This window comes from Spiroplasma gladiatoris (assembly GCF_004379335.1).
GTDB classification, from domain to species: Bacteria; Bacillota_I; Bacilli_A; order Mycoplasmatales; family Mycoplasmataceae; genus Spiroplasma_A; species Spiroplasma_A gladiatoris.
Map to the genome: position 1 here is coordinate 57672 of NZ_CP038013.1, position 57671 is coordinate 115342.

The 57671-nt window shown below is 26.2% G+C and carries 52 protein-coding genes, 1 other RNA gene and 1 pseudogene (2 of these 54 cut by a window edge); 48 read left to right on the top strand and 6 right to left on the bottom strand.

All coding sequences use genetic code 4. From position 1 onward, the window contains the following. From rpoC to SGLAD_RS00345, 13 genes are all read left to right on the top strand, one after another. On the top strand, nucleotides 1-501 hold the end of the coding sequence (rpoC, locus tag SGLAD_RS00285; protein ID WP_134297059.1) for a DNA-directed RNA polymerase subunit beta'. 3261 nt of this gene lie to the left of the window's left edge; 501 of the gene's 3762 nt are visible here — the last part of the coding sequence; its start codon lies off the left edge, out of view; the stop codon is at nucleotides 499-501. A gap of 194 nt (nucleotides 502-695) precedes the next feature. After that, nucleotides 696-1436, top strand: a complete 741-nt coding sequence (locus tag SGLAD_RS00290; RefSeq protein ID WP_134297060.1) for a hypothetical protein — start codon at nucleotides 696-698, stop codon at nucleotides 1434-1436. Nucleotides 1437-1526: 90 nt separating this feature from the next. Then, nucleotides 1527-1958, top strand: coding sequence for a ribose 5-phosphate isomerase B (gene rpiB / locus SGLAD_RS00295; protein ID WP_134297061.1), 432 nt, complete (start codon nucleotides 1527-1529; stop codon nucleotides 1956-1958). A gap of 17 nt (nucleotides 1959-1975) precedes the next feature. Then, a complete protein-coding gene (gene upp, locus SGLAD_RS00300) occupies nucleotides 1976-2599 on the top strand; it encodes a uracil phosphoribosyltransferase (RefSeq protein WP_134297062.1) in 624 nt (207 codons plus the stop codon). A 177-nt stretch (nucleotides 2600-2776) separates the two neighbouring features. Next, nucleotides 2777-3142, top strand: coding sequence for an MG406 family protein (locus SGLAD_RS05500; RefSeq protein WP_134297063.1), 366 nt, complete (start codon nucleotides 2777-2779; stop codon nucleotides 3140-3142). A gap of 43 nt (nucleotides 3143-3185) precedes the next feature. Continuing rightward, complete coding sequence (locus SGLAD_RS00310; RefSeq protein WP_134297064.1) at nucleotides 3186-4040, top strand: F0F1 ATP synthase subunit A; 855 nt, start codon at nucleotides 3186-3188, stop codon at nucleotides 4038-4040. 15 nt (nucleotides 4041-4055) lie between these two features. Further along, entirely contained in the window at nucleotides 4056-4367 is a 312-nt protein-coding gene (locus SGLAD_RS00315; protein ID WP_134297065.1) for an ATP synthase subunit c family protein, read from the top strand. Between the two features lie 27 nt (nucleotides 4368-4394). Beyond that, nucleotides 4395-4937 (top strand): F0F1 ATP synthase subunit B, encoded by a 543-nt coding sequence (gene atpF, locus SGLAD_RS00320; RefSeq protein WP_134297066.1) that lies wholly within the window; start codon nucleotides 4395-4397, stop codon nucleotides 4935-4937. 1 nt (nucleotide 4938) lies between these two features. Beyond that, nucleotides 4939-5487, top strand: a complete 549-nt coding sequence (locus tag SGLAD_RS00325) for a F0F1 ATP synthase subunit delta (protein WP_134297067.1) — start codon at nucleotides 4939-4941, stop codon at nucleotides 5485-5487. Nucleotides 5488-5496: 9 nt separating this feature from the next. Further along, nucleotides 5497-7071 (top strand): F0F1 ATP synthase subunit alpha, encoded by a 1575-nt coding sequence (atpA, locus tag SGLAD_RS00330; RefSeq protein WP_134297068.1) that lies wholly within the window; start codon nucleotides 5497-5499, stop codon nucleotides 7069-7071. 1 nt (nucleotide 7072) lies between these two features. After that, the gene (gene atpG, locus SGLAD_RS00335) at nucleotides 7073-7921 is read left to right on the top strand and encodes an ATP synthase F1 subunit gamma (protein ID WP_134297069.1); all 849 of its coding nucleotides are present in this window, start codon (nucleotides 7073-7075) and stop codon (nucleotides 7919-7921) included. Between the two features lie 18 nt (nucleotides 7922-7939). Continuing rightward, nucleotides 7940-9331, top strand: coding sequence for a F0F1 ATP synthase subunit beta (gene atpD / locus SGLAD_RS00340; RefSeq protein WP_134297070.1), 1392 nt, complete (start codon nucleotides 7940-7942; stop codon nucleotides 9329-9331). A 2-nt stretch (nucleotides 9332-9333) separates the two neighbouring features. Beyond that, nucleotides 9334-9627: a FoF1 ATP synthase subunit delta/epsilon gene (locus tag SGLAD_RS00345; RefSeq protein WP_134297071.1), complete on the top strand. Its 294-nt coding sequence runs from the start codon at nucleotides 9334-9336 to the stop codon at nucleotides 9625-9627. Between the two features lie 203 nt (nucleotides 9628-9830). On the opposite strand, the gene SGLAD_RS00350 is transcribed toward SGLAD_RS00345, so the two are convergent. Then, a complete protein-coding gene (locus SGLAD_RS00350) occupies nucleotides 9831-10463 on the bottom strand; it encodes a hypothetical protein (RefSeq protein WP_134297072.1) in 633 nt (210 codons plus the stop codon). A gap of 742 nt (nucleotides 10464-11205) precedes the next feature. Here SGLAD_RS00350 and SGLAD_RS00355 point away from each other — a divergent pair. The 4 genes from SGLAD_RS00355 (at nucleotide 11206) to SGLAD_RS00370 (ending at nucleotide 14078) form a co-directional block, all read left to right on the top strand. Further along, entirely contained in the window at nucleotides 11206-11514 is a 309-nt protein-coding gene (locus SGLAD_RS00355; RefSeq protein WP_134297073.1) for a hypothetical protein, read from the top strand. Continuing rightward, nucleotides 11501-11776: a hypothetical protein gene (locus SGLAD_RS00360; protein ID WP_134297074.1), complete on the top strand. Its 276-nt coding sequence runs from the start codon at nucleotides 11501-11503 to the stop codon at nucleotides 11774-11776. The genes SGLAD_RS00355 and SGLAD_RS00360 overlap by 14 nt, the downstream gene beginning before the upstream one ends. Before the next feature lie 34 nt (nucleotides 11777-11810). Further along, nucleotides 11811-12167: a hypothetical protein gene (locus SGLAD_RS00365; RefSeq protein ID WP_134297075.1), complete on the top strand. Its 357-nt coding sequence runs from the start codon at nucleotides 11811-11813 to the stop codon at nucleotides 12165-12167. Nucleotides 12168-12518: 351 nt separating this feature from the next. Beyond that, nucleotides 12519-14078 carry a hypothetical protein gene (locus SGLAD_RS00370; protein ID WP_134297076.1) on the top strand — a complete coding sequence of 520 codons (1560 nt, stop codon included), beginning with the start codon at nucleotides 12519-12521 and terminating at the stop codon, nucleotides 14076-14078. A 30-nt stretch (nucleotides 14079-14108) separates the two neighbouring features. Here the strand turns inward: SGLAD_RS00370 and SGLAD_RS00375 are convergent, their stop codons facing one another. Then, the gene (locus tag SGLAD_RS00375) at nucleotides 14109-14858 is read right to left on the bottom strand and encodes a hypothetical protein (protein WP_134297077.1); all 750 of its coding nucleotides are present in this window, start codon (nucleotides 14856-14858) and stop codon (nucleotides 14109-14111) included. Between the two features lie 339 nt (nucleotides 14859-15197). Here SGLAD_RS00375 and SGLAD_RS00380 point away from each other — a divergent pair, with 339 nt between their 5' ends. Further along, nucleotides 15198-16037 (top strand): hypothetical protein, encoded by an 840-nt coding sequence (locus tag SGLAD_RS00380; RefSeq protein ID WP_134297078.1) that lies wholly within the window; start codon nucleotides 15198-15200, stop codon nucleotides 16035-16037. Between the two features lie 1604 nt (nucleotides 16038-17641). Here SGLAD_RS00380 and SGLAD_RS00385 read toward each other — a convergent pair. Together SGLAD_RS00385 and SGLAD_RS00390 are read right to left on the bottom strand one after the other, a co-directional pair. Then, on the bottom strand, nucleotides 17642-18616 hold the full coding sequence (locus SGLAD_RS00385; RefSeq protein ID WP_208338085.1) for a 5'-3' exonuclease: 975 nt from the start codon (nucleotides 18614-18616) through the stop codon (nucleotides 17642-17644). 13 nt (nucleotides 18617-18629) lie between these two features. Continuing rightward, the gene (locus tag SGLAD_RS00390) at nucleotides 18630-19232 is read right to left on the bottom strand and encodes an IMPACT family protein (RefSeq protein WP_134297080.1); all 603 of its coding nucleotides are present in this window, start codon (nucleotides 19230-19232) and stop codon (nucleotides 18630-18632) included. A gap of 198 nt (nucleotides 19233-19430) precedes the next feature. On the opposite strand from SGLAD_RS00390, the gene SGLAD_RS00395 reads away from it, so the two are divergent. Genes SGLAD_RS00395 through SGLAD_RS00410 form a run of 4 tightly spaced genes read left to right on the top strand, consistent with a single transcriptional unit; the run spans nucleotide 19431 to nucleotide 24587 of the window. Further along, on the top strand, nucleotides 19431-20183 hold the full coding sequence (locus SGLAD_RS00395; RefSeq protein WP_134297081.1) for a hypothetical protein: 753 nt from the start codon (nucleotides 19431-19433) through the stop codon (nucleotides 20181-20183). Between the two features lie 11 nt (nucleotides 20184-20194). Then, a complete protein-coding gene (locus SGLAD_RS00400; protein WP_134297082.1) occupies nucleotides 20195-21049 on the top strand; it encodes a hypothetical protein in 855 nt (284 codons plus the stop codon). Continuing rightward, nucleotides 21049-23742 carry an endo-beta-N-acetylglucosaminidase gene (locus SGLAD_RS00405; RefSeq protein ID WP_134297083.1) on the top strand — a complete coding sequence of 898 codons (2694 nt, stop codon included), beginning with the start codon at nucleotides 21049-21051 and terminating at the stop codon, nucleotides 23740-23742. The genes SGLAD_RS00400 and SGLAD_RS00405 overlap by 1 nt, the downstream gene beginning before the upstream one ends. A gap of 44 nt (nucleotides 23743-23786) precedes the next feature. Next, on the top strand, nucleotides 23787-24587 hold the full coding sequence (locus SGLAD_RS00410) for a hypothetical protein (RefSeq protein ID WP_134297084.1): 801 nt from the start codon (nucleotides 23787-23789) through the stop codon (nucleotides 24585-24587). A 33-nt stretch (nucleotides 24588-24620) separates the two neighbouring features. On the opposite strand, the gene SGLAD_RS00415 is transcribed toward SGLAD_RS00410, so the two are convergent. After that, nucleotides 24621-25310, bottom strand: a complete 690-nt coding sequence (locus tag SGLAD_RS00415; RefSeq protein ID WP_134297085.1) for an ABC transporter ATP-binding protein — start codon at nucleotides 25308-25310, stop codon at nucleotides 24621-24623. A gap of 213 nt (nucleotides 25311-25523) precedes the next feature. Here SGLAD_RS00415 and secA point away from each other — a divergent pair. The 12 genes and pseudogenes from secA to SGLAD_RS00475 form a co-directional block, all read left to right on the top strand. Then, nucleotides 25524-28274 (top strand): annotated as a pseudogene (gene secA, locus SGLAD_RS00420) (preprotein translocase subunit SecA); the annotation flags it as partial. Nucleotides 28275-28651: 377 nt separating this feature from the next. Beyond that, nucleotides 28652-30634: an excinuclease ABC subunit UvrB gene (gene uvrB / locus SGLAD_RS00425; protein WP_134297087.1), complete on the top strand. Its 1983-nt coding sequence runs from the start codon at nucleotides 28652-28654 to the stop codon at nucleotides 30632-30634. Nucleotides 30635-30642: 8 nt separating this feature from the next. Next, nucleotides 30643-33486, top strand: coding sequence for an excinuclease ABC subunit UvrA (uvrA, locus tag SGLAD_RS00430; RefSeq protein WP_134297088.1), 2844 nt, complete (start codon nucleotides 30643-30645; stop codon nucleotides 33484-33486). Further along, entirely contained in the window at nucleotides 33479-34591 is a 1113-nt protein-coding gene (locus tag SGLAD_RS00435; RefSeq protein WP_134297089.1) for a Mur ligase family protein, read from the top strand. Before uvrA ends, SGLAD_RS00435 begins: the two co-directional genes overlap by 8 nt. Next, nucleotides 34566-35237: a folate family ECF transporter S component gene (locus SGLAD_RS00440; RefSeq protein WP_134297090.1), complete on the top strand. Its 672-nt coding sequence runs from the start codon at nucleotides 34566-34568 to the stop codon at nucleotides 35235-35237. The genes SGLAD_RS00435 and SGLAD_RS00440 overlap by 26 nt, the downstream gene beginning before the upstream one ends. 63 nt (nucleotides 35238-35300) lie before the next feature. Next, nucleotides 35301-36272, top strand: a complete 972-nt coding sequence (locus tag SGLAD_RS00445; protein WP_134297091.1) for a Fic family protein — start codon at nucleotides 35301-35303, stop codon at nucleotides 36270-36272. A 31-nt stretch (nucleotides 36273-36303) separates the two neighbouring features. Continuing rightward, entirely contained in the window at nucleotides 36304-37236 is a 933-nt protein-coding gene (gene hprK / locus SGLAD_RS00450) for an HPr(Ser) kinase/phosphatase (RefSeq protein ID WP_134297092.1), read from the top strand. Next, nucleotides 37226-38608 (top strand): prolipoprotein diacylglyceryl transferase, encoded by a 1383-nt coding sequence (locus SGLAD_RS00455; RefSeq protein ID WP_134297093.1) that lies wholly within the window; start codon nucleotides 37226-37228, stop codon nucleotides 38606-38608. The genes hprK and SGLAD_RS00455 overlap by 11 nt, the downstream gene beginning before the upstream one ends. Continuing rightward, nucleotides 38592-39527 (top strand): thioredoxin-disulfide reductase, encoded by a 936-nt coding sequence (gene trxB / locus SGLAD_RS00460; RefSeq protein ID WP_134297094.1) that lies wholly within the window; start codon nucleotides 38592-38594, stop codon nucleotides 39525-39527. The genes SGLAD_RS00455 and trxB overlap by 17 nt, the downstream gene beginning before the upstream one ends. 54 nt (nucleotides 39528-39581) lie before the next feature. Further along, nucleotides 39582-40946 (top strand): prolipoprotein diacylglyceryl transferase, encoded by a 1365-nt coding sequence (locus SGLAD_RS00465; protein ID WP_134297095.1) that lies wholly within the window; start codon nucleotides 39582-39584, stop codon nucleotides 40944-40946. Between the two features lie 27 nt (nucleotides 40947-40973). Continuing rightward, on the top strand, nucleotides 40974-41924 hold the full coding sequence (whiA, locus tag SGLAD_RS00470; RefSeq protein ID WP_134297096.1) for a DNA-binding protein WhiA: 951 nt from the start codon (nucleotides 40974-40976) through the stop codon (nucleotides 41922-41924). Then, complete coding sequence (locus SGLAD_RS00475) at nucleotides 41914-42144, top strand: helix-turn-helix domain-containing protein (RefSeq protein WP_134297097.1); 231 nt, start codon at nucleotides 41914-41916, stop codon at nucleotides 42142-42144. Before whiA ends, SGLAD_RS00475 begins: the two co-directional genes overlap by 11 nt. Nucleotides 42145-42175: 31 nt before the next feature. Here the strand turns inward: SGLAD_RS00475 and SGLAD_RS00480 are convergent, their stop codons facing one another. Beyond that, the gene (locus SGLAD_RS00480) at nucleotides 42176-42574 is read right to left on the bottom strand and encodes a rhodanese-like domain-containing protein (protein WP_134297098.1); all 399 of its coding nucleotides are present in this window, start codon (nucleotides 42572-42574) and stop codon (nucleotides 42176-42178) included. Between the two features lie 93 nt (nucleotides 42575-42667). Between SGLAD_RS00480 and SGLAD_RS00485 the strand changes: the two genes are divergently transcribed. From SGLAD_RS00485 to SGLAD_RS00550, 14 genes are all read left to right on the top strand, one after another. Beyond that, entirely contained in the window at nucleotides 42668-43768 is a 1101-nt protein-coding gene (locus tag SGLAD_RS00485) for a S66 family peptidase (RefSeq protein WP_134297099.1), read from the top strand. A gap of 15 nt (nucleotides 43769-43783) precedes the next feature. Continuing rightward, the gene (locus tag SGLAD_RS00490; RefSeq protein ID WP_134297100.1) at nucleotides 43784-44608 is read left to right on the top strand and encodes a hypothetical protein; all 825 of its coding nucleotides are present in this window, start codon (nucleotides 43784-43786) and stop codon (nucleotides 44606-44608) included. 106 nt (nucleotides 44609-44714) lie between these two features. After that, nucleotides 44715-47729 carry a glycoside hydrolase family 18 protein gene (locus tag SGLAD_RS00495; protein WP_134297101.1) on the top strand — a complete coding sequence of 1005 codons (3015 nt, stop codon included), beginning with the start codon at nucleotides 44715-44717 and terminating at the stop codon, nucleotides 47727-47729. Nucleotides 47730-47876: 147 nt separating this feature from the next. Then, on the top strand, nucleotides 47877-48185 hold the full coding sequence (gene secG, locus SGLAD_RS00500) for a preprotein translocase subunit SecG (RefSeq protein ID WP_134297102.1): 309 nt from the start codon (nucleotides 47877-47879) through the stop codon (nucleotides 48183-48185). A gap of 30 nt (nucleotides 48186-48215) precedes the next feature. Then, nucleotides 48216-50312, top strand: coding sequence for a ribonuclease R (gene rnr, locus SGLAD_RS00505; RefSeq protein WP_134297103.1), 2097 nt, complete (start codon nucleotides 48216-48218; stop codon nucleotides 50310-50312). 23 nt (nucleotides 50313-50335) lie between these two features. Next, nucleotides 50336-50779, top strand: coding sequence for an SsrA-binding protein SmpB (gene smpB, locus SGLAD_RS00510; RefSeq protein WP_134297104.1), 444 nt, complete (start codon nucleotides 50336-50338; stop codon nucleotides 50777-50779). Nucleotides 50780-50789: 10 nt separating this feature from the next. Beyond that, nucleotides 50790-51041: a hypothetical protein gene (locus SGLAD_RS00515; RefSeq protein ID WP_134297105.1), complete on the top strand. Its 252-nt coding sequence runs from the start codon at nucleotides 50790-50792 to the stop codon at nucleotides 51039-51041. A gap of 95 nt (nucleotides 51042-51136) precedes the next feature. Next, entirely contained in the window at nucleotides 51137-53107 is a 1971-nt protein-coding gene (locus tag SGLAD_RS00520) for a PTS transporter subunit EIIC (RefSeq protein WP_134297106.1), read from the top strand. Between the two features lie 160 nt (nucleotides 53108-53267). After that, the gene (locus tag SGLAD_RS00525) at nucleotides 53268-54224 is read left to right on the top strand and encodes an L-lactate dehydrogenase (protein WP_134297107.1); all 957 of its coding nucleotides are present in this window, start codon (nucleotides 53268-53270) and stop codon (nucleotides 54222-54224) included. Between the two features lie 146 nt (nucleotides 54225-54370). Beyond that, nucleotides 54371-54679: a hypothetical protein gene (locus SGLAD_RS00530; protein WP_134297108.1), complete on the top strand. Its 309-nt coding sequence runs from the start codon at nucleotides 54371-54373 to the stop codon at nucleotides 54677-54679. Nucleotides 54680-54702: 23 nt separating this feature from the next. Then, entirely contained in the window at nucleotides 54703-55113 is a 411-nt protein-coding gene (locus SGLAD_RS00535; protein ID WP_134297109.1) for a hypothetical protein, read from the top strand. A 171-nt stretch (nucleotides 55114-55284) separates the two neighbouring features. After that, nucleotides 55285-55692: a hypothetical protein gene (locus SGLAD_RS00540; protein WP_134297110.1), complete on the top strand. Its 408-nt coding sequence runs from the start codon at nucleotides 55285-55287 to the stop codon at nucleotides 55690-55692. 57 nt (nucleotides 55693-55749) lie between these two features. Continuing rightward, nucleotides 55750-56162: a transfer-messenger RNA gene (gene ssrA / locus SGLAD_RS00545) on the top strand. 36 nt (nucleotides 56163-56198) lie between these two features. Beyond that, nucleotides 56199-57671, top strand: partial view of an EAL domain-containing protein gene (locus SGLAD_RS00550; protein WP_134297111.1) — the 5' portion only. 474 nt of this gene lie beyond the right edge of the window; the window shows 1473 of its 1947 coding nt (coding positions 1-1473); its start codon is at nucleotides 56199-56201; the stop codon falls past the right edge of the window.

Consider the following 57671-nt stretch of genomic DNA (forward strand, 5'->3'; position numbering starts at 1 on the left):
AATATTAAAGAGCTTCTTGAAGTTGCAAAAATTGAAGATGTACAAAACTACATTTTAAAAGAAGTGCAAAAAGTTTATCGTTTACAAGGTATTGAAATTTCAGATAAATATATTGAAATAATTGTAAAACAGATGTTAAATAAAGTAAAAATTATTGATTCAGGAGACTCAGGATTATTACCTGGAGAAATTATTTCTGAAAAGGCATTTAAAGATGAGGTATTAAATTCTATTAAAGAAGGCAGAAAACCTCCTCTTGCTAAGTTTGTAATCTTTGGAATTAAAAAAGCGCCATTAGAATCAGACTCATGATTATCAAGTGCTTCATTCCAAGATACAGCAAGAGTTCTTGTAAAAGCTGTTATAAAAGGAAAAATTGATAAGTTAGAAGGATTAAAAGAAAACATTATGTTGGGTAATTTAATTCCTGCTGGAACTGGTCTAACAGGATCAGAAGATATTATCAAAAAAGGTAAAGAAACTTTAGAATCAGAATATTAAAAATAGTGTGGTATTGATCCACACTATTTTTTTTGAAAATAAAAAAATTTTTATATCAATATTTATTAAAATTTTATTTGTAAGAATTTGATATTTTAATTTTCTTATCAAAAGTTTTAAAAACGAAACTTGAATGAGGTTATTATGAATAAAAAATTAACAATATTAGCATTATCAATTTCATTATATGTGTTTTGATAGTTTGTATTTTTAGCGCAATCTTTATTGGTATTTTACTAAATATACCAGTTAGTTTTGAAACCGAACAAGGCTTATATGATTTTCTTAATCTTATAAATTGTGCAATTAGTATCATTATTATGCTTTTTGCTATTGTTTATGGATCAATTTATTTTAAAAAATCAAAAAAGAAATTTTTATCAACTTTTGTAAACTTAACTTGAATTTGAGCTATTTATGGAAACTTAGTAAGTTATCTATTTTTACAAGCTTTTAGTTTCAATTACTTAATAATGTTTATAATTTTAATTTACGTTGCTATTATTTTTATTATTACAAATAGAGTTACTATTAGTACTTATAAAAAAATTTATCATTGAGTAATTATTGGACTAATTTTAGTAGGACTATTAACAATATTAACATCAATAATGAAAAATATTGGCGATACTAGTATTAACAGTTTTTCATTAATAATGAATTTAATCTTACCAATATTTATTGGTATGTTAATAATTGGTTTTAAAATTTGCTATTTAGTTAAAAGAAAAGATTGACAATTAATTACAGCTTGAGTTACAGCTCTTTTAATTGCAACAATTAGTTTAATAACTTTTGTTATGGTTTCTTTATTAAGTTTTGCAATGATTTTCTTAATAGTTGATATTTCTAAAAAAATAAAAACTACATCTACGGTTAAAAAAAGTTACAGCTTATCTAGCTTGCAAAAAGATACTCAAAATGTTTCAAATTAATTGAAACATTTTTTTGGTTAAAAATTATTTTACTTTTGTAGTTTTTTAATCTTAGTTTAAATGGTATATTCTTATCGAGAGGGATAAAAAATGAAAATATATATAGGAAATGATCATACAGCAGTTGATATGAAAAATATAATTGTTAATCATTTGTTAGAACAAGGATATGAAGTTGTAAATCTAGGAACAAATAATATTGACTCAATTGACTATCCAGATTATGGAACAGCTGTTGCAAAACACGTTGTGAAAGAAAAAGATGCAAAAGGAATCGTGATTTGTGGAAGTGGAATAGGTATTTCTATTGCTGCAAATAAAATTCAAGGCGCAAGAGCTGCTTTATGTTATGAACTTGAGGCTGTACAACTTTCAAGACAACATAATGATGCAAATATTCTTGCTTTGGGAGCAAGATTTATTGCAAACCACAAAGCCCTAACTTTAGTAGATGAATTTCTAAAAACAGAGTTTGAGGGCGGAAGACATCAATTAAGAGTTAACAAATTAAATGAAATTTAAAGGAGAATTATATTTTTATGTCATTTACAGTTATTAAACACCCCCTAATTTTAGATAAATTAACAAGAATGAGAAGAAAAGAAACCTCATCAAAAGATTTTAGAGAAAACCTAAATGAAATTGGACAACTAATGGTATATGAAATTTTTAGAGATGTGCCACTAAGCGAAATAGAAATTGAAACACCAGTTCAAAAAACTCTGGGATATACAATTACCAAACCTGTTGTTTTGATTCCAATTATAAGAGCTGGTTTAGGAATGACAGAAGGAATTCAAACATTGGTTCCTACTTCAAGAATTGCTCACGTAGGATTATATCGTAACGAAGAAACATTAGAACCAGTTCAATATTATGCAAAACCAACTCAAGATATAGATAAAAGCTTTGTAATTGTTGTAGATCCAATGCTTGCAACTGGTGGAAGTGCTTCAAAAGCAATTTCAATTGCAAAAGAGTGAGGAGCAAAAAATATTAAATTTGTCTGTTTAGTTTCAGTTCAAGAAGGAGTAGATAGGTTATTAAAGGATCATCCTGATGTTGATATTTATACTGCATCATTAGATCCAATATTGAACGAAGACGGTTATATTGTTCCTGGCTTAGGAGATGCTGGAGACAGAATTTTTGGCACAAAATAAATTTTAATAATTTAAAAAAGCACAAATGTGCTTTTTTGTTTTTAAAATATAGCAACTCTGTTTAAATTAATAAAAATATGAAAAAAACTTTTTTCTTTATAATTTCTCGGATTTTTTATAAAATATTTCATTTTTAGGAGTATTATATTTTAGATGGAACCTTTATAAGTGAAAAATATGTTTAAAGATTTACTCAAGAAAAATAAAAAACGAATATTAATAGTGCTACTACCAGTGTATGTTGTAATTACAATTGCACTAGTAGTTTTGTCTATATATAGAGTAATTTCATATTCGTGAATTAATGGTTTTATTTTAACTTTAATTATCGGGCTAATTACATATTGTTTTTTAGTTTATTCAACAAAAAAACTATTAGAAACTCAAAATCCTTTTTTATTCTCATTTTTTTCAATATTAAGGATTGGCTTGTATATGGTTCCATTCATTATTAGCGTCTATTTAACAGAATATATAAGTTATTTTGGTGTAATTATTGGTTTTTTAATATCATTACTTTTTCCAATGATATTAAAAAATTAATCATAATAGATCTAAAAATGTAAATTAACAAAGGGGGTAGACCATGGGTCAATTTTTAGAAAGCTGAAAGGACATAACCCCACAATTACTATCTATTCTTCTAACTACAATAATTATTTGTACATTATGTATTGTATATAATGTAAAAATTAGAAATTTAAAAGATGGTGAAGAACTATGCGGATTTTTAGTATTAACTGAAACATTCGTTGGTATGATGGAAAATATGGTTGTAACAACAATGGGGAAAAAATTTAAACATTTAACTCCATATGCAATGTACATTTTTTTGTACATACTTGTTTCATCTATAATTGCCCTTTTAGGATTTGAACCGTTATCTAGTTCTTATACAGTTACTTTATCTATGGCAATAGTGTCATTTTTTGGAATTTATTATTATGGGTTAAAATATCAAAAATTATTATTTTTTATGAAATTTGCATATAACCCAATCGAGTTACTTACTCAATTTGTTCCAATCTTATCATTGTCATTTAGGCTGTTTGGAAATATTTTAGCAGGTGCAACTATTTTAGGGTTGCTTTACGGAGCATTAATTAATGCACAAGGAGCAATATTTGGTTTCAAAAGCGTTTCTAGCCAAATATGAAGTGAAGACTTCTTAGCTCAGTACAGATATTGATGATCTGGATTCAACTTCTTATCTGTAATTATGTTACCGTGATTACATTTATACTTTGATTTATTTGATGGAGTAATCCAATCAATCGTATTTACAATGCTAACTTTATCATATTGAGCAAATGCAAAAGATGGTGAACATGAACCAGCTTCTGAACCTGTTGAAAGAGATAATGTTAAAAAAATTAAAATGAAAAAAGTAAAAGTAGATTTAAAAACAAAACCAATAGTTAGCGCAGAAGTTGCGCAATAAAGGAGAAATATAAAAATGTTTACAGAAATGTTAGTTAACTTTGTTACAAATTTTGGAGGAGCATTTGCTTCAACTATACCAGCAATTTTATTTGCAGACGAAAATAAAGGATTATATGCAGTTGGTGCAGGAATTACTGGTATAGGTATGGTTGGTGCTTCAATTGGTCAAGGAATTGTTGGTCAAGGTGCTTGTCTTGCAATCGGACGTAATCCAGAAATGGCTGGAAAAATTACATCAACTTTAATTATTACTGCTGGGTTCGCAGAATCTGGTGCTATTTATGCTCTTGTTATTGCAATCTTAATCTTATTCGTTTTAGGATAAGATTTTTTAGAATAGAGATATAAAGCAATGACAGAAATTTATTCAAGTTTGGTTTTAAATGCAACAGCTGGTATTCCAGAAGTAACTCAAGCATTATTTCCAAACTTACCTAACTTTATTGCTCATATTTTATCAACAATTGTAATTGTTTTATTTTTAGCAAAACTTGTTTACAAACCATTTAGAAAAATGGTTGCAGAAAGAAGAAGAAAAATAAACGAATTACTAGATGATGCTTCATCAAAACAAGCATTAGCAAACCGTGATAAGAAAGATGCAGCAAAATTGTTAATAAAAGCAAGAGAAGAATCAAAAAGTATCATCACAAGTGCAAAACAAGAAGCAGATGTTTTAAAATTTGAAATAATTGATAATGCCAAACAAGAAGCCCAAAATATTCAAGAACATGCAAAACAAGCTATGGAATTTGAAAGAAATGAAGCTCAAGAAAGTATTAGAAAAGAAATCATTGACTTAGCATTCTTAGCATCACAAAAAATTATGGCAAAAGAAGTTAATAAAGAAGTAGATAAAAAACTTATTGAAGAATTCTTAGATAAATTAGATTAGTATGTTTGTTCAAGAAAGTTTAATTAGAAATTGATCACATGCTATTTGCACAATAGCTATTGAAACAAAAAAGGTAGAAGAATTCTTAAATACAGCAAAAGATTTAAATCAAATTTTTAAAAACAATACAGAACTTGTTGAGTTTTTATCAAATAAAAGTTTTAATGTTGAAACAAGAATAAAAGTGATTGATAATATTTTTGCAAAAAAAATAGATCAAAACATTGTGAATGCTTTAAAACTATTAGTAGTAAGAGATCTTGCAAGAGGTGTAAGACATATTGTTAAACAAATGATAAAAGATCTTTTATTAGAAACTAATACTGTTCAAGGTGTAGTTTATTCAATCGATGCATTGGACCCATCAATTATTAAAAAAATTGAAACCAAATTATCAACAAAAATTGAAAAAAAAGTTATCTTAGATAACATAATAGACAAAGAATTAATCGCTGGTATCAGAGTTGAATTAGCAGGGAAAAAATATGACTCTTCTATTCAAGGAAAAGCTCTTGATATGAGACGTAAGGTTATGAAAAATAGAAAATAGGGTGATGTTATGCCATTAAAAATTAATGAAATATCAGAAGTGATAAAAAAACAAATCCAAGAATATGGTAAAGATCTTGTCATTCAAGAGGTTGGTACAGTTGCTAGTATTGGTGATGGTGTTGCCTTGTTATTTGGTTTAGATAAAGCAATGATGGGAGAACTTCTAATCTTTAACGACAATATTTATGGAATGGCTTTAAACCTTGAAGATGGAGCAGTTGGTGCTGTTATAATGGGTGACGACTCAGAAATCAAACAAGGTGATAAAGTAAAAAGAACTCAAAGAGTTGTTGAAACTCCAGTTGGAGATGAATTATTAGGAAGAGTTTTAAATGGAATTGGAAATCCAATTGATGGGAACGGTCCTTTAAAAAACAAAAAATTTGCACCAGTTGAAAAAATTGCATCTGGAGTTATGTCTAGAAAATCAGTTGATCAACCAATGGAAACAGGAATCTTATCAATTGATTCAATCATTCCAATCGGAAAAGGCCAAAGAGAATTGATTATTGGAGATAGACAAACTGGAAAAACAGCTATTGCAATAGATACAATTATTAATCAAAAAGGAAAAAATGTTAAATGTGTATATGTGGCAATTGGTCAAAAAGAATCAACAGTAGCACAAGTTGTTGAAAAATTAAAACAAGCAGCAGCAATGGAATACACAACAGTTATTTCAGCATCTGCTAGTGAATCTGCACCAATGCAATATATTGCTCCATATACTGGAGTTTCAATTGCAGAAGAATGAATGGCAAATGGTGATGATGTTTTAGTTATTTATGATGACTTATCAAAACATGCAATTGCATATCGTACATTAGCATTGTTATTACGTAGACCACCAGGTAGAGAAGCTTATCCTGGAGATGTATTTTACTTACACTCAAGATTATTAGAAAGAGCTGCAAGAGTTAATGAAAAATTTGGTGGAGGAAGTATTACTGCTTTACCAATTATTGAAACTCAAGCTGGAGATATTTCAGCATATATTCCAACAAATGTTATTTCAATTACTGATGGACAAATATTTTTATCAGAACAATTATTTAACTCAGGAATTAGACCAGCTGTTGATACAGGGTTATCTGTTTCTAGAGTTGGAAGTGCAGCACAAATTAAAGCTGTTAAACAAATGGGTGGAACTTTAAAACTAGAATTAGCTCAATACTATGAATTACAAGCTTTTGCAAAATTCGGTAGTGATTTAGATGAAACTACAAAAGCAACTTTAGATCATGGAGCAAAAATTGTTGAGTTATTAAAACAAAGACAATACTCTCCAATTAGTCAAATTACTCAATCAATCATTTTATTAGCTATTAAAGAAAGATTAATTAAATGATTACCAGTAAGTGAAATGATGAATTTCAAAGCTGAATTATTAAAACATTTTAAAACAAATGATAAAGCTAAAGCATTAAAAAAACAATTAGCTGAAGAAAAAGCATATGATGAAGCTTTAACTAAAAAAATTAGAGAAGAAGTAATTAAGGTGATAAAACACTGTGTACTTGATATTAAAGAATGAAAAGCAACAACTTATGGAACTCAAGAAGAATGAGATAAATTAAAATAAGATGGCTAACTTAGGTGAGTTAAAAACTCAAATTGCTTCTGTTAAAGATATTGGAAAAATAACAGGAGCAATGGAACTGGTTGCTACTGCAAAATTAAAACGTATTTCAAAAAGAGTGGGAGACATTCATGCTTATATGGATGAAATTTATAATGTCTTTGATTATATTGTTTCTCACTCAGAAGATTCAATTTATTTAAAAAAACCAGATACTCAAATTAATAAAACATTATGAGTAGTCATTACATCAAACTTAGGTTTGTGTGGTGGATATAATGCAAATATAATTAAAGCAATTAAAGGAAGAATTGGATCAAACGATGAAGTAGTTGCAATTGGTAACAAAGCTATAAGTTATTGCAATTCAAACAAATTAAATATAAGAAGAGCAATTACTGATGTTGATGTAAATTATACAAGTGATAATGCTAACTTCTTAGCATCAGATTTATTATCTTGATATTCTCAAAGAGAAATTGATGCAATTAATGTAGTATATACAAAATTTATTAATAACGTAACTTTTGAACCACACATTATTAATTTATTTCCAATTATAAAAGTTGAAGAAACTAATGAAACTCATGAAGATATTTTATTAGAACCAGATGCAGAAACTGTTCTTGCAACTGGAGTTGCTTTATACTTAAATACAATTATTTTTGGAACTATCTTAGAATCACAACTTTCAGAACAAGCAAGTAGAAGAACTGCAATGGAAGCTGCAACAAAAAACGGAAAAGAGTTATCAGAATCTTTAAGTATTGCATACAACCGAAAAAGGCAAGAAAACATTACACAAGAAATTAGTGAAATTGTTGGAGGAGCAAATGCTCAAAGTGATAATTAATATGGAGGAAATTATTTTATGAAAACAAGTTTAGGTAAAGTAGTTCAAGTCATGGGTCCTGTTGTGGACGTTCGCTTTAAAGAATCAGAAATGCCAGAATTGTACAACACTATCGAACTAGATAATTTGGGAACAAAATTAGTATTAGAAGTGGTACAACACATTGGTGATGATCTTGTAAGAACTATTGCTATGGGGCCAACCGAAGGTCTTATCAGAGGAATGGATGCAAAAAATACTGGAGCACCAATTAGTGTTCCTGTTGGTAACGAGGTTTTAGGAAGAATGTTTAATGTTCTTGGTGATCCAATTGATGAAAAACCACAAGTTGATTCTAAAAAAATGCCAATTCATAGAACTGCACCAAGTTATGATGAACTGTCAACATCAGCTGAAATTTTAGAAACAGGAATTAAAGTTGTAGACTTAATGATGCCTTTTTCTAAGGGAGGAAAAATTGGGCTGTTTGGTGGAGCTGGAGTTGGTAAAACAGTTTTAGTTCAAGAGTTAATTAACAACGTTGCAAAAGCACATGGGGGAATATCTGTGTTTGCTGGAGTTGGAGAACGTACAAGAGAAGGAAACGACTTGTACTATGAAATGATTGAAGCTGGAGTTATTGATAAAACAAGTCTAGTATTTGGTCAAATGAATGAACCACCAGGAGCAAGAATGAGAGTTGCTTTAACTGGATTAACAATCGCTGAATATTTTAGAGATGAAAAAAATCAAGACGTGTTATTATTTATTGACAATATCTTTAGATTTACACAAGCTGGATCAGAAGTTTCTGCTTTATTAGGAAGAATGCCTTCTGCTGTTGGTTATCAACCAACTTTAGCAACTGAAATGGGTGCTTTACAAGAAAGAATTACTTCAACTAAAAAAGGATCAATTACTTCTGTTCAAGCAGTTTATGTTCCAGCCGATGACTTAACTGATCCCGCTCCTGCAACAACATTTGCTCACTTAGACGCAAGAGTTGTTTTGGATAGATCAATTGCTGCATTAGGAATTTATCCTGCAATTGATCCATTATCTTCAAGTTCAAGAATGTTAGATCCAGAAATTGTTGGTGAAGAGCATTATTCAACTGCATTAAAAGTTCAAGAAACTTTACAAAAATATAAAGAATTACAATCAATTATTGCAATTCTTGGTATGGATGAACTTTCTGAAGAAGATAGAATAACAGTTAATAGAGCAAGAAAAATTAGAAACTTTATGTCTCAACCATTTACAGTTGGTGAAAAATTTACAGGACGTAGTGGAAAGTATGTAAGTGTTCAAGATACAATTAACTCTTTTAAAGCTATTTTAAATGGAGATTGTGATGATATACCTGAAACTTTATTTATGTATGCAGGTTCAGTTGAAGAAGTTATTGAAAGAAATAAAGTTAAAAAATAATTATGGAATTAAAATTAAAAGTAATAACTCCTAACGGCATATTTTTAAACTCAATAAAAGTAAGTCACGTTGGAGTTCAAACTACAGATGGAGATATGACAATTTATGCACGTCATGCTGCTATTGTTTCAACTTTAAAAATTGGTCTTGTAAAATATACAGATGTGAAAGGGAATATTAAATATATTCATGTTCATAGAGGAATTTTACAAGTTCATAATAACGAAGTTAAAGTTTTAACTCCTTGACTTTATGAAGTTGATGAAAAAGGTAAAAAACTGGGACCTAAAATTTAAAAAAATAATTAAAAAAACTTATTTTGTTAAACAAAATAAGTTTTTTTAATTTAAAGTTTTAGACAAGAAAATATTTAAATTAAATTAAAGCAACAAATATCTAAATTTAAACTAATTTTATAATATTAATAATAAGTTTTTTAACCAAAATAATTTTAATAAATAAAAACTCTGCTTTAAAAAAGTAGAGTTCTGAATTTTAATTATGATAAATAAATTTTATTACTATAAACTTTTTCAATATAATGTTTTTCATCTTTTTTTACTTTTCCACCATTATAAAAACCTAAAACCAATTTATAAGTATTAAATGTAAAGAAGTTATCTCCCTCATTACCCTTTATGGTTAATATATATGATGTAGTTAAATAGTAATCACCTTTATCTTCTTTAATTCATTTAAGTGAATTCAATTCAACAAAAATATCTTTTAATGTAGAATATGGATATTCGCCATAATTACTCCCAATAGTTATTATTCTTCCTTCAAATACACCTAAATTATAATCTTCATTATAAAGACCGTTCACATCAATATTTTTACTAGTATCAGTATCTCCGTATTTTTTTTTCAATTTTCCATTTTCAAGTGATAATGGTATTTCATTCTCATAAACAACTTTATCATTTTCTAATTTATTAAAATTAATCAATCAAAATTCATCATCACTCATAAAATTATTTACAAGATCTGTATCTGATTTTCCCTCTTTATATTGAAGACTTGGTAATTTATTTTCTTCTTTTTCAGCTGGTGTATTATCACATGCCATAACTGAAGATGAAGCACTAAAAATCGTTGTTAAAGATAATATACTTAATATTAGTTTTTTCATTTATTCAATCTCCTTATATTAATAAAATATGTAAAATTAATTACACTTATATAGTAGTTTATTTAAAAATTAATCAATTTTATGAAAGTAAAAATTATTAAATAAAAAATTAAAAGGTTGTTATTTAAAAAAAGATTATTATATAAAAAACTATTAATTATTTTAGTAGCGATTAGGATGCTTGCTTTAACAAGGACAGTTTCCTCAAATGTTGTATCATGTCAAAACAGAAATAGAAAAAATTAAGTTAGGCCCAAAAATATACAATAAAACTAGTTACATTGTCTAAGAAAAAAATATTAAAGAGAAAATTATTGTAAATGATTACAAAAATATCGAGGAACAAACCTAAACATTAAAGAAACATATTTATATATTTGAAGCAAATATTACCTAGAACTTAATCAAACTGTGAGAAAGATTATAAAAAGCAAAATTTTATTTTAAAAAAGTTTTGAGAAAATGAAAAAAAGTTTATATAAAAGCATAATATATTAAACAAATTAAATATAGAATAAGTTTTTTGTTAATTTTTACTTTTTAATTTTATTAAAGAGGAAGTTTGTTATGGAAATTTTAATAAATAAAAAATTAAAAGATATTATTTTATACATTATTTTTTCGATTCTCTTCGAAAAGACTATAACGAAGTCTTGTTAATAATTGATTTATAAAAAAAGCAAATCTAGGCTTAGAAGCTTATGTCAGGTATGATAAAAATAATAACATCAAAGCCTTTTTAATGATGCAAATTAAAAACGATGTTGAAAAGGATATTAATCTTATTCAAATCTACTTGAAATGCTTGAAAATATCTACATTTAAAATTGATAAATCTAGTAAGTCGCAAAGAATATCTGAAGCGATTATCAATATAATTTTTATAATTATTCAAGAAAAAAATATTAGTGAGGCCTATATAACTTTGTACAAAAATAAACAAATTTTATTACACAGAATTTTAGAATCATGAGGTTTTGTTGAAACAGGTCAAAAAAATCAAGAGGTTGTGATGACTAAATTTAATTACAAAAAAAATGAACGATGTTAAAAAAGATTATAAGTGATATTTTTCAAATAATATATATAGTTCATACACTGAATCAAATTATTACTTAATTCCTTTAAAAAGTGATTATCACGATAAACCATTACCTGAAAATAAATTACATAATTTAAATAATAAAGAAATATCTTATAACACATCATCAATAAGTATTAGCAAAACTTACATTAATAAAGTTAACTATGAGAAACTTCCTAAACAAGGTGATTTTCTATTAGAGTATAGAATGGAGTGATGCATCAAATAAAAAATATCGTTCAGTAGTAACCGGTGTTGGTATAGTGGATAAAGTATATGGGGACACTTCTATTGATATCGATGAATGATTAAAAAAAGTTGGAAATACATCTGTTTTTACAGAAAATGAATTAAAAGAAGAGTATAAAAAAGGTAGAAAACTTATAATAAAATTTTTTTATATATTTTCATTTGGAGAAGGAAAAAATATTACATTCAACTACTTATCAGAAAACAACATTTGACCTAAGAACTATTATTTACTAGCACATCCAATAAAAGATAAAGAACTATATATTAAAAAAATTAGCAGTAAGCTTTGAAGATATTTATATTGAACCATACTATTTAGATGGAGTTGAAATTATAATTGGTCAGCATGAGGGTCGTGTAATATATAATTTTAATACATTAAAAAAATATTTTAACGAAGCTCTTAATTTAAAAGAAAAATGAGAAGGTATTATTGGGTATATATTTTCTTTAAAAGGAAATAAAGTCGACTCAAAATTCACTTAGATGCTAATTAAATATAGTAGTGAAAATTACTATATTAATAAATCTATTACCTTTGTATATACAATTACACATAAAATAACTGTAGATATTGTCTAAGGTGAAGAACTTAAAATAATAAAATGAACAATTTTAAAAAACTGAATTTATAATAATTTTAAATTTTTATAGCTCACAATTTGAAAATATATTTCAACTTTATATTGATAAAATAAAAAAGTTATGGAGGTATAAAAATGAAAAAACTTTTAGTTATATTATCTTCGGTATTATTAATATCACAATCATCAATGATAACAGATTCATGTAAAAAAGCAAAAGATGGTGATAACATAACAACCAATGATAATGATTCAAATATAAAAAAAATTAACGATCAAAATATATATGAAACTAAAACTAAAGTAGTTTTAGTTAAAATAAATAATGTTACATCTAACGCCAATTTAGAAGCATCTAGTAGTGATGAAAATAAGCTTTCTGTAATGATTGATAAAAATCATTCAAGCAAAGAAAAAGGTTATTTTGAACTACAATTAATAGGTAAATTAGAAGGAACTAGTAAAGTTACTGTTAAATATGGAGAATTTTCAAGAACATTTAACGTAAATATTATTAAAGAAAAAGCTGACATTCCTCATAGTATTTTAGAAAATCAATTTAGTATAAAACAAAATATTAAAACACCATTTTCTGTAGATTTTTTAAACCCTGTTAAAGATTGTGATTATGAGGTTATTGCAGTAGACGATCAAAAAGTAAATATAACTAAAGAATCAGGAAAAGATACAAATGGAAATGGAAGAGTTATTTTTGAAGCAACAGGACTTATGGTTGGAAAAACAAGATTGATTATTAATTATGAAAACTCTCAAGTAATTAAAGAAATAAATATTGAAAAAGTAGAAGAGCAAACTAGTACAACCTCTTTTAAAGAAGTTGTTGATGAAACAATGATAATAAATGAAACAATTAACAAAATTATTATTGTTAACAAAGCTATTGAAGGCAAAGTTTTAGAATTTAATAGCGAATCTTCAAATTTAGAAATTAAATTTAACGAAGAAAATCATGGTATTATTGAACAAAATGAAAATTATTGAGTCTATTTATTAAAAATAACTTCAAAAAACAATATTTCATCAACAAATAAAGTTAATTTAAAATTTGATAATGTAGAAACTAACTTCAACGTTGATATAAAAGATACTCCTAAATTTAGTTCAGAGTCACCTGTTGAATTAGAAGCTAGTACAAAAGGATATAAAAAACTAGAAATAAAAGTTGATAATAGAATTAAATATGCAAATATAAAATTGTTAAACAAAAATAAAGAAAATTTAGATGCTTTTTTAATGTCAGATTATGATGCGGGAGAAAACTCTAAAATTGAATTAGTAGTTTATGGTCTAGTTGCTTCAACTAATAATAAAGTAGTTTTAAGTTACTATAACGATACTATTAAAAGTGAAATATCTATTGATGTAAAAGAACCAGAAAAAAAAGAACCTGTAATTAGTGGTATTGATGAAAACTCTACTGTTGAAATGGATAAAAATCAAAGCAGAGCAATGCTGTTTTATATAGACAATCCATTAAAAGAAGAAAGTCTTACTACAACATTTGACAATGAAAAATATAAAAATAAATTAAAAGTTGAAGTAAAAGGTTATAAAGGAGATCCATACTATCATGTGTTTGTTATCTCTGATAGTCAAACTATTTTAGAACCAATAGAAGTAGAATTAAATTATACAAATGCTAAACCTTTAAAATTTAAAGTTATAGTCAAATAAAAAAATATTTTGGTTAACCAAAATATTTTTTTATTTGACATTATTTTTTTTGTATAACTTTTTTTTATCTACATAATTTATCAAAAAATTTAGTGTTACACTTATCAATCATGTTGCAATATAAGTAGATATAATTCCAAATATATATAAACCTCATCCTTTTGTATATGGGTTTAATTGTGGATATGGAAAAGCCATCAATGAGTTATTTTCTCAATCCTCAAAAAAATTAATAATCATAAAACTTCTAAAAATCATGTAAGTTGAGTAAATAAAAATAAATATTAAATTTAATCAGCTATATTTTTTAATATAAGTTTTATTATCTACAGTGTTTTTTTTGCATATAAAATAAAATATTAGTATAATTGTTGGGGTTACAAAATGCTCCATTACAGCTTTTAAAATGTTATATCATGTTTCTACACTAGCAATTTCACCTAATCCTAAGTAATACGCTACAAATGCACTATTGTAAACTAACGATTCAACAAAACTTAATGTAGTAATTGTGGTTAAAAAGTTTCTTCTTGCTACTCAATCACCGATAATATTGTGATCTAATTTAATTCAATTTAAAATTCCATAAACCATTGTAAACACAGAAACTCATATGGTTGCATACCTAAATTCATACATAACTGCTATATCAAAGTATGATGTTTTTTTACCTTCTAAAGTTTCTGGTCAAATTATTAAGCATATAATTTCAAACAATATTCCTAAAGGAGGCATAATTGATAATCATATGTAAAAAAACTTTTCTGTTTTTTTATTCATTTTTTATAATTTCCCTTCTAATAACTCAAACTCAAAAAAATTTTATAATAATTTAGAATACTTGATTAAAAGTATAATACTAGGTTTATATTTTTAAATTAACCCACTATTATAACTGGTATTTTGTAGGTTTTAATTAACTAAAAGTAAGAATAAAGTTATTTAACAAACAAAAAGTACCAAATTTTGAACATTTAAATAAATTTTAGCACATAATAAGTGTAAAATTTTTTTATGTTTATAAAAATATTTTTAAGTTTTATTTTAATTTTTAAAAAATTTTCCTAAGGAATATAATTACTTTAGGTAGAAATACCTACGAAGGAGAAAAAAAATTATATGAAGAAATTATTAAGTTTATTAGGAGCAATGGGGATGTTAGCATCAACTGGAGCAGTAGCTTCAACTGTTGTATCATGTAAAGCATCAACTGCTGATTTATCAACCATTAAAGGTGATGATTTAAAATTAAAACCAACTGCAAACACTGAAGCAGCTGCAAAAACAGCTGTAATTGCACAAATTAAAGCAAAATTAAGTAAAACAGTTGTTGAAAAAACAGATATTACTTTTAGTGATTATAAAGATGCAACATCTGCAGCAGCAGGATCAATCAAAGTTACTGCAGTATCATCAAGTAAAAATGTTAAAGGTAGTGCAACATTTTCATTAGCATTTTCTGAAGCACCAGCTAAAGCTGAATTGTCAACTGTAATTAAAGTAGTTGAATTAGGAGATATTACAATTGCAGCATCAGATGGAAAACCTACTGCAGATGAAATTTTAGTTGGTGTTAAAGCTAAAAATACAGAAGCAAAAGATTTAACAGTATCAGATTTTGCAGCATCAGAAATTACAACTAGTGGAGCTACTCTTACTGGTGCAGGTGATAAATATCAAGGAACAGTTAAAGTAACTTTCTCAAAAAAAGCAGCATCTAAAGCTGAATTGTCAACTGTAATTAAAGTAGTTGAATTAGGAAATATTACAATTGCAGCATCAGATGGAAAACCTAATGCAGATGAAATTTTAGTTGGTGTTAAAGCTAAAAATACAGAAGCAAAAGATTTAACAGTATCAGATTTTGCAGCATCAGAAATTACAACTAGTGGAGCTACTCTTACTGGTGCAGGTGATAAATATCAAGGAACAGTTAAAGTAACTTTCTCAAAAGGCTAGGATAATTGTTTAAATAATAACTTTATAATATTGAATAAATAAATAAAAAAATGTGTTATGTTAACATGTTTTTTTATTTATTTAAAATTATTAAGAGCGTATATGTATTAATATTAAAAATATTTTGTTGTTATTTCTATCTCTAATCTTGATTATTTATTTAACATAATTTTTAAAACCCCTTATATTAATAAATTAGAAAATATAAATTATATTTTATATTTATTTAAATATAATAGTACTTTATTAATATTTACAACTTTAAGTTTTTTCTATATTTTATTATATTAGTTTTAATGACAATAATATAAATAAAATTTCTACTTAAACTTTTTGTATTTATTTTACTTATGGTTTATTTTCTTTATTAAATAAGCAAATTATACTTATAATTAATCATTATTAAATATAGTTTCTAAGTATATATTACGTTAAAAAATATAAAGTTTTGCAAGAAGATTATTTATATAGCAAATTTAAAAATACATAAATCAAGTATTCTACATATTAATACTAAAAATTAAATTACAAATAAACATTTTAATCAAAAATTATGTTATATATATAACATTTAATATTCAACATTTAAAAGAATGAACATTAATTAAGAGGTTTATAGTTACGAATCATTTATTTAAAAAAAATAAAAATAAAAATAGAACTAATGTAATGATTCAAAAAATTAAAAAGTGCAGAACTTTTAAAAAATTCAAAAATCTATTGAAGTGTTAAAGCAAAAAATGATATATTGCTATAAATAATAAATAAATATAAGAGTAAACATCCTGTTTATTGCAGATGTAAGCAATTAATTATTACAACAAATAATTATTATATTTGATGTTATAAAAATAAACCAGAATAATAGTTAAATATAGATATGAGTCTAGTTTTTGAAATAAAATAAAATTTTTTAAAAAACATTTAGACTTTTGGTTTACATTAATACAAATATTTAAATTTTATTTACTTATTATAATAAAAAATGAATAGAGAATCAAAAGAAGTTAAAAATATAATACATACCCCAATAATGTTGATAGAAATTGTTCTTTATTTTAAAAAAATAAATTATAAGTTCTGATATTGCGTATATACCTTTTAATAAAAAATTTTGCTAATTTAAGGGTATAAACTATTAAAAAGGATTGTTTTATATTTGAATATCATGTAAATTTAAAAAAACTTATATTTTTATAGAAATATAAGAAAGTTTTTAATTTCATGACAAGAAATTTCTAAAAAACTTATTATACATCTGATAACTAATATCAATACACCTCTATATTTGTAAAAGATAAGCTAAAAAAATAATATTATAATATCATTATCAAAGCTTGGTGGTTCTATTGATAATGCAATTTATAGTTTTTATTTTTAAAATATGAGTGAAAAACAAACGAAAGAAAATCCTTTTAATAAATTAAAAACACGTCTAAAAGTCCTATATTAATTTTATACCTATAAAATAATAATTATTATGTAAAGTGGTTCACATCATACTCTGTATAGATTTTATTTAGGGTAAAAAAATACTTCAAACAATGAAGTATTTTTATAAAAAACATAATATATACTTAACAATTTATATAAATAAAAGCTTATTATTTTTCTTTATTATTTCTTATTATTTTTTCATCAATTTTGATTTCATCTTTTAAGCGAAGTTCCAAGCGTTTTTTTCTCTCTTCAAGTTGAATTTTAGCTTTTTGTTCAATTACTTTAGTAAATGCTCAAATCTTTTCCCTTTTTAAAAAACCCATAAATCTGATATAGTTAACCCTCAAAGGTTTAAAATTAACTCTACCTAAGTTAACATCTTTTAAAATTCTAGTAATTTTTTTATTTAATAAAACTTGTTCTTTGCAAGCTTCAAGTTTTGCACGATGTTCACCGTTAAATTCATTTAAATTTTTAAAAATATTTTCTACACAACCATATTTTTCAATTAATTTTGTAGCTGTATTAAAATGCATTCCTTTAACACCTTTAATATTATCTGAATGATCTCCTAATAAACTCTTCATATCAGGTATTTGTGCAGGTTTACAACCAAATTTTTCAAATACTTCTTCTGCTGTAACTACTTCTTTTTTAGTTTTTTTAGATTGTTGTGATATTACATTAACATCTTCAGAAATTAATTGATATGTATCTTTATCATTTGAAATAATATCCACTTTATAACCTAGTTTAACAGCTATTCTTGAAATAGTTCCCATAATATCATCACCTTCAAAAGTATCTTTTTCATATCAAGGGATATTTGCACTTGTTAAAAAATCTCTAACAATCTGCATTTGAGGTACCAATTCTCCTGGTGTATCTTTTCGAGTTGCTTTATAAGCTGGATAAATTTGTTTTCTTCAACAATCTTTTCCTACATCAAAAGTTACAATTATTGTATGATACTCATTAGAATTGATCATTTCTTGAATTTTTGCAACAAAAACATAAACTGCATTTATTAAAATTCCATCTCTATTAATTGCTACTTTTTTTCTTTTTAACGATCCATAATATCCTTTATGCAAAAGATTATACCCATCAACTATTACTATTTTCTTTTTATCTTCCATGTGTATTCCTTCCTTAAAAATAATCTTGTTTTAAAATATCTATAGAACAATACATATTTAAAACTTTTAAATCATCTATTTTATCAATTTTAAAAGTATAAATGACTTCATTTTCTTTAAAAAGTTTTTTTAAATCTTTTATTAATAAATTATTAAGATATAAATTAATCTTTTTAATATCAGAAATATTGAATTTTATTTTTACAAGATATAATAGTTCTAATACTTTTGTTTTTATATATTTTAATAAATTAATAGCTCCTATACTATAAGCCTTTTGTAAACCACCAACTCCAAGTTTAATACCACCATAAAATCTAATGCAAAAAATTACAATATTTGTTAAATTATTTACTTTTATTAAGTTTAGCAAGGGTTCTCCCGCTGTTCCGTTTGGTTCGCCATCATTGTTATAACCAAACCTAATATTATTATTTATTCCAAACTGAAAAGCTCAACAGTTATGTGTTGCATTACTTTGTTTATATTTTTTGATAAACTCTTCTAACTCGTTTTCATTGTGTATTTTTGCAATATAGGTGATAAATTTTGACTTTTTAATAGTTTTTTCAAAAATAAATATTTTATTTTCTAACAATATTTTTTGAATAGTCATATATTCACCAAAATTATTTTACTCTCTTTTTTAGAAAAAAGAAAATATTATTATTTTGTCTAAAAAGGATTAATAAAATTTATTTTATAATCTAAAAAATTCTATTAATATTATTGTGTTAAAATTACAAAGATATGTAAATATCAAAAAAAAATAAAAAATAAAAAGAAAATAAAAAAAATTAATATAGGAGGAAAAATGAAAAAGAAAATATTAGTGTGGTCGCTAATATTTAGTTTTTTTATTTTGGTTATTTCTAATTTTGCAAGTAATGCAAGTTTTTTTGCTAAAAAAGCTGATAAAAGTTTAGATAATCAAATCAGACAAAAACTAAGAATCGGTGAAAGTTGACCCGTTGAGAGTAAAGAATATTTATCAATATGAGAAAAAATGCATAGACAAGCAACAAAAGATCTAAATGATATAGTGCAAAAAATAAATAAAAGTTATATGGATAATTATTTAAATTTATTATTTTACTATATTGACAATCCATATGTTTGTAATCAAGATTGCGACAACAGAGGTGTGCCTAATTTTGAAATTGAAAAAATTTACAAGGAAGCTTGTGAATCAGAAGATATTCAATTATATGCAGCACAACTTTTAAAGTCTATATACATTGAAGCAAGAATAAACAAAATAAAAGAAGTAAATTATGCATTAATTGATAATAATGAGTTCCAACCATTATGAACTTTAAAATACTTTAATGCAATCATATATTATGAATCAATTAGAGAATGAAATGATAAGTTATGACAAATTGTAGGTTTTGCATTAGACATTAATTTTTATACATTTGGAGCTTATGTAAATTCTTGAGAAGAAGGTCCAAGTGCGGAAGATGTTGAAAACTATCCTCCAGACATAAAAGTAAAAGTAAACCCTTTAATGTTAGAATTTATTGATGATTTATATAATTATGTATTTTTAAATAGAAATATATAACAAGGAGTGCTATGAAATTTAAAACAAATATTAAAAGTTTTGGAAAAATATTTACTTTAATTTTTAAAAATATTTTTTTAAACTATAGAACTTATTTTTATACCTTTTTACTTTCGGCTGCTGTTTTTTCAATCTCTTTTGTAGTTTGATTCAGAAACGCAAATCAAGTAATAATGCCGCCATTTATAATTGCTATCGTTACAAGTTGTACATTTTTTTCATCAGCTTACATAGGTATTGTTGTTGTTGATTGAAAAAAAAGAAATTATTTAACTAAATTACAAATGGGTTCTATAAACAAAATCAATTTATTAATATCATTATTTTTAATTAATTTATTCATATCTTTTATTTGTATATTAATTAATATTGCTTTATATAACATATTTAATGCAGTAAATTTAGTAACAATTAATCACAAGGTTTTAAAAAATCTAGATGGATTAATTTGATTTTTATATTCAACATTTACTATTTTACTAATACTGTTTTTAACAATTGTTAATCTATTACTTACATCAATTTCAAAAAAAGTACCACTTTCAATATTTTTTATACTATTATTTTTGATTTTATCTGTAGGTTTGTCGGATGCAATTGTACAACCAAGTGTAACTAGTGAAAGTAAAGCGCTAATAATATTAGGATACTTTAGTCCTGCAAAATACTTTGTATGATTTATTATGCTATTGACATCTTACACACTTTTTGATGTTTATGGTATAACACAAATTATTCCAGATTATTTTTACGGTCAAACTTCTCCTTTTATTAATATTTTTCAAACTCTTTTACCAGCATTAGCATTTTTAATTGTTGTTGCTGTTGTATATAAATGAGTATTTAAATGGGGGTATAAAATATAATGAAAAAGTTATTAAACAGTTTACTTTTAGTATCTGTTCCAGTCACTTTTGCAACTCAATTAATAGGTTGTAATTACACAAATAAACAAAATGAATTTTTAAGTGGGTTTAAAAACTTTGATTGAAAAAATTCAAAGGATGGAGAAGGTTATGAAGTTGATAGTTACTCAAGTGACTTTGAATTGGATGCTTCTAATGAAAATATTAAAGATCTAGGTAATATAAAACCTGATAACTATAACAGTTTTCTTGATTATGGGACATTTAACACTGGTTTTAAATGATCAAAAGATATAGAAAAACAAGTTTCTACTGGTATACCTTTAAACAAAGGGTTTATGCCCAATGGAAATATGGCTTATGATTTTGGTATAGATACTCCTGCACAAGCTTATAGAAGATTAAATTCAATTTTAACGTTTGACCCAAGCGTTGATATGGACGCAAAATATAATAAATCTTATCAACCAATTAGAAAAAGAGATTACCCAGGTGTTAAATATTTAGAAAGCCAAGATGAAAGAATAAAATTTAATCTGCTTTCGTATAATACAAAAGGAGCCTCTACATTTAATAATTCAATTGTTGGTTCAAAAAACCCTTTTGAAATCACTCAATTAAATTGACAATATAACACTAATTTTGTAGGGTGATCTGGTTCATGATATGAAGGACCAATAATTCCACCAGCAGCAGATAATATAGAATCAGCTCACAAAAGTGGAGCTAAAATATTTGGAAATATATTCTTAGATGGTTTTCATGGTTTAACAAAAGAGATGTTGACTGACTTTTTGAAAAAAGATGAAAACGGAACCTTTTTAATTGTTGATAAACTAATTCAAATTGCTACATATATGGGATTTGATGGATGATATTTAAACAATGAAGCAAACGGAAACGATCCAAGTGGTACAGTAATAAATAATAATGATTTATTTGAAATAGTATCAGATTTCAACAAAAAAACTTTATTGTCTAAAGATGAAGCTACTAAAAATTTAGAAATAATTTATTACAAAAATAATGCAAATTTATATTATGATCAAGATACAAAAAAATATCATGATCAAGATATGGCCAGAATGGCAACATCAGCTTATAGTGATGGAAATAAAACTAAAATCACAGAAATGCAAGTTAATTTTGGAGTTGGTGCAGGAACATGAGATCAGTTCCTTAAAGATTATCCAAATTATACTTCTTCAAATGTTTATACAATAATAGATGCTGGTTACAACTCATTTATACACGGTACATTTGATTATAGATTCTTAGCCTATGCAAATGCTAAAGGAGACTTTGACAAAGATCACTATAGCAGTTTTTCAGGATTCTTTGATGGAGGTTCAGGAAAATTTGGTGAAGCTGTAGACAATATCCTAGGAAAAGATGCAGATTACTCTAATCCAAGAACATCATTATTCAAAAATCAAGTTAACGCTTTATTTAATGACATAATTTATAGTGGAACAAATTTATTTGTAAGTACAAAAGATAAAGGTTTTGCTGACTATAGCAAAATTAGAAAAAATTTAAAAGACTTCCCAAGCGAAACAATTGTTATTGATCCAAGAATTCATTGAGATAAAAAAGATTATAAGAAAAACCCAGATTTATTAAAATATATATATAATTACAATACTAAATCTGAAGATGTGTTAGGTTCTGGAAATGGTTATAACACAACAAGCTTAGGTATAGGAAATTTAATAAGAGAAAAAACTGTATTTGTTGATGAAAATATAGATAACTCATATTTAACAACAAACTTTTCTACAGGAAGTGGTATTAAATTCGTAGAAGATCAAAAAACTATTTTTAATAACTATCCATGACTAAACAGAAGGTTGACAGATGTATTGCCTACATACAAATGAAGAATATTTGACGTAAATGACTCTGATACTCCACTAAAAATTAATGAGTTTTCAGGTGGTTATGATTATGATGATGTATACAACAAAGGAAATTCTATAGTTATTGGAAATGGTTTTGACCAAGAAGGAAGAATTATTCCTGCAACTAATTGAGACTTAAGTAAAACTTATGGTTGAGATATTATGGGTACTAATATTAAAAAAGGTGATAAGAAATTATCATTTGTATATAAAGATGGACTATCAGAAAATTTATCCTCTGATGTTAAGTTCCGTTTAACTTTTGGAGATAAAAATCAAAAGTTAAATAATGTAGTTGAAAAAGAACCAAGCAGTGTAAAAGAACTGGCAGATGGCTGAAAAGAGATTACACTTGACTTATCAAATGCAAATTTAGCAATTAATGAAGGAAATGTATTATCTATGGTAGGGTTAAACATTAAACCTAAGTATAAAGAATTTAAATTTAATGTTGGAGAATTAAAAATTGTAAGTAATAATTACGTTGATAATTTTGATGTTACAAAATTTTCAATAACAAATCCAAAAGCTGAATATGTAATTTATAGAAAATATGATGATCAAATAAAAAATAGTATTAGATTTAACTGAGAGGTAAGCGATATTGATAGTGTTGATTATTTTGAAATATATTTATACAAAAACAACAAATGATATAGAGCTGGTGAGACTACTCAAGACATGTATTATTTAAAAAATTTAGATGATGGTAACATCCAAATTGGAGTTAGACCTGTATTTAAATCTAATGGTAAGAAAGGAGAAATTTATAAATTTAATGTAAATTTATAAAAAAAAATATGAACTTTCACAAATTAGACAAAGCTATTAGGTATATGTATAAAATTTCTATTAGATCATTTTATACTTACATATTTATGTTTTTAATACCTATTTTATTAGAATTATTTATTTATTTTTACTTATTTAAAAAGAATATTATATCCGATAGAGTTATAGTTACAGGTCCGCTTATTTTCTTAGTTATTGTTGTAAATTCTTTATTTGTAACTAATATCGTTAGTACTTGAAGAGAAACAATTTTTATTAAACAAATTAAAAACTTTGGAATAAACAATTTAACTTTTTTAGTATCTCTATTTATAGTTTATTTAACTTATTCATTAGTTTCGCTTATTGTTATTTCTTGTATATTATTAGGAATTGATACAACTTCATATGATAAAAAAGTTATAAACTTATTTAAAACAATGTTTTCTCAACCTTCAGTACTAATAATTTTTATAGGAATTATTCTAAATATTATTTTAATATTTTGTATATCTATATTAATTGCTGGATTTTTTAGAAATGTATATTTAATTAACTCATTATTTGCGCTAACTCTGCTATACATTATAATTACAGGAGACTATTTAATTGATTATAGTTTCACTCAGAGTTTTGTTTACCAAGTATTCAGTTATTTAAATCCTCAAAAATATATAAATTGAATTTTTTATATATCTTACACAAATTCATTTAACGGTTCAGCTGAACTATATAAAATTCTTGATAATGTAGATAATTACTTTTCATTTAAAAATATATATGGACCATTATTTAGTTCGCTATTTATTATACCAATAGGTGCAGTACTAACTTATATGAGTTTCAATATATCAGTAAAAAAATAAAAAAGTCGTTCAAACGACTTTTTTATTTTGCTATTATATAGCGTAATATTCCAATAATCTTTTTCTAAGACTTCCATATTTTTTTTGTATTTCTTTTATAGATATGTCTTCAAAAACTTCTCCGTCTTTTAATAATACAACTCTATCGCATAGATCTTCAACTTCTTCTGGGATATGAGAAACAATTAATAAAGTTAAATCATTATTTTTCTTATAATTTTTAAAAAAGTTAATTAATTTAATTTGCATCTCTAGATCTAAACCGGTAATAAGTTCATCTAATATCAAAATTTGAGGATCGTTAATAACAGACAAAAAACAATTTGCTCTTTGTCTTTCACCTCCAGATAATGAATCTATTGGCTTTTTGATAAATTTATCTAAGTTAAAAGCATCAACTAAATCTAAAAATTCTTTACTTTTTAAATAACTTTTATTTTTATAAAAAGTCACTAAATCTAAAATTTTAGTTCCTGGAGGTCAACTTCCATCTTGAAATTGCATACCCACTCTTACTTTTTCTTTATCATTATTTTCGTTATTATGTTCAACAGTTCCACTTGTTGGTTTTAATAGTTTAGCAATAATTTCAACAAGAGTTGTTTTCCCACTACCATTAGATCCTAAAAAAGCTACAGCTTCTGAATTATTAATAGTTAAGTTTATATCTTTTAAAACTTGTTTTTTTCCATAAAATTTATTTATATCTTTTAGTAAAATCATTGATTTCTCCTTGTAGGCTCTCGTATGTCAGCACTCTAGTGAGCCAAATTTAATGCTGCTATTAAATTATATATTTATAAAAGAAATTTTTCAATATAATAAAAAAAGCAATATTTATTCTTTTATTTAATGGGAGTTTATATACAAATGTTATATAATTATTTTGTTGTTAAAATACTCTAATAAGTTTATAAGAAGGGAAGCTACTACTTAATGGCAAGAGATAAAAAAATAGTTAGCAAACACGGAAAAACAGCTGACTTAATAATAAAAAATGATCAAGCATATTCAAAATTAACAGATGAAGAACTAAAAAATAAAACACAAGAATTCAAAGAAAGAATTGAACAAGGAGAAAGTCTTGATAGTTTATTAGTTGAAGCATATTCTGTTGTTAGAGAAGCTGCGTACAGAGTTTTAGGATTAAAAGCATATCGTGTTCAATTAATTGGGGGAATTATTCTTCATGAAGGTGATATTGCTGAAATGAAAACAGGGGAAGGAAAAACTTTAACTGGATTATTTCCTGCATATTTAAATGCTTTATCAGGACAAGGGGTTCATGTTGTTACAGTTAATGAATATCTTTCAAAAAGAGATAGTGAAATAAATGGAAAAGTTTATAATTTTTTAGGTTTAACTGTGGGTTTAAATAGTAGAGAATCAAGCAAAAACGAAAAAAGAGAAGCTTATGCACAAGATATTACTTATACAACAAATGCTGAGTTAGGGTTTGATTATTTAAGAGATAATATGGTATTCAATTTTGATCAAAAAGTTCAAAGAAAATTAAATTATGCAATTATTGATGAAGCTGATTCAGTTCTAATAGATGAAGCAAGAACTCCTTTAATTATTTCTGGAGGAAGTCAAAATCGTATTAATATGTATATGGCAGCTGATGCTTGTGCAAAAACTTTAAAAGAACCTGAGGATGTAGAGATTGATTTAGAATCAAAACAAGTTTATTTAACAGACTCAGGTATTAAAAAAGCACAAAACTATTTTAGTATTGAAAATTTATTTGATTTTAGAAATACTGAAATTTTTCACTTAATTATGAACGCTTTAAAAGCAAATTTTACATTTAAAAAAGAAATAGAATATACAGTTCAAGATGGTGAAATTGTTTTAATTGACCAATTTACTGGAAGGGTTATGCCTGGACGTGCTTATAGTGATGGATTACAACAATCTCTTCAAGCAAAAGAAGGTGTTGAAGTAGAAGAAGAAACTCAAACACTTGCAACTATTACTTATCAAAACTTTTATCGTTTATATAATAAACTTTCAGGGATGACAGGTACTGCAAAAACTGAAGAAGAAGAATTCTTAAAAATATATAACACTAGAGTTATTGTTTGTCCTACAAACGAACCAATTATTAGAGTTGATGAACCAGATTTAACTTTTGGAACAAAAAATGCAAAATTAAAAAGAATGGTAGAAGATTTAAAAGCATTAAATGAAATCGGAAGACCAGTATTGATTGGAACAACAAGTGTTGAGTCATCCGAACAAGTTGCAAGATATCTTGAAAAAGCAGGACTAAAATTTGAAATGATTAACGCCAAAAACCACTTACGTGAAGCCGAAATTGTTGAAGGTGCTGGTCAATTAAAAGCTATTACTTTAGCAACAAACATGGCTGGACGTGGAACAGATATTAAATTAACAGAAGAAACAAGAAAACTTGGCGGATTATTTGTTATGGGTATTGAACGTAATGAAGCAAGACGTATTGATAACCAGTTAAGAGGTCGTGCTGGACGTCAAGGTGATCCAGGAACTTCAAGATTTTATATATCAATGGAAGATGAATTGATGATAAGATTTACCGCTCCAAAAGTAAGACAATATTTTATCAAACTTGGAGATGACCATATTAAATCTAAAATGTTTACAAGAGCAATCACAAATGCTCAAAAAAAATTAGAAGGTTTAAACTTTGATCAAAGAAAAAACGTTTTAGATTATGACAACATTCTTTCTCAACAACGTGAAGCTATGTATGCTCAACGTGATGATATTTTATTACAAACAGATTTAAAAGTTGTTCTTGCAAAATTTCAATACACAATTGCATTTGAAATTATTGAAGAATGTTCTGAACTTGTAAGAGGAGAAAGAACTGTTAATGTTGATTTATTAATTAAACGTTTAAACTCAGAATATATTATTAAAGATTCTATGGAAGAAAAAGAATTGATCGGATTAGAAAAACAACAAATGGCAAAACTAATTCAAAAACATATGATGGAACTATACTTACAAAAAATTGAAGGTGTTCCTGAAAATGTAATTCATGAAATGGAAAGAAGAACAATTCTGCAATCTTTTGATAGATTTTGAACTCGTCATATTAACTTAAGTCAAAAACTAAGAAGTGGTATTTATTTACAACAATACGCTCAAAATAATCCATTACATGAATATGTAGAACAATCTGCAAAATTATTTAATAAAATGAAAATTAATATTGCATTCGAAGCAATTGATCGACTATACCAATCATTTAACGCTGAAGGTAGCGTTGAAAATATTTCAAATAACAAAATTGATATTGAAAATATTTTAATTAATGCAAATCGTCAAGCACAACAAACTCAACAAGTTGAAGCAGAAAAAAAAGTTATTAATGTAACTGAAAAAGATATCGATGAAATTTTAAACGAAATCGGTATTAAACAAGAAGAGTTTTCTAGAAATAATGTAACAAATCGTTTTGCTCAATTAAAAGAAGAATTTAAAGATGATGTTGAAAGATTTAAAAAACTAGAAATTCAAGAACATATTATTAACGGTCTAATGGACAAGCTAGATGAAGTTGTTGATGAAAGAAGAAAAAAAGCCTTAGAATTAACTCAAGACGGAATTGATGCTATTGTTAAGAAGTTTGATTTAAAAAATAAATTATTTACAGTAGATGATGTAAAACAATCTTTTGAAAAACTTATGAATCAAGATTTAACCGATGAACAAAAAGCTCAAATTGATGTTGAAGCTCAAATTTTATTAGCGGTTGCTCAAGCAATTGCAGAAAAAAATCAAAAAGATAATCAAGGAAAAGAATTTGTTATGAAGGACAAAAAAGGTAAGGTTGTTAAAAAAATTAAAACCAATCCTGATGGATCAATTAACGAAGATGAAATTGAAGATACAGAGCAAGTTCGTTCAAAAACAAAAATTGGATAAAATTTATTTAATAAAAGCACTATTTTTTTGCTTTTATTTTTTTATTAAAAATAAAAAAGTTGTATTTTTATAAAAAGATGTGATAATATCTTTTAGCATATCAATTGTACTAGGCAAAAGTCTAGTATTTTTACGTAGGTGATTTTATGAATAAAGAAAGAAGAAATTTTGATTTAGTGACTGAATATAGTCCAAGCGGAGACCAACCAAAAGCAATTGCAAATTTGTTAGATGGTCTTAAAAATAACAAAAAGCATCAAGTTTTATTGGGAGCAACAGGTACAGGTAAAACTTTTACTATGGCAAACATTATTAAAAATGTAAACAAACAAACTCTTGTTTTGGCTCATAATAAAACTTTAGCAATGCAACTTTACATAGAACTAAAAGAGTTATTTCCTAATAATCGTGTTGAATATTTTGTTTCTAACTTTGATTTTTATCAACCAGAAGCATACATTCCTTCAAGAGATTTATACATCGACAAAGATGCAAAAAGAAATAATGATTTAGAAATGATGAGACTAAGTGCAAAAAATGCATTAATAACAAGAACAGATACAATAGTTGTTGCTTCTGTTGCAGCAATTTATGCAAGTCAAGACCCACGTGAATATGGTGAAGTTTTTTTTGAACTTAAAGTAGGACAAAAAATTAGTAAAAAAGAACTATTAAGTTTTTTAGTAAAAACTGGTTACATAAGAAATGATAATGTTCTTGCAATGGGAGAGTTTAGTGCAAAAGGAGATATAATTCAAATTGCTCCAAGTTGAACTGATTCATTTAATTTAAGAATATCTATGTTTGGTGATGAAATTGAAGCGCTTGATATAATGGATGTATTAAATAATACAGTTAAAGATAAATTAAGATTGTTTACTATTTTTCCAGCAGCAGCTTATGTTACTCAATGAGATAAACTAAAAAAAGCAATTGAAAATATTGGAATTGAACTTGAACAAAGAGTGCAATATTTTTTAGATGAAGGAAAATTAATTGAAGCTGATAGACTTTCAAAACGAACTAAATATGATATGGAAACATTAGAAGAATTTGGTGTATGTAGTGGAATTGAAAACTACTCTGCTCATTTAGACTTTAGACCTCCTGGAGTAACTCCTTTTTCACTTTTAGATTATTTTGAAAAAGACTTTTTAACTATAATTGATGAATCACACATGATGATTCCTCAAGTTAGAGGTATGTATAATACTGATAGAAGTAGAAAAGAAACTTTAGTAGCTCATGGGTTTAGGTTGCCAAGTGCTCTTGATAATCGACCATTAAATTTTGAAGAGTTTGAAAAAAAATTAAACAATGTAATTTACACTTCTGCAACACCAGGAGATTATGAAATGCAATTAGCAGATTATAAATTTGCAGAACAAATTATTAGACCAACTGGATTAATTGATCCTACAATCACAGTTTTGCCAACAACAAATCAAATGGAAGTAATAATTGAAAATATTAATAAAGTAGTAGAAAAAAAACAAAAAGTTTTTATTACAGCATTAACGATTAAACAATCAGAAGATATAACTAGTTTTTTACAGGGAAGAAATATTAAAGTTGCTTACTTACATTCTGAATTAAAAACTTTAGAGCGTAATGAAGTCTTATCTGATTTAAGAAAAGGTGTCTATGATGTAATTGTTGGAGTTAACTTATTAAGAGAAGGGCTTGATGTTCCAGAAGTAAGTTTGGTTTGTATTTTAGAAGCAGACAAACAAGGATTTTTAAGAAATACTAGAAGTTTAATCCAAACAGTCGGACGTGCCGCAAGAAATTCAGACGGAAGAGTTATATTTTTTGCAGATTCAACTTCTCAAGCGATGATTGAAGCTATGGAAGAAACCGAAAGGAGAAGAAATATTCAAATTGCTTATAACTTAGAACATAATATTACTCCAAAAACAATTATTAAAAAAATAAGCGACTTTGGTTTAATGGATTCAAAAATTAGAAGTGAAATTGATAAAATAAATAAATCTAAAAAAGATAAACAAAAACAAAAAGATAAATTAATTGAACAAATTAGAAAAGAAATGTTAACTGCTGCTAAAGAGCAAAACTACGAAAAAGCAGCAGAGCTTAGAGATTTAATTTTAGAGATCCAAGCAGAATAGGAGAAAAAATGAGTTTAGATAAAATTATAGTTAAAGGAGCCAGAGAAAATAACTTAAAGAATGTTGATTTAACAATTCCAAAAAATAAATTAATTGTTTTTACAGGATTGTCAGGAAGTGGAAAGTCTTCATTAGCTTTTAATACAATTTATGCAGAAGGAGAAAGAAGATATATAGAATCTTTATCTTCATTTTCAAGACAATTTTTAAAGTCAACTGAAAAACCTGATGTTGATGATATTGAAGGATTAAGTCCTGCTATATCAATAGATCAAAAAACTACAAGTCATAATCCAAGATCAACTGTTGGAACAACAACAGAAATTCATGATCATTTAAGATTATTGTACGCAAACGTAGGAACCCCATATTGTGTTAATGGTCACGGTCCAATTAGAAGTCAATCATTAAAAGAAATAATAAGTTCAATAAAAAAAGTTACAGAAGATAATGAACAAGTATATGTTTTATCTCCTGTTATTAGAGATAAAAAAGGAACTCATAAAGATTTATTTTTAAGATTACAAAGGGAAGGTTTTATAAGAGTAAATGTAAATGGGGAAATAAAAAACCTTGATGAAGAAATAGAATTAGAACAAAATAAACGTCATGATATTGATATTGTTGTTGATAGAATTATTTATAAAAAAGAAGATGAAGATTTACAATCAAGATTATTTTCTGCAATCGAAATTGGTTTAACTTACTCTAATGGTTTAATAAAAATATTTTATCCCAACAAAAATAATGAAACAAAACTTTTTTCTACAAAATACTCATGTAGAGAATGTGGATTTATGATTCCAAACTTAGAACCTAACTTATTTTCATTTAATAAAAAAGTAGGAGCTTGTGAAACTTGTTCTGGATTAGGAATTAATTTAGAAGCAGATCCAAGTTTAATCATTCCAGATCCTAACTTATCAATAAGAAATGGTGGAATTTTATATCTAAAAAATTTAGTAGGAACTCAAAATTTAGAATGACAAGAGTTTAAAATTTTATGTGATTATTATTTAATTGATTTAGATTTACCAATTAGTTCATTAAGACAAAAACAAATTGATGTAATGTTATATGGAAGTGATGAACCAATAGAATTACAACTAAATTCAACTAGTGGTAACGTTTTTAATAAATTAAATTACACAGAAGGTATTGCTAATTTAATTGAAAGAAGATATCTAACCACTAAATCAGAAGACAACAGAAAGTTTTATGGAAAATTTATGTCTTCAAAAGTTTGTAAAACATGTAATGGTAAAAGACTAAATGATTTAGCTTTATCTGTAAAACTAAATGGATTAAGTATTGCAGACTTTGTAGAACTAACTATCGAACAAGAGTTAGAATTTTTATTGAACTTAGAATTAACAGAACAACAAGAAAAAATTGCTTCATTAGTTTTAAATCAATTACTTTCTAGAATTAGTTTTTTAAATGAAGTAGGTTTAAACTATTTAACATTAGCAAGAAGTGCCACAACTTTATCAGGAGGAGAATCTCAAAGAATTAGATTAGCAAAACAATTAGGTTCAAAATTGTCTGGGGTTTTATATGTCTTAGACGAACCTTCAATTGGGCTACATCAAAAAGATAATGACAAACTTATTGCAACACTAAAAAAATTAAGAGACTTAGGAAATACTTTAATAGTTGTTGAACACGATGAAGATACAATGAAACACTCTGATTGAATTGTTGATATTGGTCCTGGTGCAGGAATTCATGGTGGAGAAGTGATTGCACAAGGTAACTATGAAGATATTTGCAACGCACCAAGATCAATTACTGGACAATATTTATCAAAAAAATTATCAATTCCTGTTCCTAAAAAAAGACGCGGTGGTAATGGTAAAAAATTAGAAATTATTCAAGCTAGTGAAAACAATTTAAAAAACTTAGACATAACAATTCCACTTGGAAAGTTTGTAACTATAACTGGAGTTAGTGGAAGTGGAAAATCAACTCTAATGGAAGAAATAATTTACAAAGGATTAAGAAAAGAAGTTGCAAAAGAATTAATTCATCCTGGTAAATACAAAAAAATGAAAGGAACTGAAAACATAGATAAAATAATTTATGTTTCTCAAGATCCAATTGGAAAAACACCAAGATCAAATCCTGCAACTTATACTTCTGTATTTGATGATATAAGAGACTTATTTGCAGAAACTCCTGAAGCAAAAATGCGTGGATATAAAAAAGGAAGATTTAGTTTTAATGTTCCAGGTGGAAGATGCGACGCATGTCAAGGAGATGGTGTTGTAAGAGTTGATATGCAATTCTTAGGTTATGTTGAAGTTATATGTGAAGTTTGTGAAGGTAGAAGATATAATGAAGAAACTTTACAAGTAAAATATAAATCAAAAAACATATGAGATGTTTTAAGTATGACTGTTAACGAAGCTTTTGAGTTTTTTGAAAATATACCAAAAATTAAAGAAAAATTAGACACAATACTAGCTGTTGGTCTTGGTTATATTAAACTTGGACAAAATGCAACAACTTTATCTGGAGGAGAAGCTCAAAGAGTAAAACTTTCTACATTTTTATTAAAAAAACAAACTGGAAAAACTTTATTTTTACTTGATGAACCAACAACTGGATTACATGTTGATGATGTAAGTAGACTAATTAAAGTTTTAAACATTTTAGTAGATCAAGGAAATACTGTTTTAACAATTGAACATAACTTAGACTTTATAAAAGTTTCAGATTATTTAATTGATTTAGGACCAGATGGAGGAATGGCTGGAGGAGAAATTCTTGCAACTGGAACTCCTGAACAAGTAGCTACTGTTGAAAAAAGTTATACAGCAAAATATTTAAGAGAATATCTAAATGATTAGTGTAGAAAAAAACATTATTCCTACTGAACTATTTTTTAAAAAAGAATATAACTTAAAAAAACTTTTAAATGACAAAGGCAATCCTCAAAATAATTTTAAAGTAATAAATGTAGTTGGAACAAACGGTAAAGGCTCTACTGCTAATTATCTATATAACAATTTAAATTCTAAATACAAAAGTGTGGGATTATTTTTTTCCCCAGCTTTTTTATTTCACAATGAAAGAATTCAAGTTAATAATAATTATATTGATGATAAAACTTTATTAGAGTTAATTAACAACAACACTAAACTATTTTTAAAATATGAATTAACCTTTTTTGAAATTTGAACTTATATAGCAATAGAATACTTTAATAAAATGAAAGTTGAGATTGCTGTTATAGAAGCGGGGATTGGAGGAGTAAAAGATTCAACAAATCTTTTTGAAAATCAATTAGCTGTTTGTTTGACTTCTTTAGGATTTGATCACGTAGAAGTATTAGGAAATAGCATTGAAAGTATCATTGAAAATAAAATTAAAATTGTAAAAAATAATAATAAAATTTATACAACTTCAATTAATAAACAGTATGAAAATATTTTTAAAAGTTTTGTTAATAACAAAATCATTTATTGTGAACCGACAAATGACTTAACTTATCAAAAATATAATCAAGGAATAGCAAAAAAACTTCTTGAAGATTTAAATATAAAATCTTTTAATTTTCAAAAAACTCTTTTGGGAAGAAGAACTATTTTAAATAAAGAACCAAGTTTCATAATTGATGGATGTCATAATTTAGATGGAGCTATTGCTTTAGTAAACTCTATTGATAACATTAAAGATTACACAATTTTATTTACTTCAAGTAAAGGTAGAGAAAATAATGAAATGATTGAATTTTTAAAAAATAAGTGTAAAGAATTTTATGTAACAACCTTCGATCATATAAAAGCTTGAAATTTTGATTTAGTTCAAAACAAAAATAAAGTTTTTAATTGGAAACAATTTTTAAATGATAATATTAAAAAGAATATACTAGTATGTGGAAGTTTATATTTTATTCCATTAGTATATGAATGATACGGAGAACAAAATGACAAATTTTTATTTGATTACTAATATAATTGGTTTTATTGGAGTAGCAACTCTATTTATAGCAGCATTAGCATTAGAAAAATTTAGTTTTAAAAAAATCTCAATTAGACATATAACAGTTATGGCAACTTTTGGTGCTGCTAGTGTAGTTTTAACAAATCTTGTTGGATATAATATTCCAATTTTAGGAAATATTAGATTAGCATTTGGAGATTGAATCATCTTCTTGCTTGGAATGGCTTTTGGACCTTTATGTGGTGTTATTTCTGCAATTTCAATTGACACATTAGGAAATATAATTCCTAATTCTTTTGGATATCATTCAGGATATATGATGAATAAAGCTGTCTTAGGATTATGTGGAGCACTTGTTTTTTTATTCAAAAAAGATAATTTAATTATTTTAAAAACTGTTTTATTTTATGCAATTCCTTATACACTTCAAAGTTTATTATTAAATCAAATTTGAATGATGTCATGAAGAGGTGTTTCTGCATGATTAGATATTGTTCCAAAACTAATTAAACTTCCAATTGCTTTAACAATTTATATTAGTGTTAGCTTTAGTGCTTTTAAAGTCTTACAAAAATTATTAGATAAATGACAAACAGATGGAATATGGTGCTTTAAAAATAAATATTTTAATAATGTAAAATTAGAATTACAATAATAAGACTTAGTCTTATTATTTTTTTATTATTTGTTATATTATTAATATAAAGAAGGATGAATTATGAAGTTTAATAAATGATATTTCGAACAAGCATATTTAAAGAATGCACACAGTTCAGCAAGAATTGAAGCTAATAAATTATCTTTAAAATCATTTGAAAAAATTATTTTTGATAATGATAGTAAAAGTATTTGAGAAAATATTAGCGAAGAAAGTAACGAGTATGATAAAGATACCAAGCTAAAATGATATGAAGAGGCATTGGGTTTTAAAAAGGCATATTCATTTTTATATTATGAAGTCCATAACAATCCAAATCAAGAATTAGATTTAAGTATAATTAAAAAAATACATTTTGTATTAACAGAAAATATTAATGACTTTAACGATGAAGATAAAGGAAAATTTAGAACAAAAGAAATTTACATATCTAATGCATGTGTAAAAAGCTCGCATTCAACAAGAATTGAAAGTGATTTAATCGAAGTTTTAGATGAATACAATCAAAGAAAACAGCTAGCAAAAACTTTAAAAGAAAAAATTCAAGCATTAGCTTTTTTACATGCAGCATATGAAATAATCCACCCTTTTATTGATGGAAATGGTAGATCTGGAAGAATGATAATAACATTAGAATCCTTAAAAATGGGATTGTTTCCAATTTCGTTTAATTATCAAAATCAACATTTATATTATTTAGGACTACAAAAAGTAAGTTTGTCTTCTGATCCTGTTTCAAATAATATTTTTAAAAAAATGGCTAAAAATAATTTTTCAATTTTAGAAGCACTAATGTTTAAATCATTTAAAGACAATTTAAACATTATTAGAGAAGATAATTTAATTAAAGGGTATATGAACTTTGATAAAGTAAATCAACATATTGTTGATAAAAAAGAATTTGAAAAGTTAAATAATGATTATAAAAAATTTTTATTAGATGAAACTATTGCGACTTACGAACTAAAAGCATTACAAAAACAAATGAGAGCAGATTGAGTCAAAAAATATGATTATGTATTTAAAGATTAATTAAGTTATAATTGAAAAGTGAGGTAAGTTTATGAAAAAAGTAAAGCTAAGAACAATTGTTGAAAAACTTAGTTTAGAAACTCTTTCTGGAGAAAATAACTTAGATAATATAATTCAAGTTTATGGCCTTAATAGAGCAGGGCTTGAATTAGCAGGAAATTTTGAAGAAGGCGAAAAAGCTCATCGCCTTATTTTAATGTCTACAAAAGAATATAGTTATATAATGAAATTTAGTGAAGAAGAAAGAAAAGAGCGTTATGAAAACCTTTTAAGTGAACACATACCTGGAGTTATTATTACAAGCAAATTTCAAGATAAATTATTCTTAGAAGTTGGAAAACGACTAGAAATACCAATTTTAAAAACACATGCAGAATCAACTAGTGATTTTACAAAAGATGTATTAGACTTATTAGATGATTATTTTGCACCAACAACAGAAATGCACGCCTCTTTTATAAATATTTTTGGAAAAGGAACACTGTTAACTGGAGAATCAGGAATTGGTAAATCAGAACTTGCATTAGAACTTGTAAAATCAAATCACTTGTTTGTAGGAGATGATAGAATTGTTATTACAAAAAAAGCTGGTAACTTGTATGGAAAATGTCATCCAATTTTAAAAAACCTTGTTGAGGTTAGAGGAATTGGAATAATTGATGTTGCAAAAACAAACGGGTATAAAGTTATTATGGAACAATCAACTGTAGATTTAATTATTGAACTTTCAATTTTTAAAAAAGACGGAGTTGATGATTCAGAACGATTAGGTCATGATTTTAAAACTTTTGACATACTTGGCGTTAAAATCCCTTATATTAAAATCCCAGTATCTTCAGGGAGAAATATTCAAAACATTGTTGAAACAGCAGTTTCTAAACTAAAAATTGCATTAAGTGGATTATACAAAGATGATTCAGATTTATTAACAGAAAGAATGCGTGAATTTTCAGATGACGAATAACTTACTAACTTATGAAAATCCTTTATGAAAAGCATGATCTAAAGGTACAGGACAAGGAGACAGTTTATCTTTCTTATACTCTACGTTTTTAACAATTGGAGTTTTTGTAACTTTAATAGCATCTGTAATTATGTTAAGAATTAGAAAAATACCTTTAACAGAAGTTATGAATGCAACATACATAGTTATTATTGCAGGAGTATTAGGAGGTTCTATTTTTGGAAAACTTGGAACAGGAGTTCCTTTTTACAAGTTTTTTTATATTTGAGAAGCTGGAATGAGTTTTTTTGGAGCTTTTTTATGCGGGTTTGTTGGAGGATTTGTTTTTCTCTATAACAAAAAAGATAATAAAAAAGTTTCAATATGAGTTTATGCAGATTGTATTGTGCCAAATGTTTTACTAGGACAAGCAATTGGAAGATGAGGAAATTTATTTAATCATGAAATTCTAGGAAGAACTACTTCTGTTGAAAAACTACAATGACTACCTTCATGGATATGACAAAGATTGTTTTATTATGTTGACCCTTCTACTGGAAAAGAAACTTCTGAGCTTGTTTATAAAGAACCATTATTTATGTATGAAATGATTGCAACTTTAATAAGTTGATTTTTAATAGTTTTTGTAATTAACAATTTAGGGAAATGATTTAGCAAAAAACCTTGAAAACTAGATCCTCATGCATTTCCAGTAAAAAAAGCAGTTCGATATGATGAAATTAAAGTTATAGATACTTATATTGATATTAAATACAAACAAAAATTTATTAATGGTGAAGAATTATATAAAATGTCAAAACGTCAAGCTTGACTAAAAGCTTATTTTGCTTATCAAGCTGACTTAACAAAGTCAGATCAAGCACAAAAAATTATAGATGATCATACAAATATTTACTTAAAAGCCTTAGATAAATTTAAAAACTTTAAAAATATATTTAAAGAAAATCAAAAAAAACTTCAAATAAAAATGAAAAACAACAAAATTACAAAAGAAGAATTTAAAATACAAATTAAAGATCTAAAAACCCAGTTCAAAGATGATACAAAAGATTTAAGAATAAAAAAATCAAGATTTAAATCGTTTTTAACTTTAGATAGTAAAAAACTTTACGAATTAAATAATCCTAATAATTATTTTGTAATTAATTGTGGAGTTGCAACATCAAGTTATATAATATTTTATGCAATTATTAGATTGGTATTAGACTCATTTAGAACTAGTTACGAACTTGCGTTTAAATGAAGTCCAGTATTTAATTATATGTCTATTGTTGGAATTTTAATTTTGGGAGTAATTTCATTAGTTATAGCTCAATTTATTGCTCCAAAAAAATGAAGAGAAGAGGGATGGTTATATGAAAAATCATATTAAAAACGATTATGATGTAATAATTGCAGGAGCAGGACCTGCTGGATTAACTGCTGCAATTTATGTTGTTAGATCTGGTATGAGTGCTGTTGTTTTAGAAAAAGAATTACCAGGAGGTAAAGTTACTAAAACTGGAGAGATTGAAAACTATCCAGGATTTGATAAAATTGAGGGTCCAGACTTAGCATTTAAATTTGTAGATCAAGCAACAAAATTAGGAGCAGTTTTAGAATATTCAGGACTTAAAAAATATAAAAAACAAAAAGAAGGTTTTATTGTTGAACTAACTAATGGAAAAACAATTACAGGAACAGCTTTAATATTAGCAACAGGAACAAAAGAGAGACTTTTAAATGTACCTGGGGAAACAGAATTTTATGGTAAGGGTGTTTCTTATTGTGCAGTTTGTGATGGAGCAAACTATAAAAATGAAATTGTTGCTGTTGTTGGTGGAGGATATTCAGCTGTTGAAGAATCATTGTTTTTAACTAGACTTGTTGATAAAGTTCATTTAATACATAGAAGTCAAAAATTTAGAGTAGATCAAAAATTATTAGAAAAGTTAAAAACAAATGAAAATATTATTTTGCATTTAGATAGTGTTGTAAGTTCAATTAATGGTGATACAAAAGTTAATAGTGTGACTATTGAGAATTTAAACAATAATGAAAAATATAATATTGATATTGCAGCAATTTTTCCATTTATCGGTCAAGACCCAGTAACAGAATATATTGATGAACAAAATATTTTAAATGAAACTAAACATATTCTTGGAGATGAAAATATGAAAACCCAAGTTGAAGGTCTGTTTGTCGCAGGAGATGTTAGACAATCACCTTTAAAACAAATTGCAACAGCTGTTTCAGATGGAGCTTTAGCAGGTCAAAATGCAGTTAAATATATTGAAAACCTTGATTAATATCAAGGTTTTCTTTTATTTATGTTAAAATTGAATGGTTAGAGGTGAAAGTTAATGGAAAATTGAGAAGACTCGTTATTTAGACCAGACGAGAGTAGATGAACTATAAAGAGTGATTATCTTGGTGATTTTCTTCACATGTATGCATTTTTTATGACATGTGGTGTATTAGCAGCAATTTTATTAGCATATTATCAACTTAGAAGAAGAAATTTACCACCATGAGAAATGTTGATAGCTTCCACTGTGATTGTGCCTTCAGGACTTTTTGGAGGAAGTTTTTTTGGAAAAATAAATGCAAGCGGTAATGATTGACTTAACGGAGAAAGTTTTTTTAAACTATTTGCGTTTTGAGAAGCGGGAATGTCAATTCATGGAGCTATTTTAGGTGGAGCAATTGCTGCATTAATAATGATGTACTTTTTAGGAAGAAAACCTAGAATTTCTTTACTAACTTATGGGGACTGTATTGCTCCAGGAATATTAATTAGTCAAGCAATTGGAAGATGAGGAAACTTCTTTAATCATGAATTATTTGGTAGACCATTAGGACTTTATGATCAAGTCAACATGCCAAGTTGATTAAAAGATAATATGACATATATTTATAACGGACCATCTAATAATGTTATAAATGGTGTTGGTTTACAAAACGGGCAATCATATGTTATGCAACCTTTATTTTTATATGAATCAGTTGGTTTTTTAATTGTCTATTTAATGATAGTTCTAATTATTCCTGGAATTGGAAAATGAATTAGTAAAAAACCTTGAAAATTACATCCAAATGAATTTAATCTTAGTTGAAAAAACTCATGAATTCATGCTTTTACTTGAGATAAAAAAATTAAAAATACTACTTATTTTGGAATTTGAAATAAAGCTTATTTTGAAAAAGTAGAAGTTGATCAAGTTGATTGATATGAAGAAGAAAAAAGAAAAATAACAACAACAAACAAATTAAAAAGAAAATGGCAAGAAGGAAAGTTGTTAGACAAAGCAAATAATCCTGACGGATATATTATGGCAAGATGTGGAGTCCAACTTGGTGCGTACTTTTTAGCTTGAAATGCAATTAGGTTTTATGTAGAAACTAATAGAAGTCAAGAAGGATTATTTATAATGCATAATTCTGAGTTATCATTAACAATTATTGGGTTGACTGGTTTAATTGGTGTTTTAATTATGTACTTGTCACAATTTGTATTCCCATATTTATTAAGAACACCTGGTTTTTTCTATGAAAAACCATATTTCTATACAAAAGAGGTTTTAGAAAAAATTAATAAAAAAATCGAAGATAATAAAGCAAAAAAATTAATAAAAACAAAAATTAATAGCGACAAACAAAAAATGATTCAAGAAAAATTAAATAAAGCTAGAGAAGAATCGTTAAAAAATAAAGACTCAAAAAAATAAAGATAGTAATAAAAAGTTGGTGAAAATATGTCGTTTGCAAGCTCTGTTAAAGAAGAAATAGTAAGTCACAACTTTATTAAAGAACAAGCGATTATGTTATTGTCTGGTTTTATAAAATATAATGGGGAATTAATTTATACTAGCACAGGAACAATGCTACGCCTTACTTCAAGATCAAATAAAGTTATAAGAGTAATTTTAAAACTGCTAAAGCAGTTTTATTTTGGCAACATTGAAATATCAATTATTCAAACTCAACTACTAAAAAAAGACAAAGTCTATCAATTGCTTTTAACAGATAATGTTAAAAGTTTTTTGCGTGATAATAATATATTTGATACTAATAAAAATGATAAAATTATAGAGATTAGTTTAAACCAAGACTTCGATAATAGTCTGGTTCGCGCATATATATCTGGAGTTTTTATTGCCGTTGGCAGCGTCAATAACCCAGAGACCACAAACTATCACATCGAATTTCAGTTTAAAGAAATTGAATCTGCAAATTATATTTGCTCAATCATCAATAAATTTGATTTTGGTTTTAAAGTAATCGCAAAAAAAAGCAAATACATTTGTTATGCTAAAAAATCTCTTGTAGTTTCGGATTTTTTAAAGTTTATTGACGCACCTCAATCAGTGCTGAGTTTTGAAACTACTCGAATAGCAAGAGATTTCAACAACAGTGTTAATCGAATTATGAACATAGATATTTATAATACGAAAAAAACCACTATTGCTGGATCAAAACAAGTTCTGCAAATAGAAAATATTATAAAAAATAATCTATTTAGCAGATTGTCAGATAAGGCTCAAAAATTAGCAAACATACGTTTAGAACACCAGGATTTATCATTTAGTGAATTAGAAACGATAATGAACGAAAATGGTATATATATAACAAAATCTGGTATAAGCAATTTGTTTAAAATAATTGCAAAACTATCGGAAAGCATAGGTGAAGATTATGAAAAGTAACGACGTAATAGCTGTTTTTAGTCAAAACATGAAGGAGTTAAGAATCCAAAAAGGACTTACTCAAGAAGAACTTAGCTTTAAAGCGGGTATACACAGAAATTATATTTCTGATACAGAACGCGGTCGCAGAAATGTGTCTTTAAAAGCTGTGGAAAAAATAGCACAAGGACTTGATGTTACAATTCAAGAACTATTTAGTAATAGTACTATCATTAAATAAAAAAAACTCACAAACTTATTTGTGAGTTTTTTTATTTATATATCATTACTTTAGTAAATTGATCGACTTCAGGAGAATTAATTAAATCAGCATAATTAGAATACAATAAATAAACTTTAAATCCTTTTGATTTTAATAAACGATAAATATTTAAGTTATTTCGATAATTACTATGAATTAATAAAATATTTTTACTTTTATCTAATTTTTTATAATAGTTATAGTTAAAAGTCATAACAGGCAAACTAATTGTATTGATTATGTGATTTTCTTCATAAACAAGAGGCCCTCTTAAATCTGCCACTTGTCATTTAGCGCTATTCAAAATTTTTAAAAATTTATTTAAAGGTTTAGTTTTGTATTTTCTTTTAAAAGCATTAGAAGCAAATATTTTACCAATAATCTTAAAAACATATTCTAGTCATTGCATAATTTTAATCTCCAATAAAATTATATTATATTTTAAAAACTATTTAAAAATATAAAGTAAAATAATTAAAATGATTTGAAAAGAGTAAATAAAATGAAAGACAAAGTAAATATTTATGAAAAAACAATTTATCCAAGTAAGTTAAATAAAGATGATGCAATAGCAATTGTTAGTTTATCAAGTGGAATATTAGGAGAAGATTTTTGTAATTATCAATTAAATTTAGGAATTACAAGATTAGAAGAAATTGGATTAAAACCTAAATTTATGTCAAATAGTTTAAAAGGAGAAGAGTTTATAAAGAATAACCCTGAAAAAAGAGCCCAAGACTTAATAGATGCATTTTTAGATAACGAAGTAAAAATTATAATGAGTGCAATTGGTGGAGATGACAGTTACAAAATAATTGAACACTTAATAGAAAAAGATATTGAAACAATTATAAAGAATAATCCTAAAATATTTATTGGTTATTCTGACATAACAAATATTCATTTGTTATTAAATAAATTTGGTCTTTCAACAATTTATGGACATGCGTTTTTAACAGATATTGCAGAATTCGACACTAAAATGTTAGATTACAGTTATAATTCTTTTTTAGAATTATTTAAAAGTTCAAAAAGTTATGAAATAACTTCTGCAAAAGTTTGATATGAAGAAAGAAAATCTTGAAAAAAATCTGAAATTGGCACACCAAGAATTCATCATATCGAATCTACAGGATATGAATTTATTAACTTTAAAGATAACATTGAAGGTTATTTATATGGAGGGTGTTTAGAAAGTTTATATTCGATATTAACAGGAAATAGGTATTTAGACCAACCAAAAGTATTTGAAAAATATAATATTTTATTAAATAACAACGAGTTAAAAGAAACCATTTTTTATTTAGAAACTTCAGAAGCAAAACACGAACCTGAGTTATTTAAATTAATGCTAGAAAAATTAGTAGAGAATCAAATTTTACAAAATATTAAATGTTTAATTGTAGGAAAGCCTCAAGATAATATTTATTATGATGAGTATAAAAAAGTGTGCATAAGTATTAGTGATAAATATAACATCCCAATAGTTCTTAACTTAAACTTTGGACATTCTTATCCAAAAACTATTATTCCCAATCTTGCTAAAATGAGTATAGATCCTCAATCTAAAAAGATATTTGTTAATAAATTTTTAAAGGATTAAAAAAGGTTAAAGTATATGAATGAAAAAAAAGATTACACTATAAATGATTTTAAAAAAGTTAAAATTAATGACTATAAAGTTATATTTAATTTTACTTATATTCAAGAGTTTTTAAATATAGTTAAAAATAAAAATATTACATTAATTGATTATGAATGTTTTCAAATGTTTGGTTTTAAAAATAAATTAGATCCAAAAAGATATTTTAGCGAACTTAAAAATATCCCATTTTTAGTCAATTGTAAAACAATCCATTATGATGAATCAAATCAATTATTTAAGTTTGATAAAAAAATAACCTATTACTATTCAAAAAAACTTGAAGATGAAAAAATTTTCTATAAAGAAGTTTTTGAATTAGCTATTCAAGTTAAAAAATTTTATAATAAACACTTTATAGACACAGTTCTAGTAATGGGAAAAGATACTGAAATTAAATTTTCACACCTTGCAAATCAACATTTAAAAGTAAAAATCCTTAAAGAAAGTCTCGAATTATGAGATATTTTCAATTGAAATCGAACAACCCATTTAAGAATAAATGGATTAAATAATTATTTTTCATTGAATCAACTATTAAAATCTTTACCAATTAGAAAAGATAATATTATTTCAGGAAAAGAGATAGCAAATAAATCTACACAATGATTTACTACTTTAAACACTATTGATGCTAAAATTTTTTTTCATAAAGCAATTGATCATGTTGAATATGATTTAGAAAAAGGATTATATTTATTAAATTGATTAAATAAACTTTTATATAGTAAATATCTTCAAAATATTGATGAAAATGAATATTTTGATAATAAATCTTTAGTAAATATATGAGATTTTTAGTAAAAATTAATTATTCATGAAAAAGTTTTTTATTTTTCTTAAAAAAAGAGTATTATATTTGCATTTAATATTTTAATTTGATAGTCTAATAAAAAGGAGATTTAATATGAAAAAACTTTTAGTATTATTAAGCTCTTTTCTAGTCACTTCACAATTAACAACAGTTATTGTTGGTTGTGAACCTAATGGAAGTAATAAAAGTACAGATCAAGATGATCCAATCGACTTTAAAAATCCAAATGCAGATAAAGGTTCAAATGAAGTAACTGCAGAAAGCTTAATGAAAACAAGAAATATGAATTGGGCTAGTATTTTAAACAAAGATTATTCACAAAGCTCTAATAAGTCATTATTGTCAACAAAGCAATCATTATCTACAAACAATGTTACTAAAATTAACAATATCGATAATGATTCAATTGAAACTACTTCAACATTAGCCAAAAAAGATTTATTATCATCAAAATTATTATCTGATGGATATTCTTTTACACCTTATACAGATATAGGGATTGTAGAAGATAGCAAAGAATATCTTTTAAAAAATAAAAGTTTAGGTGGAGGTTATCGTGACAAAGTAACTTTTGATTCGGATTCAAAAGCAGCAGACAATGAATATAACAACCTAGCTAAATTATGAAATAATGATAAAATATTTGACAAAGTTAAAGATGGTATCACAATCGGATTTATGCAAAATGCAAGTGATGAAAACGAATTGGTACCAATGTGAGATGCAGCTCCAAATAAAACATCAAATAATTCCGCACAATGATTTCAAGATCGTTGAGATAAATGAACAAAAAAAGATGATAAAGAACCAAGCAAAGAACTTTTAGATGCTTCAAAAGTAACAATATCTTTTGGTCCGTTTGCAAACTCATTATGGCATGAGGCATATAAAAATAACATTAATGAAGAACAACTTGCAAATAAATTAGCAGAAATTGGAGCAAAATATGGAACTAAAAAGTTTGACTTTTATTTTGCAGCACCATACTTAACAAATTCAGGAAGTTATGCAGATTCACAAAGACTACTTGCAGGGGCTTTAAAAATCTTAATTGAAAGAGATAATGATTTTGATATTAGATTATCTTTAGTAGTTTCTACAAAAGATGGAATAGCAAGTGTTATAGCAAATAGTGGTGGAAATGCTTGAGATGGAGATATATCAAAAATAGGTAACGAAGAATTTCCTCTGTATATGTTTACAAAATTTTTAGGAATGAACTTTAGACTAAATTTAGTTTTACCCTATTTAACATATTCTGATTTTAATACTTCTGGATTAACAGTTAATAATTGAGAAGTACAAATAATGGAGCAAGCTATAACTAAAACCGAAGAAACTTGAAGAATAATTAACGATAAAGTCAATGGTTCAAGTAGAGTAAAAATTGATAATGCATATAGCAGGATGGCTATTACTCCATGAATTGGAAAAAGAGCTGAAAAAGCAGTTTATGATTTTGATGCAAACGATGCATTAAGATTAAGAAAATTTGCAAATGATAAAAATATAGGTCAAGTATCTATGTTCTATTTAACTAGAGATTATCCTTCAGAATTTATGAGTAACGGATTGGGAAAGGATGCATTAGCAGATACAAACCCAATTGATCAAAACATTCGCTCAGGTAGTGGATATGAAAAACTTACTTACGCAAAAGTTTTATCAGGAAAAATGGCTGAAAATGACATACCATTAGAAAAAACTAAAAAAGAAGACTTAAAAACTTTGGATGGATTTTTAGATTATGACAATGACATTAGAAATAATAAATCATTAGACGAAGTTCAACAACAACAAGGTGCAACTGGTTGAGATGGTGTTAATGGTGGGAATGATGCACAACAATGAGAAAATAATGGACCATCATCTAATGATGGAAATGTTGTAAGTCCTACAACTCCAACAACTTCTTCAAAAAGCAATTATGTTGATTGAAAAGATGCTAACCCAAATAGAGATAAAAATATTGTAGATAAAGCAGAAAGTAATCAAAGAACATACTTCTCACCTTACTTAGATGCAGGTTTATATGAAGGAAATAATATAGGAGATATTGTAAATAAAACTAAGTTAGATCATTTAACACTTGCGTTTGTACAACAAGTTAACTCACACAATAACAGTTTAGATTTATCTATTGCTGGAATTGAAAACAAAGGTGAAGGTTATGAATGATGAAAAAACTCAGTTCTTTATGAAAAAGACTTATTACCATTAATTAACTCAAATAACTTCGAAAACATTAAAGTAGCTTATGGTGGAGCAACAACTGGTGGATATATTGAAAAAAATCCTTGAAACTTAGCTTATAAATTAGCTGGTGGAGATGTTAACCAAGCAAGTTCTTTATTATCAAAAGCACTTATAGGTTACAACGAAGATTTAGCTAGTTTTGCAAGTAAAAAAAGTGAAAAATCATTAGGAACTCCAAAAAATATCGACTTTGATATTGAAGGAGAAGCACAAAACGATCACAACGCAAATAAAGTATTAGCAAGAACATTAGCTAATATGAAAAAAGCAGATAAATCATGGAACTTTTCTATTACTTTACCAGTTCTTCCTTCTGGATTAACTAATGTTGGATATAATGTTATGGATGTATTTGTAAATGCATTTAAAGAAGCTGGATTAAATTACAAAGACTTACCAGTAATTAACTTAATGTTAATGGATTATGGTGATCCAATTTATGTTGCTGCAAAAAACAAAGGAGAAACAAACTTCGATTTAGCAGTACAAGCAATCGAAAATACAAAAGAAAATTTAGCAAAATCAATTATGGCAAATTATAAAGTAAGTAGTTTGACAAATCGTCAAGTACATAGATTAATTGGAGCAACTCCAATGATTGGTGTAAATGATACAGTTGAAGGAGTATTTACTTTAGAAGATGCAAAAGAACTTTACAATTGAGCTCAATCAGCTGATTTAGCTTACTTATCAATGTGATCAATGAATGATGACAGAGGTAAAGTAAATAATATTGGTAGACCAAAATCATTAATTAGTCATGGTTTAAGTTACTTACAAGAATATGACTTCTCAAAAGCATTTAATGGCCAATGAGATGAAAAAGTAAAAGTTCCAAATAAAAAAGCTTAATTTAAAATCTTAATCAAATGTTGATTAAGATTTTTTTATATTTTTAATAACTTTTTGTTAGTGTAAATTAATTGAAAAAAGCCAAATTATAGTTTAGAATATTATAGAAGTATTATAAATAGAACAAAAGAAAGGTAGGCGAAATTGATGGTTGAATTATTTGCAAGTACATCTGAAAGATTACTAGGGAATAGAATCATTTTTGCATTTGAAATATTAGCTTTAATAATATCAGTTTTAATGATTACAGTTGGTATGATCCAAAATAAAACATCTCAAACAGGTTTAAGTGCTTTAAACGGAGGAAATGATGAGTTATTTTCTAACTCAAAAGAAAGAGGTTTAGATAAAACTCTTTCAATTTGAATGTTTAGTCTTGGGATTATTATTTTTGTATCAACAATTGTTATTGGTATAATCACAAACGTTCTATTAGCTGAAGCAGCAGCTTCTTAATATTTAGCTTATTAGAAGGTTGGAAAATATATGAATGACCAGGTTTTAGCAATTATAAAAGAAAAACAAAAATTACATTTAAATGAATTAACTAAAGTTATAAAATACGATAATGAACAAATTACAAATTGTTTAAAAGAACTACAAAATGAATATAAAATTGGATGATCAAAAGATAATGTAATTTATTTTATTGGAGAAAAATTTAAAATTGGATCGCTAAAAATTAATGAGCGAGGATTTGGATTTGTAAAAGATTTAAACGATATCGAACAAGATTATTTTGTTCCTCCAGTTTCTTTAAAAGAAGCAATTTCAACTGATGAAGTTGTTTTTAGTGTTTTTAAAGAAAGTGAAGATAAATACAGAGCTAATGTTGAAGATATATCTTTAAGAACAAAAACAAGTTTAGTAGGAGAAATTCACCTTTCAAGAGACGGAAGATTTTTAGATTTTCATGCTAATGAACCTGGATTTAAAAATTATCGTATAGTAATGATAAACGCAAAAGATTTTAAGTTAAAAAAAGATCTTATTGTAAAAGTTAAAATAATGTATGTAAGAGAAAAGAAATTATTTACAAAAATACAAAAAATTATTGGAGATGCTAATAAAGCAATTGATAGAATTTATTCAATTGCTTATGAATTTGATATTAACCCTGATTTTAATCGACAAACTTTAGAAAATGCAAATATGGTAGCAAAGCCAATTAACTATGAAGATATTCAAATTAAAAGAAGACAAAATAATTTAATCACAGATAAAAATTTAGTAACTATTGATGGTGCTGATTCAAAAGACTTAGATGATGCAATATATGTTGAAAAAACAAAAGATGGTTACAAACTATTTGTAGCAATAGCTGATGTAAGCTATTATGTAACTCCTTTTTCTCCACTTGATAATACTGCTTTATATAGAGGAAATTCTGTTTATCTTGCTAATAAAGTAATACCAATGCTTCCTGAACAACTTTCTAATGGAGTTTGTTCTTTAAATCCAAATGAAGATAAACTATGCATGGTTTCAGAAATGGAATTTGATAAACATGGGAAAATGATTAAGAAAAAAGTATATGAATCAATTATGAACTCAAAAGCAAGATTAACTTATTCAGAAGTCAACGAGTTATATGCAACAAATCAAAGCCAAAGAAGCAAAGAAATCATAGATATGCTATATGTAGCAAAAGAGTTACATGAACTAATTGATAATTATCGTGTTTCAAAAGGTTCTATTGAATTTGATGTTCCAGAACCAAAAATTATTTTAGATAATGATAGTAATGTAATTGATATTAAACCAAGAGATCGAGGAATTAGTGAAAAGCTAATTGAAAACTTTATGGTTAGTGCAAATGAATCAGTTGCAGAAATAATTTTTGAAAAAGAATTACCTTATGTTTATCGAGATCATGGTGTACCAAAAGAAGAAAACTTAATTGAATGACATAATAATTTAAGAGCTTTAGGTATAAATGTAAAACTAACAGATTTAGATAAAATAAATCCTAAAACTATTAGACTAGCACTAGATCAAATTTCTCAACAAGTTAAAGATCAAACAGAGCGAGATGTAATTAATGTAACTTTATTAAGATATATGGAAAAAGCAGTTTATGACCTAGAAAACATTGGTCATTTTGGATTAGCTAGTGATTGTTATACACATTTTACAAGTCCAATCAGAAGATATAGTGATTTAATGGTGCATCGGTACTTAAAACAATATTTAGTTGATAAAGACTTTAATAAACATAAACTTGATTTAAATGAAAAGTTCATTTTAAAAGCTTGTTCAATAATTAATGATACTGAAAAAAAGGCAGTTAATGCAGAACGAGAAGTTAACAAGGTATGTATGGCTGAATTTATGACAAAACATATTAATGAAGAATTCGAAGGTGTTGTAGCAGCGGTATTGAAGTTTGGTTTATTTGTACAACTACCTAACTGTGTTGAAGGTTTAATTCATATTTCTGAACTTCCTGAATATAAATTTGATGAAAAAACAAATATTCTTGTAAATAATCAAAATAAAATATTTAGATTAGGACAAAAAGTAAAAATTAAAGTAAAAAATGCAGATGTAAAAAAAAGAATTATTGACTTCGTCATTGCATAAAAAACAGTTAGAAGGTATTAAATATGGGAGAACATGTCATATTAAAAAATAAAAAAGCTTATTTCAACTATGAAATTTTAGAAACTTGAGAAGCAGGAATTGTATTAACAGGGCCTGAAATTAAATCTATTAGAGCAAAAGAAGTTGCAATCGAAGAAGCATTTATTCTGATAAGAAAAGGTCAAGTTGAAATTCTTAATATGAATATTAAGAAATATGAATTTGCAAACTATGTCAATCAAGATCCAACAAGAACTAGAAAACTTTTATTACATAAACAAGAAATAAAAAAAATTTTAAAAAGAGTACAACTAGAAAATTTAACTTTAGTACCGATAAAATTATATTTTAGAGGAAATTATGTAAAAATAGAGATAGGACTTGGTAGAGGAAAAAAACTAGTCGATAAAAGAGAAGCTATTAAAAAAAGAGATATTGAAAGAAGACTAAATAAAATAAAATATTAAGGATGATGTTATGGAACTTACACAACAAAGAATTATCTATTTATCAGTAGCAATTGCTTTTTTTGTTTTAATGATAATATTAATGACTGTTAAATTGATTTTGGATAAAAAAAACAAAGTAACTGGAAAAATTACTTTAAAAGATATGAATTATACTGGTTTAGCTGGTGTATGGCAATTTACAAAAAGACATATTTGATCATTTGCAATTATTGCCTGTTTAGGATTTGGAGTAATTGCTGTAATACTGATGTTGCAATAAAGTTTATGAAAAAAATTTTCAAAAACTTTATTTTTTTTAAAAAAATTTTCTATTCATATATAATAAATTTGGAAATAAAAGAAAGGAAATGTAACATGTCAGAAAAACAAATAGTTAAAAGTAAACCTGATAGAAATACCAAAATAGGCTCATCCTCTGGTAAATCAGAAGTATGAAAAAAAATTAGACAAAAAACAGGCGCTACTTTATCAAAATTAAGTAAAGCTTTCTTGTTGCCAATTGCATTGTTACCAATCGCCGGGGTATTCCTGGGGGTTGGTGCAACAATTTCGGCACAAACCGCAGAACAATCTGTTGGTTGATACATTGGTAAAACAATGAATACAATGGGTGATGTTGCCTTTGGTAACTTACCAATTTTATTTGCAATATCAGTTGCTATTGCATATACTGAAGATTCTGGGGTTGCTGCAATAACTGCAGTTGTTGGATTTTTAGTAATGAACGGTATAGAAGCTGCACTTATTGGTCAAGGAACAGAATGAGTATGAAAAGTAGGAGAAGATGGTCATACTCTTGAAAACGCGTCATCTGCCTTTAAAAAAGGTTATGAGTGAGTAAAAGATGGAGATATAGAAGGTTGAAAAGCTCCAGGTAAAATAACATTATTATGATGAACAGATGTTCCTGCTGGTTTAATTACAAATAACGTTGGAATTAAATCTTTAAATACAGGAGTATTTGCTTCAATTTTTGTTGGAGCAATTGCTGCTGTAATGTACAACAGATTTCACAAAACACAATTACCTTCATTTATTAGTTTCTTCTCAGGATCTAAATTAGTACCAATTATAAACTTTTTTGCTGTAATACCTTTAGCATTTATATTTATGTTTGTATGACCAGCAATCGGTTTAGCATTACAATGATTTGGAACAAACTCAGGTAAATTACCTGGTGGATTAGATTCATTCATTTATGAAATAATTGAACGTTCACTAATTCCATTTGGATTGCATCACGTGTTTTACGCACCATTGTGATGATCATCAGCTGGAGGGTCAATATTAGATACAATTAAAAACTATGCTGGTGATGAAAACTCAGAAAAATGACAAGAAACACTTAAATCAGGTGTAACATTAAAAGCTGCATATGATTATTTAAATTCATTACCGGATAAATCACAATTAATTGGAGATCAATATATGATGTATTGAGTTCTTGGGGCAGCTAATAAAGCTTCTTTAGTACCTGGTTATGAAAGTGTAACAGGTTCATTATTTACATTTGAAGATTTATCAAATATTGGTCTTAACTTAGGAAGATTCCAATCAGGAAAATTTGGATTTATGTTATTTGGTCTTCCTGCAGCTGGAGTTGCAATGTGATTAAATGTACCTAAACAAAATCGTAAATCTGTTATGGGAATTTATTTCTCAGCTGCATTCACTAGTTTCTTAACAGGAATTACTGAACCGATTGAATTCTCATTCTTATTCTTGGCACCATGATTATTCTATGGAGTACATATGCCATTAGCTTCAATTTCATTCCTACTAACAGGATTATTAAAAGTCCATGTATGTATGACAGTATCAGGAGGAATGATTGACTACATCGTATTTGGTTTAATTCCATGAAACTTAGGAACAAATGCTCACTGAGCAATTGTAATAGGTCTAGTTATGGCTCCAGTCTATTTCTTTGCATTCTACTTTGCTGTAAAATACGGAAAAGTAAATGTACCAGGAAGATCTGGAGAAGTAAAATTATTTACAAAAGCAGACGTTAAAGCTAAAAAAGCTGGACAAGCTGCAGGCTCAACACAAGCAAACGCAACTGAAAAAGCTACAAAAATAATTGAATTCTTAGGTGGAGAACAAAACATAAAATCAGTTGACTCATGTGCTTCAAGATTAAGATTAACAGTTGTTGATGCAAGTATTGTTGATAAAGATGGAATTATGGGACTTGGAGGAGCTTCAGGAATCATTGCCAAAGGAACAAGTGTTCAAGTAGTATATGGTGGAGAACAAGAAGTTATTAAACCATATATGAAAGAAATATTAGCAGAACAAAGAAAACAAAAAGAAGTTAAATAAGAATATATAAAAAAATCACTTTTAAAAGTGATTTTTTTATATATTCAACAATGTTGTTAAATAGTACAAAAAAATTTTTTTTCAAAATATTATTTAAGAAACAATGATAATATTTACTATGTTAATATTTATAAGTAAGATAAATAAGGAGAAATTAAATATGACAAATGGTAGAAAAATAGTTTTAGTAGGTTGTGGAGCAGTTGGAACAAGCTTTGTTTACTCGGCAATTAACCAAGGTTTAGCACAACACTATGTTTTAATCGATGTAGTTAAAGATTTTGCGGAAGGAAATGAAATGGATTTAACAGATACACATGCTGTTTTACCTTCACCTTTTGCAACAATTAAAGCAGGAGATTATGAAGATTGTAAAGATGCAGACGTAGTTGTAATAACAGCTGGAAGACCTCAAAAACCAGGAGAAACTAGATTACAAATGGTTGCAGATAATGCAAAAATTATGAAACAAGTAGCAACAGGAATTAAAAACTCAGGATTTACAGGAATAACTGTAATTGCCTCAAACCCAGTCGATATTCTTACACAAGTTTATCAAGAAGTAACAGGGTTTGATTCATCAAAAGTTATTTCATCAGGAACAACTCTTGACTCATCAAGATTAAGAAAATTATTAGGTGCAAAATTAAATGTATCACCAAGATCAGTTAAAGCTTATTTAATCGGTGAACATGGAGACTCATCAGTTGCAATCTGAAGTAGATCAATTGTTATGGGAAAAACAATTGCAGAATACATTGAAGAAGGTGTTGTAACTGAAAAAGAACTTGCAGAAGTAAAAGATGAAGCAACTCATATGGCATATAAAATTATAGAAAAAAAACGTGCAACATTTTATGGTATTGGAGCATGCTTAGCAAAAATTGTTAAATCTGTTTTAAATGATGAAAAAGCTTCAATGATGGTTGGTGCTTATTTAACTGGACAATACGGATTAGAGGATGTTTATGTTAGTGTTCCTTGTATAGTTGGAGCAAATGGTATTGAACAAATTATTGAATGAAACTTATCAGAAGATGAAGTTGCAGGATTACGTCAATCAGGAGCTCAATTAAAAGAAGTTTATAAAACTGCAAAAGCAGCAATAAATGAATAATTAAAAAAACTTAAACTTATTCTATCAAGTGTAGAATAAGTTTTTATTTTGCTTTGTAAGATAAAATTATTTAACTTAACTTTTAAAAACTAATCAATGAATACACTTATTAATGTATAATTTTTATTAGAAAGGGGATTAATAAAATGAATGCAGGATTTTGATCAAGAATAGGAAGACATCTTATAAATAATTTTCTTTGTGTAATAACACTTGGAATATATTGAATATTTTTATGTGTATGATTTCTTTCAGGAAAACAAAGTGTTGGAATGAAAGCGGTAAAAGTAAATTATTCTAAAACAGATTCAATGGGATTATTTTTATTGTATTTAATTTTAGCTTACTTATTATACATATTATTTATACCTATCATTATGGATATGATTTCTATTATTCAAAGAAAAGGTACTTTTGCAGAAAGATGAGCAGATACATACTACGTTAATGCTTAATAGAATTGGAGAGGTGCATTTAAATGACGCAACAAACTAAAACAGGTTTAATATTATCAATAGTTGGAGCTTCTATTTTAATTTTTATAGCTTTAATATTAGGTTCTCTAATGATGGCGGGAATAATATTTGCCTCTACTTCAAGTAATGCAGCTACTTATGGTTATGCTTATAATGATCAAGAAAATTTAAAAGCAGCTGCTTCTATAATTATGGTTGTAGGAGGGGTAATGGTTTTTGTATTTGGAACTCTTCCAAATATATTAATTATCGCTTTTTCAGCAGTTGCTTTGAAAAAAGAAAAAGATTGAGCAGTACTTGCTAGTGCTATTGTATCTATTATATTAGGTGTAGGCTCAATATTTGCATTAGTTGGTATTCCTTTATTGGTTGGCGGTATTCTTTCTATTGCAGGAAGAAACCAAAATAGATAAATTTACTATTTTTAAATAAATTTGTAAAGCAAAATAAGAACTACTAGATAGTTCTTTTTTTATAAAACACTTCACAGACTTTATTTTTTTTATACACATAATATATAATTTTATTGAAAGGATTAAACATTAAATAGATATTAACTTCTAATTTAATCAAAAGTTACAATTATGTCTTTAAAAACAAAAACCTGTTTAATAATTTCAACTGTTATGGGTTCTATTATAACTTTTATTATAGTAATTTTTGGAATATTAATTATTGCAGGAGTAGTTTTACATAGAACAAAGATCGATGAGAGTAGAACAGATTTAATGCCAAGTCAAATACATGATATAGAAGTTTTCAATAATAAAGTAACAATTATTGGTATTTGTGTTTTAATTTTCCCAAGTATTCCTCATATTTTAATTATAATTTTTTTAGTAATTGGTTTAAAAAAACAAAATGATAGAGCAATTTCTGCAATTTTAATTATTTCTATTATTTTTGGTATTTTTTTCATATGTTTATTGATCAGTATTTTATTATTAATTGGAGGAATATTGAGTTCTATTGGTAGAAAAGAAATAGAATAGTACTAATCTAGTAAATAACTTATCAGTTTTTTAAATTTTGTTTTATAATATTTATATGGGGGTGTCCCGGTTTCGACAGGATATGTCTCGCCCATAACTGCAGTGGTTCGGTAGACCTTAATACTACTAGGTTTGATAAAATGCAAACAAAAAATCAGAAAAATTTGAAATGCCAGCGTTTATGATCAATAATGCATCAGCTGGAGCTATGTTAATGGCTTAATTAACCTTTAAGGTTAATAGCAGTTCAACGTTATTTAGGATTCTTACATCGTTCTGATTTAACGTAATAAAGAATGTAATAGGTAATACGATTTTAGCAATAAGTATTATTGAAGCTCAATTGCTAACTCTACAAATCAAATCATGTTTCTTCTGTTGATTTGTAGAGTAGTTCAGAAGAGACTAAACTGTAGACGTTGTGGTTCGGAGTATTTTGGACGCGGGTTCGATTCCCGCCATCTCCACCATTTTTTTTTGTTTTATAAGAAAGGAACGTGATTATTTTGAATATTTTATTTGCATTAATTGCATGTCTTTCTTATACAGCAATCGTGGCTTTTGTATACACTATTACTTGGGGTTTATCAAGACACTTGTTTGATAAAATCAAAATTTATTATGAACTTGTTCTTGGTTTAGTTTTAGGAGTTATTTCAATTTTTGGAGTTATTATATTATCTTTACTTATGAAAGATAATAAAAATATAATGCTACCAATTTTATTGCCAATCTTTTTATTTTGAACTTGTTTAATTTTCATTTCAATTTATGCTTCTTTAGGAGTAATTGTATGTAATATGTTAGGATTGTTTTTATTACCTAATCCATTTCCTGAATATTTTCCTGAAGTAAATAATGAACAAACTCTCGCTTTAGTTGTTGTTAGTTATATGGTAATTCTTGTAATTTATTTTATTAATTTATTTTGAAAGAAAATTACAAATTGATCTGCATGATCTTTAATTACAATTATATCTTTAATAACTGCAACAATTATTTCTCTACCAAATATTAAAGCAACAGAAACAATTGATTATTTAATAACAATACTAATGTGATTAGGAGTTGGGTATTTAACTTATGCTTATCTTGCAATTATTGATCAAATATACAACCATGCCTTGCAGCTTCAAAATGTTGTTAGGTATGATTATCAATATTATTTAAATCAAGCATCTGCACATGAAGAAATCTTAAGTTTTATTCACAAATCTAGAACACGTTTTGGAACTTACTTCACATTTTTTATAAAAAATTACGATAAGTTTGATGAAAAAGTAAATAACGAAATTAGAGAAACTGTTGTAACATCAATTGCAAAACAAGCTCATGAAATATTTTATGAAATTTATCCTAGTGCAATATTTTTTAAACCAAATTATAAAACGTTTGGAATATTTATTCCAATGGAAAGTATTGATGATAGTACAAGAGAATTAAGAACAAATAAAGTATTAGAAAGAGTTTCTAAAGCATTATCAAAGATACAAACAACTTTTAAAATTGAAAACTTCAAAGTAAGTATTAAAGTTAAAGGAGTAGTTTCTTTTTATGGTTATCATTCAAATAGTTTAGAAACTTTATTTGAATATAACGTGATTACACAAAACAACAACTCATTTGGTGATAAACATAAAGTTATTTTAGTTGAACCTAAAGAAGTAGTTAGAGAAAAAACTAAATATAAAAAAATTCTTACTTTAAATGAAATAGTTGCTTTAAACCATAGTGCAACAATATTTGAATCAATTTATAATATTGAAAATAATGATTTAGAAAGTTATTATTTAAATAGTGCAATTGAAGGTATTGAAATTACTTCAAAACTTTTTAACAAACAATTAAATAGTATAAGAGAATATGGTTTAACTTCATTATTCACTAGATATCTTGCACTAAATTCCTTAAAAACTATTGCAAAGCATAAGCTAACAACTAAAAAAAGTTTTATAAGTTATGATTCATTGTTTATTTCA